Origin of the sequence: Actinomadura sp. B10D3 (genome assembly GCF_039871695.1) — a bacterium.
In the GTDB taxonomy this organism is placed as follows: domain Bacteria; phylum Actinomycetota; class Actinomycetes; order Streptosporangiales; family Streptosporangiaceae; genus Spirillospora; species Spirillospora madurae.
In genome coordinates this window covers 1-57039 of record NZ_JBDPLY010000001.1, presented here as the reverse complement: position 1 = coordinate 57039, position 57039 = coordinate 1, and the positions used below count along the sequence as shown (strand labels likewise).

The window sequence follows — 57039 nt, the reverse complement described above, 5'->3', positions numbered from 1 at the left end:
GGTCGACCGCCGTGCCCGGCCCGACCATGGCCTGGGCGAACACCGGGTCGGGGACGCCGGCGAGGCCGACGACCCGCCCGGCGACGGGTGAGAGTACTCGGGTCATTGGGGGTCCCCTCGGGGGTCAGTCGAGGATGTCCTCGATGTCGCTGGCGATGGTGTCCGCCTCCGGGCCCACGACGACCTGGACGACGGAGCCGCTGCGCATGACGCCGTGCGCGCCCGCCCTCTTCAGCGCCGCCTCGTCGACCTTGCCGGCGTCGGAGACCTCGGTGCGCAGCCGGGTCGCGCACGGCTCGATCTCGACGATGTTGCCGGCGCCGCCCAGCGCCGCGATGATGGCCTCGGCCTTGTCCATGCTGTTCTCTCTTCTCAGTCGGTCTGGGTGACCTTGTTCAGCCCGCGCGGGACGTCGGGGTCGACGCCGAGCCGGCGGGCCAGGTTCTCGACCATGATCTGGCCGGGGACGATGAGGCCCAGCGGCGCCACCCACTCGGGCAGGCCGGGGCCGGGCAGCGCGGCCGAGCACGCCCGCGCCAGCTCGGAGCCGCCGCCGACGCCGAAGGCGCGGGCACCCGCGCCCTGGACCCGCGCGGCCAGCGCCACGGTACCCGCCAGCGTCGGGCCGGAGTCCGCCGCGACCAGCAGCGCGGGGGTCTGGTCGTCCACGACGGCGATCGGGCCGTGCAGGAGGTCGGCGTACGACAGGCCCATGGCGTGCAGGTAGCACGCCTCTTTCAGCTTCAGCGCGAGCTCCAGCGCGGTGCCGAACGCGATGCCGCGCCCGGACACCACCGCGCCCGGGACCTTCGCCAGCTCCTCGACGATCTCCGGGAGGGCGTCGGACGCCTCGGTCTGCTCGATCATGCGGGCGACCTCGTCGGGGACGCGGCGCAGCTCGTCCACCGCGACGTCCGCGCCGAGACCGAGGCCGAGCACCGACAGCGCGGCGAGCTGGGTGGTGTAGGTCTTGGTGGCCGGGACGGCGATCTCCTCGCCCGCGCCGGTCACCAGCGCGACCTCGGCGGCCTCGGCGAGCGGGGACCCGGCGCCGTTGGTGACCGCGACGGCCCGCGCGCCGCAGTCCGTCGCCCAGTCGAGGGTCTCGACGATCTCCTCGGTCTTGCCGGACTGGCTGATCGCCACGGCCAGCACGCCGTCCAGGTCGAGCCGGCGCCGGTAGGTCGTCGCGATGGACGGAGCGGCGAGTGTGGCCAGCCGCCCGGCGTGCGCCTCCACGAGGTAGCGCCCGTACACCGCGGCGTTGTCGGAGGAGCCGCGCGCGATGAACAGCACCTGCCGGGTCTCCCGCGCCAGCGTCGCGATGTCGGCGGTGCGCGGGAGGAGCGCGTCGATCGTCCGGCGCAGCGCGTCCGGCTGCTCGCCGATCTCGGCGCGCATCTGACTGGTCATGATCCCCCTCCGAAGACGTTCTGCCCGTTGACCCAGGTGGTACGCGCCCGGTGGTCCGGCCCCAGCCAGACCAGGTCGGCGGCGGCGCCGGGTGCGATCCGGCCGAGGTCGGGCCGCCCGATCAGGTCGGCCGGGACCCGGGTCGCGGCGTCCACCGCGGCGGCCTCGCCGATGCCGAGGCCGATCGCGTTGCCGACCGCCTCGTCCAGCCGGAGGCCGGACCCGGCGATGGTGCCGTCGGCGCGCAGCGGCGGGCCCTCCTCGGGCATGGTGATGGGCTCGCCGCCGAGGTCGTAGGTGCCGGGCGGCATCCCGGCGGCCGAGGCGGCGTCGGTGACGAGCACGACCCGTCCCGCCGCGGCCCGGAACACCAGCTCGGCGACCGGGGCCGAGACGTGGTGCAGGTCGAGGATGAGGCCGGGGCTGAGCCGGTCGTCGACGAGCGCCTGCACGGCGACGCCCGGGTCGCGGTGGTGGACGCCGCTCTGCGCGTTGAAGATGTGGGTGACCTTGCGGGCCCCGGCCCCGGCGGCGGCGGAGACCTGCGCGGCGGTGGCGTCGCTGTGCCCGACGCTGACCAGGACGCCCGCCTCGGTCAGCGTGCGGATCGCGTCGAGCGCGCCGTCCCGCTCCGGGGCGAGCGTGACCAGCTTGACCAGGCCGGTCTCCAGCAGGGTCCTGATCGCCTCGGGCGCGGGGTCGGTCAGGTGGGCCGCGTTGTGCGCGCCCTTGCGCTTCTCCGACAGGAACGGGCCCTCCAGGTGCACGCCGAGGACGCGCGTCCCGGGCGGCAGGCCGGGCAGCAGGTCGCGGGTGCGCCGCAGGGCCTCGGCCTGCGCCGCCACGGGCGCGGTGATGAAGGTGGGGAGGAACGCGGTCACGCCCGTTTCGGGGAGGCGGGAGACGACGGTGTGCCAGCCGGACTCGTCCGCGTCGGCCATGTCGTGGCCGAAGAAGCCGTTCACCTGGAGGTCGACCAGTCCGGGCGCGAGGAGGCCGTCGGGCAGCTCGGTGTCGGGGGCGCCGGGCGGGGGCCCCTCGCCGGCCTCGGCGATGACGCCGCCCTCGACGCGCACGTATCCCGGGGAGACGACACGGGTAGGACTGCCCGCGGGGGTGATGATCATGCGATGGGCCGTGACCAGCAGTGATGTCATGGGGGCGCACTCTCCGTGACGCGGTGATCGCGGGTCGTTCCTCCGGGTTCCAACTGGTCTAGTCCGGACTAGACCAGTACCGTACGCACCATACTCCACGAATCGGATGGAGCTGAAGATGTCGGCCGAAAGTCGCCGAGGCCCTGGATCGGCGGAGCCCGGCCGGCGGCCCCCGGACCGGGCGGGAATGGGGCGGCGACCCCGCGAAACCGGACGCTCCTTCCGGAAAACCGGACTGACCTGCGCTTTTTCCGATCATGACGTCGTCCGCATGTGATCGGGTCGTTACGAATTCGTGCATTGACATGCCTTTCCCTGCTGTGGTCTAGTCCGGCCTAGACCAGTACGAATCGAATCGAAAACCGTCAAACCACCCAATCAGCCAATCGATCCACTGAACACCCGCGAACCCCATCGTTCCGGCTCCGGCCGTCGAGGACCCTCGTGACGATGATCGACCCGCACAGCCCGGTACCGAAGTACTTCCAGCTCCGTGCCATCCTGCTCGACCTCATCGAGAGCGCGGAGCTGCCGGTCGACGCCCCGATCCCCTCGGAGCGCGAGCTGTGCGGCCGCTACGGGCTGTCCCGCATGACCGTCCGGCAGGGCGTCGACCAGCTCGTCTCCGAGGGGCGGCTCTACCGCGTCCCCGGCAAGGGCACGTTCGTCGCCCGGCCCAAGATCGAGATGCCGCTGCGGCTCGTCTCCTTCACCGAGGACATGCTGGCCCGCGGGCTGCGGCCCGGCGCGATCGACCTGGACCGCCGGACGGTCCCCGCCGACGCGCGCCTCGCCCGGATCTTCGACGTCGAACCGGGCACCGCGATCCACGTCATCGAGCGCCTGCGCACCGCCGACGGGGAGCCCATGGCCCTCGAACGCGCGCACATCCTGGCCTCCCTCGCCCCCGACCTGCTCGACCGCAGGCTCGCCGACCGCTCCCTGTACGGCGTCCTCGAAGCGGTCTACGGGCTCGTCTTCGACGCGGGCGACCAGACCATCGACGCCAGCCTGGCCGACGCCGCCGACGCCAGGCACCTGCAGATCACCAAGGGCAGCGCCGTGCTGCTCCTGCAACGCCGCTCGTACACCGGAGGTGTGTGCGCCGAGCTGGGCGTGTCGACCTACAGGGCGGACCGCTACCAGATCCACACGGCCCTCGGAAACCCCCCGCCGCACTCCTAACCCCTGAGGAGGAACCTCGCGATGACTGCGACAACAGTGGACTCCGCGCCGCGCCGAGGGTCGAGCGCCCTCGCGGTGCTGCAGCGGATCGGCCGCAGCCTGATGCTGCCGATCGCCGTGCTGCCCGCCGCCGCGCTACTGCTCCGCTTCGGCCAGGCCGACATGCTGGGCGCCGACGGCCTCGGCTGGGACCGGGTCGCCGAGATCGTGGGCGAGGCCGGCAACGCGCTGTTCGCCGCCCTTCCGCTGCTCTTCGCGGTCGGCGTCGCGATCGGCTTCGCCAAGAAGTCCGACGGCTCCACCGCCCTCGCGGCCGTGGTCGGCTACCTGGTCTTCGACCGGGTCTCCAAGATCATGTTCTCGCACACCGACGAGCTGCAGGGCAACGTCCTGATCACCAAGGTCACCGACGGGGCGCAGGCGCAGGTCATCGACTGGGGCGCCAAGAACCCGACGGACGTGCTCGGCGGCATCCTGATGGGCGTCATCGCGGCGCTGCTCTACCAGCGGTACTACCGGATCAAGCTGCCGACCTGGCTGGCGTTCTTCGGCGGCCGCCGGTTCGTCCCGATCATCACCGCCGTCGCGGGCCTCGCCCTCGGCATCGTGATCGGCTTCGTCTGGCCGGTGCTCGGCAGCTGGCTCACCGACTTCGGCAACTGGCTCACCGGCGCGGGCGCGGCCGGCGCGGGCATCTACGGCGTCGTCAACCGGCTGCTGCTCCCGTTCGGCCTGCACCACATCCCGAACTCGCTCATCTGGTTCGTGTTCGGCGACTACCAAGGGCCGGACGGCGTCGTGCACGGCGAGATCAACCGCTACCTGGCCGGCGACCCCGACGCGGGCGGCTTTCTCGCCGGGTTCTTCCCGGTGCTGATGTTCGGCCTGCCCGGCGCGGCGCTCGCGATCTGGCACTCCGCGCCCAAGCACCGCCGTTCCGCGGTCGGCGGCATCATGATCTCCGCCGCGCTGACCGCGTTCATCACCGGTGTCACCGAGCCGATCGAGTTCGCGTTCATGTTCGTCGCGCCCGTCCTGTACGTGGTGCACGTCATTCTCACGGGCATCTCGATGGCCATCCTGGAGGCCGCCGGCGCCCAGCTCGGGTTCAGTTTCTCCGCCGGCCTGATCGACCTCCTGCTCAACGCCCGCAAGGACAACACCGAAGGACTGGCGCTCATCCTCGGCATGGGCGTCCTGTACTTCTTCCTCTACTACTTCATCTTCAGATTCCTGATCACGAAGTTCAACTTCGCGACGCCGGGCCGGGAACCGGAGGGCGAGGAGTCGGTGGCCGCCGACCCGGCCGCCAGCCCGGAGCTCGCGGCCAGCGACGCCGGCGGCGGGAAGATGTCGAAGAAGGGGGCCGGAGCGCAGGACGCTCCGGCCGAAGGCTGACCCTCCTCCGGGGCGCCGCGGACCCCTCCTCCCCTTCGCGGCGCCCCACCTCGGGCCGGTCGGCGCACCGGTCCGGCTCCCACGAGTCCCGGGCTTCCCCGCACCCGGCCCGGGACTCGCACCGAAGGGCGGCGGGACGCACCATCCGCGTCCCGCCGCCTTCGTGTTTTCCGGTGCCCGTGCTCTCCGGCGCTCGTGCTCTCCGGCGGTGCCGGGTCCGCGCGGACGGCCTCATGCGGCCACGACGTATTTCCAGACGATCCCAGTGCTCCTGTGGGAAACGAGATCAGGAGGCTTGCATGGGACGTCCGGTCGATCCCGCGGCGGTTCGTTTCGTCCACTACCGTCCGGCGGCGCCCGCCACGCGCGGCGCGCTGGCGCTGAGGCCCGCCCCGGACCCGGTGCGCCGGCCGGGGCTGCGGCTCGTCCGGCCCGGGGACGGGGTCGACGCGGAGGTCCGGGCCGTCGCCGACGCGGCCGTGCGGCTCATCGTGGAGGTGCTGGCGGGGACGCGTCCCGCGCACCAGCTGTCGCTCGTGGCCGTCCCCGCCGTGTGCCGGGAGATGGCCGCGCGGCGCGGGCTTCCCGGCGGGCGCGGACGGCGGATCGTCCCGCCGAAGGTGCTGTCGGCGCGGTCGCAGCGGCCGTCCCCGGGCGTGGCGGAGACGGCCGCCGTGGCCGTCGTGGCCGGGCGCGTCCACGCGCTGGCCCTGCGCCTCGAGCACACGCGCGGCCGGTGGCGCTGCACGGCGCTGGAGACGACCGCCCCCTGACATGCGAAAGCGGCCCCCCGCCGGTGCGGGGGGCCGCTCGCGTCGCCCTACTTGTTCTTGTTGCGCGGATCGCCGTGGCAGCGCTTGAACTTCTTGCCCGAGCCGCACGGGCACGGGTCGTTGCGGTTCACGCCCGCGTACTCGTCCGCGGCCTCCTCGCTGTGGTGCTCGACGCCGCCTTCACCGTCGACGGTCGGGGCCGAGTACTCCAGCTTCTTCGGACGCTTCGGCGCGTCAAGGCCCTTCGCCTTGATCGCGGGGGCGTCCTTGGGCTCCTCGGCGTCGTCCTCGGCGTCGTCCTCCTCGGCGTCCTTCTCCAGGTCGACCGCGGAGGACGACTTGGAGACCGAGACGGGCGCGGCGCCGACGGCGGGCTCCTCCGGCTGCTCGTCCACCTGAACCTCCAGGTTGAACAGGTAGCCGACCGACTCCTCCTTGATGCCGTCGAGCATCGCGTTGAACATGTCGAAGCCCTCGCGCTGGTATTCCACCAGCGGGTCGCGCTGCGCCATGGCCCGCAGGCCGATGCCCTCCTGGAGGTAGTCCATCTCGTAGAGGTGCTCGCGCCACTTGCGGTCGAGGACGTTCAGCACGACCCGGCGCTCCAGCTGGCGCATGACGTCCGAGCTGAGCTCCTCCTCGCGCTTGTCGTAGGCCGCCCGCGCGTCCTCGCGGATCCTCGCGGCGAGGGTCTCGGCGTCCAGGCCGGAGATGTCGCCGCCGACCTCCTCGACCAGCTCGTCCACCGTGACGGAGATCGGGTAGAGCTTCTCGAACGCCTGCCACAGCTTGTCGAGGTCCCAGTCCTCGGCGAAGCCCTCGGAGGTGGCGCCCGCGACATAGCCCGCGACGACCTCGTCGATCATGTTGCGGACCTGGTCGCCCAGGTCCTCGCCCTCCAGCACCTTGCGGCGTTCGGCGTAGATGACCTTGCGCTGCCGGTTCAGCACCTCGTCGTACTTCAAGACGTTCTTGCGCATCTCGAAGTTCTGCTGCTCGACCTGGCTCTGCGCCGACTTGATCGCGTTCGTGACGATCTTGGACTCGATCGGCACGTCGTCCGGGATGTTCAGCCGGGTCATGATCGCCTCGACGCGGGCCGAGTTGAACAGCCGCATCAGGTCGTCCTCCAGCGACAGGTAGAACCGGGACTCGCCCGGGTCGCCCTGCCGGCCGGACCGGCCGCGGAGCTGGTTGTCGATGCGCCGCGACTCGTGCCGCTCCGTCGCGAGGACGTACAGGCCGCCGACGTCGACGACCTCCTCGTGCTCGCCCTTCACGGCCTCCTGCGCCTTCTCCAGCGCCTCCGGCCACGCCGCCTCGTACTCGTCGGGCGTCTCCAGCGGGGACAGCCCGCGCTGGTGCAGCTCCAGGTCGGCGCGGAAGTCGGGGTTGCCGCCGAGCATGATGTCGGTGCCGCGGCCCGCCATGTTCGTCGCGACGGTCACGCCGCCCTTGCGGCCCGCCTCCGCGACGATCGCGGACTCCTGCTCGTGGTGCTTGGCGTTCAGCACCTGGTGCGGGATGCCGCGCCGCTTGAGCATCTTGCTCAGCTTCTCGGACTTCTCCACCGACGTCGTGCCGACCAGGACCGGCTGGCCCTTCTCGTGCCGCTCGGCGATGTCGTCGACGACGGCCTCGAACTTGGCCTGCTCGGTCTTGTAGACGACGTCCGCGACGTCCTCGCGGATCATCGGCTTGTTCGTCGGGATCGGCACCACGCCGATCTTGTAGGTCTTGTTGAACTCCGCCGCCTCGGTCTCGGCGGTGCCGGTCATGCCGGACAGCTTGCCGTAGAGGCGGAAGTAGTTCTGCAGGGTGATCGTGGCGAGCGTCTGGTTCTCGTCCTTGATCGCCACGCCCTCTTTGGCCTCGATGGCCTGGTGCATGCCCTCGTTGTAGCGGCGGCCGTGCAGGATGCGGCCGGTGAACTCGTCCACGATCAGGACCTCGCCGTTCATGACGACGTAGTCCTTGTCGCGCTTGTACAGCTCCTTGGCCTTCAGCGCGTTGTTGAGGAAGCTCACCAGCGGCGTGTTCACCGAGTCGTAGAGGTTGTCGATGCCGAGCCAGTCCTCGACCTTCTCCACGCCGGACTCGGTGATGCCGACCGTGCGCTTCTTCTCGTTCACCTCGTAGTCGCCGGGCCCGTACTCGTCCACCTGCCCGGCCGTGCTGATCAGCTCGGCGCGCTTCAGCCGCGGGACGATCTTGGCGAACTCCGAGTACCACTTGGAGTTCTGCTCGGCCGGACCCGAGATGATCAGCGGGGTCCGGGCCTCGTCGATGAGGATCGAGTCGACCTCGTCCACGATGGCGTAGTTGTGGCCGCGCTGGACGCACTCCTCCAGGCTCCACGCCATGTTGTCGCGCAGGTAGTCGAACCCGAACTCGTTGTTCGTGCCGTAGGTGATGTCGCAGTTGTAGGCCGCACGGCGCTCGTCCGGGGTCATCTGCGGGAGGATGACGCCGACCTCGAGGCCGAGGAACTGGTGGATACGGCCCATCCACTCGGCGTCGCGCTTGGCCAGGTAGTCGTTCACCGTGACCACGTGCACGCCGTCGCCGGACAGCGCGTTCAGGTAGGCCGGGAGCACGCAGGTCAGGGTCTTGCCCTCACCCGTCTTCATCTCGGCGATGTTGCCGAGATGCAGCGCGGCACCGCCCATCACCTGGACGTCGTAGTGCCGCTGGCCGAGGACGCGCTTGGCGGCTTCGCGGGCGGTCGCGAACGCCTCGGGCAGCAGGTCGTCCAGGGTCTCGCCGTCGGCGAGACGCTCCCGGTACTTGTCGGTCAGCTCGCGCAACTCGGCGTCGCTCATCTCGAGGAAGTCCTCCTCGATCGAGTTGACCTGATCCGCGAGCTTCTTGAGCTTGCGCAGGGTTTTTCCCTCGCCCGCACGAAGGATCTTGTCGATGACTGGCGGCACTCTCGAAGGCTCCTTGCAGATCGTGGTTCACCGCTCCAGGCGGCGCGCACACCACACGTACGATGCCCATCGTAGGCCAGACTCAGAATGGTCTAGGTCACTCCGAAGCGCAATCCACCGCGCGTTCCGTTTGACCTTCCGGGTCACGGAGAAAGATTCCTGACACCTCAGGAGGGGAGGCGCAATGTCCGAAGAGTCGCACGGATCGCACGCCGGGCGGCCGGGCTCGTGGATCGCCGTCACCGTCATCTTCGCCGGCTTCGTCATCGGCGGCGTCGCGCTCTGCCTCGGCCCGAACTGGATCCTGTTCTACGCCGGCGCGGGCGTCATCGTCATCGGCATGATCGTCAGCTGGATGGTCCACCTGTTCTCGGACGTCGTCGTGGACGCCCCCCGCGTCATCCCCGAGATCGTCGACTACTCGCTGTTCGGCTCGCGCTCGGACAAGCGGCGCGGCGGTGATGCCGGCGAGGTCATCGACACGCCCGTCGCCACCGACACCCAGCAGGCCCCCCACGGCTGACCCGCGTCAGGCGGGAGCGGCGGCCCTCAGGGCGGCGTCGACGAGGGGGGACGCCAGCTCGGTCCGCTCCACGCGCACGTCGTCGCACCCGACCCACGAGGCGGCGCGCCAGAGGGCCGTGGCCAGGGCCGCCACCGACGACTCCGCCCGCGCGGCCGTGCGCGTCGCCCACGGCTCCATGGTGACCTGGCGGGCGATGAGGGCGCGCCCCTCCCTGGCGGGGTCGACCCGTCCGATGAGGCGGCCCCCGGCGAGCAGCGGCATCGCGAAGTAGCCGTGGACGCGCTTGCCCTTCGGCACGTACGCCTCCAGACGGTGGTCGAAGCCGAACACGCGTGAAGCGCGGGCGCGGTCCCAGACCAGCGAGTCGAACGGCGACAGGAGCGTGGTGGCGTGCCTGCCCCTGGGCGGCGCGTGCAGGGCGCCGGGGTCGGCCCAGGCCCGCTGCGGCCATCCGGCGACCTCGACCGGGACGAGCCCGGTCGCCTCGATCACGGCGTCGACCTGGTCCTGCTTGATCCGGTAGTAGTCGGCCAGGTCGCCGCGGGTGGCCACCCCGAGGGCGCGCCCCGCCCGGGCGACGAGGGCGGTGAGGCAGGCGTCGTCGTCCGGCTCCCGAGCCAGCAGCTCCGGCGGGACGGCCCGCTCGGCGAGGTCGTACACCCGCCGCCACCCGGCCCGCTCCACGCACACGACCTCGCCGATGTCGAGCAGCCACTCGATGCCGATCTTGTGGTCGCTCCAGTCCCACCACTCGGCGCTCGCCTTCGCGCCGCCGAGCTCCTTGGTGGTGAGCGGCCCGTCCTCCTTGAGGCGGGTCCGGATCTGGTCGCAGACGCCCTCGGGGACCTTGTGCCAGCGCCACCCCCGCCGCACGTAGGCCCGGCGGCGGAACGCGAACAGCGGCCAGTCGGCCATCGGGATGATGGACGCCGCGTGAGCCCAGTACTCGAACGCCTCCGGACGACGCTTCTCACGACCGGCCGAACCGTTGCCCCAGTACGCGGCCTCGACCTTGTTCCGCCCCACGGGCCCGAGCCGCGCGTAGGGCACCAGCTCGTGCGACCGCGCCAGAACCGAGATCGTGTCGAGCTGAACGGCCCCGAGCCGCTCCAGAACCGCCGGCACGCCCCCCTTCGGGAACGCCCCCAGAAACCCCTGGGCCCGCAACTGGAGCCGCCGCGCCTCGTCCGCACTGAGTTCCACCACGCCCGCGATGCTACGACACAACACCGACAAACCCGCTTTACCGGTCGCCTTCCCCGGCCGACCGGCCTGGCAGCGGAGTAGATCGGTGGGCCTTGCCCGGTGGGGTCAGGTGATCTCCAGGAGCTTTTCGCGGACGGCGTAGACCACGGCCTCCATGCGGGAGTGGAGCTGGAGCTTCTCCAGGATGTTGCGGACGTGGTTCTTCACGGTGTTCTCGGAGATGAAGAGCTCGCGGGCGATCTCGCGGTTGCCGAGGCCCCGGGCGACGAGGCGCAGGACCTCCATCTCGCGTTCGGTGAGGCGGGGCGCGGGGACCTGCTGCGTGCGCTCCTCGCTGCGCTTGGCCAGCGCGGCGAACTCGGTGATGAGCTTGGACGCCATCGACGGGCTGATCAGCGACTGGCCGCCGTGCACGGCGCGGACGGCCTGCGGGACCTCGTCGATGGAGATCTCCTTGAGCAGGTAGCCGCTGGCACCGGCCTTGATCGCCTCGAAGAGGTCCTCCTCCTCGTCGCTGATGGTCAGCATGACGATCTTCGCGCTGGGCGCGGCGTCCTTGATGGCGGTGCAGGCCTCGATGCCGCTGCGGCGCGGCATGCGGATGTCCATCAGGACGACGTCGGGCAGCAGGTCGCCGGCCATCTCCACGGCCTCGTGCCCGTCGCCGCCCTCGCCGATGACCTCGATGTCGTCCTCACCCTGCAGGACCATCTCCAGGCCCCGGCGGAACAGCGCGTGGTCGTCGACGATGAGCACGCGGATGGGGTCGGCCGCCTCCCGGTCGGCGGGGGTGGCGCCGGCGCCGGACTGACGGGGTACCGCCGCGGCGTCGCGAGCCTCGGGATTCTCGCTCACCTGAGTCGCGGCGTGGAGGAGACGCCGCTTCCCCCCTTCACTATTCAGGGTGTCCCCCGGTCAACCGCCGCGCGTCCCGGGAAGTTCCCGGGACGCGCCGCGTCCGTGGATCGGCTGATGCGCCTTTTCAGATCATGGCATGGTTCGGGCGGTGACGTGTGGCGAGTGCCGCATCACTCTTCGACGAGCCTGATGACTCCGTAGTCCCAGCCTCTTCTCCTATATACGACCGAGGGGTGCCCTGTGGCCTTGTCGCGGTAGAGGAAGAAATCGTGACCGACGAGCTCCATCTCGAAGAGGGCCTGCTCGATGCCCATCGGCTCTGCCTTGTGGAACTTCTCGCGGACGACGAGGGGGCCGTCGCCGTCCATGGGGATCGGGACGAGGTTCTCGTCCTGCGAGACGGTCACGACCTCGTCCTCGACGGGACGCTCCGCAGGTTCTTCGGGGGGCGTGGGAGGGAGCGGTTCGGGGAGCGGTTCCATCGTCGCGAGCTTGGCGCGGTTCCTGCCGCCGTGGCCCTTGCGCCGCTCGGAGTCGCGGCGCAGGCGGGACTCGAGCTTGTCGAGCGCGAGGTCGAGGGCGCCGTAGCGGTCGTCGGCGGCGGCCTCGGCCCGGATCACCGGGCCGCGGGAGCGGATCGTGAGCTCGACCCTTTCGCGCTGGTCGGCCAGCCGTGGGTTGCGTTCCTCGGACACCTCCACATCAACGCTGATGACCTTCTGGTTGAGCCGCTCGATCTTGGCGAGCTTGTTGTCGACGTGCCGACGGAACCTGTCGTTGACCTCGGTGTGCCGGCCCCTCACGGTGATGTTCACGCGGGACCCCCCTTCTCCCGGTTGCGTTTTCGCCCTGCCCGGGGTCCCTGGCCGGCCCCGGACGGGCACCACAGGACGGTGGGTCGCACCCGCCCGGCCGACCTGGTCTTCGTCCCCACATCCGCCTGCTGAGGGGCTCGCGGCGCTCTCGCCACTACTGCCCTTCTCCCGGTTCGGGGGATGTCGGATCCCTCGACGGGGCAGGACTTACCTCTAAGGCGCACCGTGATCGGTCGACGAGAAGTCGCCTTACGTGGGCCGTTTCGCCTGCGCCTGGCATCGGCTAGCCGGATCGTCTGCCGTGCCCCTGACGGGCACTGCGATCCAACGCAACCACGGACCCGGGCGGGTGCCATGTCAGGAACGCTAACCCCTTACGCCACGAATGTCAGGGGGGTGGGCGGAGGAAATACTCACTGACCGTCATCGACGGCCGCCGGAGCGGGGCGTCCGGGTGCCTCGCGGACGCCCGTCACGTGCCGTGAGCCCTTGCCCGCCCGGCGCTCACGGCCCCGGCGACCAGCCAGGTCAGGGGGTCCTGTCCCGGTGGTGAGTTTGGGAAATCTCTACTCCCCGCATGACATGATGTGACGTTGATTACCTAACGTCTCACAACGAACTTGGGCGAGCCGGATATCTACTCACTACACATTGTCACTGACTGCCGTCCCCGATCGTCCGGGTGAAGAAAGTCACCGGGCTCGGTGGCGCGGGGTGGCCGCGATGGTCGCCGCTCCCGTCACGTGCGCTCCCGCCGCGCGCAGCGCCCGCGCGGCCTCGGCGAGGGACGCGCCCGTCGTGACCACGTCGTCCACCAGGACGACCGGTCGCCCGGCGAGCATGCCGCGCGCCTCGACGGCCCCGGCCAGGTTGGCGGCGCGCTGCGCCACCGAGAGCCCCACCTGGTCGGCGACCCGGCGGCGCTGCCGCAGGGCGTCCACGGCGGTCACCGGCACCCCGGTCCCGCGCAGCCGCCGGACCGCCGCCTCGACCGCCCCGCGGAGGGGATCGTGGCCGCGCCGTCGCACGGCCCGCCGGCCCGACGGAACCCAGACCACGAGCGGTGGATCGGGGCCGGGGGTCAGGGCGGCGCGGACGGCGGTCGCCAGCGCCTCCCCGAGCGGGACGGCGAGTGCCGTGCGCCCCCGCTCCTTGTAGGCGCCCAGGATCGTCCTGAGAGGGCCCTCGTAGGCCGCCACCGTCCACGGGGGCGGGAGCCCGGCAGGTGCCGTTCTCGCGGGCCGTGCGGGCCCTCGCAGCGGCTTGGCGCATCCTTCGCACAGCAGGGCCGGAACCAGCCCGCACCCGGCACAGCGTTCGGGCAGAAAGAACTCGATCAGGTCGGAGAGAACGTTCATGCCCCCGACGATGCCGCGCCGGCGTTGGCGGCGTCTCCGGCTCCCTCAACTGTGGATAACTCGCCGCCCGGCGGGATCAGCCAGGGTAGGTGGGGTCCTTGGCCGGGGTCGGGCAGATCCAGGCGCTGTAGGAGTTGCTCGGAGCGCGCTGGCGGCAGATCTGGTCCTTGCCGCCCGAGCGGGTGCCGATGAGGATCGGGGCGCCCGGGGCGGCGGCGATCGTGCGGGGCTCGCCCAGGGAGCCGACGCCGAGAGAGGTGATCGCGCTGCCGCTGATCGGCATCAGGAACGGGAGGGTCTGGGAGTCGCGCTTGGCGCGGCCGAGGACGGCGAGGGTGCCGAAGTCCCGCCACGCGAGGTCGACGGCGTCCTGGAGCTCGGAGCTCACCGGCAGGAACGAGCCCACGTCCAGGGAGCCGTCGGGGGCGTGGGCGATGCGGCCGAGCTGGACCTGAGGGCGGCCGTCCACGCGGGCGATCACCGCGGCGCGGACGCCGTCGCGGGCGACGCGGAAGGCGAGCACCTCCCGGCCGCCGAGCCCCCAGTGGGCGGCGCGGACGGGCGGCCCGCCCCGCCGGCGCACCCACAGCCACGACTCGTTCTCGCCGCTCTCCACGACCCACAGCGTGCCGTCATGGCTCCAGGACGGGGCCGTGAAGCGGGCGCCCCGGTGCGCGGTCAGCAGGACGCGGGACGTCGGCTGGCCGGTGACGGGCGCGGCGACGAGGACCTGGCCGCCGTCCGCGCTCAGCCCGGCGAACTCCTGGTGATCGGGGGCGACGGCGGGACGGGAGAGGCTGCCCGCGGGGCCGGTGACGACGGGCTGGGCGCGGTCGCCCTCCAGGGTGCCGAGGAAGCCGGACGGGCCGACGACGTAGGCGTTCTGGTGGGCGCTCTCGGGGGGCGCGCCGCCGTCGGGCGAGTTGCCCTCCCAGCCGTTCACCGGCTGGGCGGCGTCCATCCCCTCCGGCGCGACGGTCTCGCCGTCGATCTGCAGCCGCAGCGACTTGATCTCCGAGAGCTGCCGCATCGTCCAGGCGAGCTGGGCCGACATCCGGTCGATGTCGCCGCCGCGGGCCTGCTCGGTGAGGTCGACGGTCGCGACGTCCTTCTCGATCCGGACGCCGTGGCGCAGCCGCGTGCCCTCCGGGAACGCGGTCTGCACCGCCCCGGTCAGCCAGGAGGTCGGGCCGGTCAGCAGCGCCTGGGCGAGCTGCGTCGGCAGGGTCTGCCGGTTCACGACCGGCAGGAAGATGCCGTTCGGGACGAGGGTGCGCCGGTCGGGCGCGAAGAAGTACAGGTTGACGGTGCGCATGGCGCGCTCGACGTCGTCCTTGGTGAGCAGCAGGCCGGCCTTGTCGTCGCCGGGCAGGCCGGTGATGCGCCAGACGCCCTGCGGCGTCTTGGTGAGCTGGAACGTGGCGTCGAGGTTCTTGGGCGAGGCGGTGTACTGGCCGTCCGCGGTGATGGTGCCGAGCTCCTCGCCGGTGACGCGGACCGTCGCCTGCTCGCCGGACGACTTGATCACGTGCGGGTCGGTGATACGGCTCGCGAGGACGGTCACGAACGGCCGCAGGCCCGGGTTCCAGGACGTCCGGCCGCCGAGGTACATCTTGGCGACCTTGTGGCCGTCGTCGAAGCTCGCGGACGCCGCCAGGAACCCCGACACGATCTGCGCGGGCCCCCACTCGGGGCGCGGCTTCACCGGGATGAGCCGGACGTAGGGGTCGTCGACGCGCTCGGCGCGCTCGGCGGGCCGGCCGCTGACCACCTGGCCGCCGCTCGGCACGTTCGCGCAGCCCGCGCCGCCGAGGGCCAGGGCGGCGACCGCGAGGAGGCACGTGATCCGCCGGGGCGCGGTGCGCCGGTTCGCGGTGGCCGCGGTCATTCGCCGGCCTCCAGTTCCGCGAACAGCGGGCGCGCGTCCCCGGCCCCCGGCGGGACGAGCGGCAGCGGCGAGCCCCGCAGTTCGGCACCGGCCACGCGCGGCAGCGAGAGACGGAACTGGGAGCCCGCGCCGGGCTCTCCCCAGGCCTGGAGCCAGCCGCCGTGCAACTGCGCGTCCTCCCTGGAGATCGACAGGCCGAGCCCGGTGCCGCCGGTGGTGCGGGCGCGGGCGGGGTCGGCGCGCCAGAAGCGGTCGAAGACCATCTGCCCCTCCCCCGGCTTGAGCCCGACCCCGTGGTCGCGGACGGCGACGGCGACGGCGTCGCGGTCGGCGCCGACGGAGACGATGATGTCCTCGCCCTCGCCGTGCTCGACGGCGTTGACGAGGAGGTTGCGCAGGATCCGCTCGACGCGGCGGCGGTCGACCTCGGCCATGCACGGTTCGCCGGGGAGCTGCAGGACGACCTTGCTGCCCTTGCGCTCGGAGAGCCCCTGGATGTCGCCGACGACCCGCAGGACGAGGTCGCGCATGTCGAGGGACTCGGCGTCCAGGGTCGCGGCTCCGGCGTCGTGCCGGCTGATCTCCAGCAGGTCGGCCAGGAGCGACTCGAACCGTTCGAGCTGGCTCTGCAGCAGCTCCGCGGAGCGTCCGACGGCCGGGTCGTCGAAGGTGTCGCGGTTCTCGTAGAGCATGTCCGCGGCGATGCGGATGGTGGTCAGGGGCGTGCGCAGCTCGTGCGAGACGTCCGAGACGAACTGGCGCTGCACCTGGGACAGGTCCTCCAACTCGCCGATCTTCTCCTGGAGGTTCGCGGCCATGTCGTTGAAGGAGCGGGCGAGACGCGCCAGATCGTCCTCGCCGCGGACCCTCATGCGCTCTTCGAGGCGTCCGGCGGCGAGCCGCTGCGCGCCCTGGGCGGCCAGCCGCACGGGGATGACGACCTGCCGCGTGACCAGCGAGGCGATCGCGGCCAGGAGCAGCACCAGGACGATGCCCACCCCGGCCAGGGAGCGGCTGACGTTGGTCAGCGTCTGCTGTTCCTCCGTGAGGGGGAACAGGTAGTAGAGCTCGAACTGGCCGGTCTTGCCGCCGACGATGAGGCCGCGCTCGTTCGGCCTGTCTCCGACGTAGGAGAGCTTGCCGTAGGTGTAGGCGTGCGCACCCGCGGGCGCGTTCCTCAGCTCCTCACGCAGCCGGTTCGGGACGCTCTCCTCGCGCAGTTCGTTGGTGGTGTAGCCGTCGAAGTACTGCTCGGTGATGTCGCGGATGTACACCTCGTAGAGCCCGGACGGTCCGCTGCGGGCTTTCAGCCGGTCGATCGTCGAGTTCAGCCTGCTGCCGTCGCCGGGCGAGTTCCCGAGGTCGCGCTGTACCTGGGCCAGGCCGTCGTCCAGCTGGAGACGTGCCGCCTTGACCTTGCCGTCCATGAGGGCGGACGACACCTGCTGCATGAGGAACGCGCCCAGGATGGCCACCACGATCGCCGAGATGAACAGCGTGGACGTGACGACGCGTACCTGGATCGACCGGCGCCAGCGCAGGTAAGCGGCCCGCGCGGTGCCGCGCACCACGCGCCGCACCGTCCCGAGCCCACGCCGGGCGAGCCGCTTCGCCCTCCTCATGTCGGGCCTCATGCCGGTGCCGGTCAGGCGGGGCCGGCCTTGTACCCGACACCGCGGACGGTGACCACGATCTCAGGGCGTTCCGGATCCTTCTCGATCTTGGCGCGGAGCCGCTGGACGTGCACGTTCACCAGCCGGGTGTCGGCGGCGTGCCGGTAGCCCCACACCTGCTCCAGCAGCACCTCGCGGGTGAACACCTGGCGGGGCTTTCGGGCCAGGGCGACGAGCAGGTCGAACTCCAGCGGCGTCAGCGGGATGTGCCGGTCGCCGCGTTTGACCGAGTGCCCGGCGACGTCGATCGTGATGTCGCCGATCTGCAGGGTCTCGGGTGCGGGCTCGTCGGTGCGGCGCAGCCGGGCGCGCACCCGCGCGACCAGCTCCTTGGGTTTGAACGGCTTGACGATGTAGTCGTCGGCGCCGGACTCCAGGCCGAGGACGACGTCCACGGTGTCGCTCTTGGCCGTCAGCATGACGATCGGCACGCCGGACTCGGCCCGGATCTGCCGGCACACGTCGATGCCGTCGGCCCCGGGCAGCATCAGGTCGAGCAGCACGAGGTCGGGCCGGGTCTCCCGGAACGCCTCGAGCGCCTTGTCGCCGTCGTGGACGAACGAAGGCTCGAAACCCTCGCCCCTCAGCACGATGCCGAGCATCTCGGCGAGCGCGAGATCGTCGTCGACGACCAGTACACGTCCTCTCATGGCCCTCATCGTCACAAAGTCGGGGTTCGGTGGAGTGGGGCGCGAGGCTCCGGCGCCACCTCGCCAGGGAGAGATATGCCTTGGCGTGCAAGGTTACCCGCGTTTGCGTCGTACATGGCTCTCACGTAACGGGCGGGCGGCTCGGAATTGTAGAGGTGACTCCCGAAACCGGCGCAAGGTTCACAGCTCGCCCGTGACAGGATGACCTGACCGGCGGTCGTGCCGGGGCCGGAAGGGGACCCGGCCGGACGCGCCGCTGACCCGCCGTAAATCGCAGGGAGACGGGATGCCGGGAACGGGAAGCTGGGACGACGACGCCACCGATGTGGTGCGGAATGTCCCGTTCCGTCCGATGTCCCTCTCGGAGATACTCGACGGCGCGATCACCGGCATCCGGCGCCGGCCGCGCACGACGCTGGGCCTGTCGGTGGCCGCCAGCACGGCGATCCAGGTGACGAGTTCGATCGCCGCCTATTTCTTCATCGGCGACGAGGCCCGCGACGAAGTGACCCCGGACGTGTTGCTGGAGTCGATCGGCGCGCAGTCCACGCTGACGGTGCTGGGGCTGGTGCTGTCGGCGTTCGGGATCCTGCTGCTGTCGGGGCTGGTCGCACCGATCCTGGGCCGTGAGCTGGTGGGCCTGCCGGTCGCGCCGCGGCAGGCGTGGCGGGACGCGCGCCCGAGCCTCGGACGGCTGGTCGTCACCGCGGCGGCCGTCATCGGCATCTCGCTGGGGGCACTCGTCCTGCCGATCGCTCCGTTCATCCTGCTGATCGCCGCAGGGGCCCGCCCGGCCCTCGGGGTGCTCGCGGGGATATTCGGCATCCCCATCGGCCTCGGGCTGATGGTGTGGCTTTACGTCCTGTTCGTGCAGGCCGTCCCGGCGGTCGTCCTGGAACGGCAGACGGTGAGCGGTGCGCTGCGCCGGGCCGTCACGCTCTCCAAAAGACGATGGTGGCGGACGTTCGGAGCGCTCCTGCTGGCCACGCTGGTCACCGTGTTCATGGGCTTCTTCGCACTCCGGATCCCGTTCCTGTTCGTGCAGCTGGTCTTCTTCGACGACTCCTCCGGCAGCGGCTCGACGATGGGCGCGCTGGCGGTGGACACGTTCGGGCGGATCGTGAGCTGGTCGGTGGTGATCCCGTTCGACGCGGGGGTGATCGCGCTGGTCTACATGGACCGCCGGATGCGCCGCGAGGGCTTCGACCTCGACCTGCGCACCCGGGGACGTTCCGCCGCCGCCGTCGCCGCCGGCGAACGCGGTGACGGCCCCGCGGACGGCGGGGAGGACTCGGAAGGGTTCGCCGACCTGTGGCGGACCGGTCCGCTCCAGGCGCGCCCGCGGACGGGGGCCGGTTCATGATTCTCGACCCGATCGGCCGCGAGGAGGCCCGCGAGCTGGCCCGCCGCGAGCTGGAGAAGCAAGTCTACCAGCGCGACCGGCCGTCCTGGCTGGAGCGCGCCTGGGACGACTTCACCGAGTGGCTGCAGGAGCTGACCGGCCAGGCGCCGGCCCCCCAGGGGCAGGGCGACGGCGGCGGCTGGCTCTCCATCGCCATCATGATCGTGATCGGGCTCGTCGCCGTCGCGCTGGTCGTGTGGCTGATGCGGGGGCGCCGCAACCCGCGCTCCCGCAAGGACCCCCTGCTGGAGGACGAGCCGTCCCGCGCCGTCGACCACCGGGACGCGGCGGATCGGTACGCCGAGGCCGCGCAGTGGGCCGAGGCGATCCGCGAACGGCTCCGCGCGATCGCCCGCGACCTGGAGGAGCGCGCGGTCCTCGCGGCGCGTCCGGGGCGGACCGCCGACGAGCTGGCGGCCGAGGCCGGTGAGGCCGTCCCCGATCTCGCCGAGGACCTCGGCGCCGGCGTGCGGATCTTCGACGACGTCTGGTACGGCGACCGCCCGGGGACGCCGGAGGGGTACGCGCGGATGAAGGAGCTGGACGAGAGGCTGCGGGCGGCGCGGCCGAAGCCGCTGGAGGCGGACGACCTCACGCTCGCCGGGGCCGACGACGAAGGGGGGCCGCGATGGTGACGGCGTCCCCGCCGCAGAGCGGCCGCGCGGAGGGGGCCGAGCCGTCGGCCCGGCAGGTCGCCGGGCGGCGCTGGCGGTCGGCGCGCGGCGTCGTCGCGGTCGTCCTCGCGATGATCGTGGTCGCGGTGGTCCTCGCCGCGCTGCGGCCGTCGACGTCGGCGGACGCGCTCGACCCCGAGTCGCCGAAGCCGGACGGCAGCCGGGCGCTCGCGGAGATCCTCCGGCAGAACGGCACGCAGGTGACGGTGACCAGGAGCACCGACGACGCCATCGCCGCCGCCACGCCCGGCTCGACCCTGGTCGTGACCCGTTCGGAGCGGCTCACCGAGGAAGACCTCGGCCGGCTCCGGTCCGCGCCGCTCTTCATGCTCCTCGTCCGGCCGACGTCGTTCGCGCTGGACGCGCTCGCGCCCCAGGTTCGCCAGGACGGGCCGACGTACGAGGAGGCCGACGAGCCGGGCTGCACCCTGGACGCGGCGACGCTCGCGGGGAAGGCCGCCTTCCACCAGTCGGACACCTACGACGTCACGGGCTCCCGCACTTCCTGTTACCAGACGGAGTACGGCGCTTCCCGGCTCGTCCGGATCCAGAACGGCGCGAGCACGGTGACCGTCCTCGGCTCCACGGCGCCGCTGACCAACCGGCGCCTCACCGAGGAGGGCAACGCCGCGCTGGCCATGAACCTGGCCGGCGGGGGCGGCTCCCACGTGGTCTGGCTGGTGCCGGACCTGCCGGAGGAGGGCTCGGGCGCCGGGCAGCAGTCGATCGGCGACCTGCTCCCGTTCGGCGTCAAGCTGCTCATCCTCGAACTGCTCGTCGCGGTGGTGCTGGTGGCCCTGTGGCGGGCGCGCAGGCTCGGCCCGGTCGTGGCGGAGGCGCTGCCCGTCGTCGTCCGGTCCGCCGAGACCGTCGAGGGCCGCGCCCGCCTCTACCGCGCCGGGCACGCCCGCGACCGCGCGTCGGACGCGCTGCGCTCCGGGGCCCGCGAACGGCTCGTCCCCCTGCTCGGGCTCCCCCGCAGCAGCGCGCAGGACCCTTCCGCCGCACGGGAGATCGTCACGGCGGTCGCGCACCGCACGACGTACGACGAGACGTACGTCGGGGCGGCCCTGTACGGTCCTGAACCCTTGGACGACGACGGTCTGATCGCCCTCACCGACGTCCTCGACGACCTGGAAAGGCAGGTACGCCAGTCTTGAACCACCCTGTAGAGCTCGGGAAGGACGATGTGCCCGGCGGCACGGGGCCCGGCGTGCTGTCCGAGGACGCCCGGCGGCAGGCCGAAACGGCCCGCGCGGCGCTGACCGCGCTGCGCGCGGAGGTCGCCAAGACGGTCGTCGGCCAGGACTCCGTGGTGACCGGCCTGGTCATCGCGCTGCTCTGCCGCGGCCACGTGCTGCTGGAGGGCGTCCCCGGCACGGCCAAGACGCTGCTCATCAAGACGCTGTCGCGGGCGCTGGAGCTGGACTTCAAGCGGGTCCAGTTCACCCCCGACCTGATGCCGGGCGACGTGACCGGATCTCTCGTCTACGACAACCGGACCGTGGAGTTCGAGTTCCGCGAGGGCCCGGTCTTCACCAACCTCCTGCTGGCCGACGAGATCAACCGGACGCCCCCGAAGACCCAGGCGTCCCTCCTGGAGGCCATGGAGGAGCGGCAGGTCTCCGTGGAGGGCTCCGCGCGCCCCCTGCCCGACCCGTTCGTCGTCTGCGCGACCCAGAACCCGATCGAGTACGAGGGCACCTATCCCCTGCCCGAGGCGCAGCTCGACCGGTTCCTGGTCAAGCTGACCGTGCCCGTCCCCACGCGGGACGAGGAGATCTCCATGCTCCAGCGGCACGCGGCCGGGTTCGATCCGCGCGACCTGTCGGAGGTGAAGGCGGTGGCGGGCGCCGACGACCTGGCCGCCGGCCGGGCCGCGGTGCGGTCCGTGCACCTCGATCCCAAGGTCGCCGCCTACGTGGTCGACCTGTGCCGTGCGACGCGGCAGTCCCCGTCGCTCCAGCTCGGCGTGTCGCCGCGCGGCGCGACGGCGCTGCTGGCCACCTCGCGCGCCTGGGCGTGGCTGTCGGGCCGCGACTACGTCACGCCGGACGACGTGAAGGCGCTGGCCAGGCCGACGCTGCGGCACCGCGTCCAGCTGCGTCCCGAGGCGGAGCTGGAGGGCGCGACGGCCGACGGCGTGCTGGAGGGCATCCTCGCCCACGTCCCCGCCCCGCGCTGATGGCGCTGACCGGACGCCTGGGGCTGCTGGCCCTGCTCGGCGCGCTCGTCCCGCTGTTCGCGCCGAGCTGGTGGACGCTGTTCGCGGTGTGGGGCGTCCTCCTGCTCGGCGTCGTCGCCGACCTGGCCATGGCCGGGAACGTGCGGGCCCTGCGCTTCCACCGCACCGGCGACACCAACGTGCGCCTGGGCGAGACCGCCACGGTGTCGCTGATCGTGGAGAACCTCGGGCGGCGCCGCCTCAAGGCCCGCCTGCGGGACGTGTGGCCGCCCAGCGCGGGCGCCGCCCCCCGCACGGTCAAGGTGAACGTGCCCGCCGGCGAGCGGCGCCGCATCGACATGACCTTGACGCCGACCCGCCGCGGCGACCGGAAGGCGGTCACCGTCGTCGTCCGCTCCGTCGGGCCGCTCGGGCTGGCCGCCCGGCAGCTCTCCCGCAAGGCGCCCTGGACGGTCCGCGCCCTGCCCGCGTTCCCGTCCCGCCGCCACCTCCCGGCCAAGCTCGCCCGGCTGCGCGAGCTGACCGGCGCCCACGTGGCGCTGATCCGCGGCCAGGGCACCGAGTTCGACTCCCTGCGCGAGTACGTCGACGGCGACGACGTCCGCTCCATCGACTGGCGGGCCACGGCGCGCCGCCACGACGTGGTGGTCCGGACGTGGCGCCCCGAGCGCGACCGGCGGATCTACCTGGTGCTCGACACCGGCCGCACGTCCGCGGGCCGCGTCGGCGACATCCCCCGGCTCGACTGCTCGATGGACGCCGCGCTGCTGCTCGGCGCCCTCGCGTCCCGCGCCGGCGACCGCGTCGACCTGCTCGCCTACGACCGCCGCGTCCGCACCCGCGTCGAGGGCGCGTCCCGCACGGACCTGCTGCCCTCGCTGGTGCACGCCCTCGCGCCGCTGGAGCCGGAGCTCCTCGAATGCGACGCCGCCGGGATGGTGTCGACGCTGCTGGCCCGCGTCCGCCAGCGGTGCCTGGTCGTCCTGCTCACCGAGCTGAACCCGGCCGCGATCGAGGAGGGCCTGCTCCCCCTGCTCCCGCAGCTCACCGCCCGCCACCTCGTCATGATCGCCGCGGTGTCGGACCCGCGGGTCGGCGAGATGGCCGAGAGCCGCGGCGACCTCGCCGCCGTCTACGACGCGGCCGCCGCCGAGCGCGCCCGCGCCGAACGCCGCCGCCTCACCGCCGAACTGCGCGGCCACGGCGTAGAGGTGGTGGACGCCCCACCGGAAGAAATAGCCCCCGCCCTGGCAGACGCCTACCTGGCCCTAAAAGCCGCAGGCCGCCTGTAGTTTTGCTTTTTCTCCTCCTTCGGGCCTGGCGGCCCTCCATCGTCGAGAAAGCGGGCGATCGCTGGCTACACAGTAGGGGCGAGGTCGGGGCGGAGGTCGGTGTCGCCGGTTTCGCCGGCGCGGACGGCGCGGCGGCCGAGGACGATCACGTAGGTGAGGAAGGCGGCCTCGGCGACGACGCCGATGGCGATGCGCAGCCAGGTGGTGTGCACCCAGCCGGTGACGAAGCCCTCGATGAGGCCGGAGACGAGCAGGACGGCGACGAGGCCGATGGCGATGCCGACGGCGGCGCGCCCCTCCTCGGCGAGGGCCTGGCCGCGGCGCCGCGGCCCGGGGTCGATGATCGTCCAGCCGAGTTTGAGGCCGCCGGCGCAGGCGAGGTAGACGGCGGTCAGCTCCAGCAGGCCGTGCGGGAGGATCAGGCCGAAGAAGACGTCGCCCTTGCCGTAGGCGAACATCAGGCCGCCGATGAGGCCGAGGTTGATCTGGTTCGCCAGCAGGACGAACACGGTGGGGATGCCGAGCAGGATGCCGAAGATCAGCGCGGTCGCGGAGACCCAGGCGTTGTTGATCCACACCTGGAACGCGAACGACGACGCCGAGTGCTCGGTGTAGTAGTTCGCGAAGTCGTTCTCGACGAGGTCGCGGATCTCGGCGGGCGTGCCGACGGTGGCCTGCACCTCCGGGCTGTGCACGACCCAGATGGCCAGGGCCAGCGCGACCAGGTTGCCGAGGACGGCGTTGCCGAGCCACCACCAGCGCATCCGGTAGGCGGTCGCGGGGAACGACACGGTCGCGAAACGGGTGACGTCCCGCCAGAGCGGGGCCTGCGCGCCGGCCACCGCGGCCCTGCCCCGCGCCACGAGCGACGACAGGCGGCTCACCAGTTGCGGGTCGGGCGAGCTGGACCGGACGACCGACAGGTGCGTCGCCGTCCGCTGGTAGAGCTCGACCAGTTCGTCGGCTTCCGCGCCGCTCAGCCTGCGGCTGCGGTTGATGAGCCATTCCAGGCGCCGCCATTCGGCGTTGTGCGCGGCCACGTACGCGTCGACGTCCACCCGGGGAGACTAACGCCTCGGCCCGCGGAACCGGCAAAATGGGTCGTCCACCGGCATTGGAGGCACGGAACATGGCCGAACTCGTCACCGGCGAGGCCGTAGCGCTCGACCTGCGCGTCGCGCGGCTGGCCAGCCGTGGCTGCGCCATCCTGCTCGACCTGCTCCTCCAGGTGTTCCTGCTCTACATCCTCCTGTACGTCACGCTGATGACGTCGCTCGTCGCGGACGACGCGTGGACGGCCGGGCTGAGCATCCTGTGCATCGCCGCCGTCTTCGTCGGGTACCCGTGCCTGCTGGAGACGCTGACGCGGGGCCGGACGCTCGGGAAGATGGCGCTCGGCCTGCGCGTGGTCGCCGACGACGGCGGGCCGATCCGGTTCCGGCAGGCGCTGCTGCGGGCGCTGGCCGGGGTGGTCGAGTTCTGGATGTTCTACGGCTCGCCCGCGCTGATCACGTCGTTCTGCAACCGGCGCGGCAAGCGGCTCGGCGACCTGTTCGCCGGGACGATCGTCATCCAGGAGCGGGTGCCGGTGTCGATGCTGTACGGGCCGGTCGCCGTGATGCCGCCGCAGCTCGCCTGGTGGGCCCGGACGCTGGAGCTGTCGATGCTGTCGGACGAGCTCGCGATGACGGCGCGGCAGTACCTGTCGCGGTTCTGGGAGCTGCTGCCGGAGGTCCGCGACTCGCTGGGGCAGCGGATCGCGTCGCAGGTCGTCGCGGTGGTGAGCCCGCCTCCGCCGCCGGGGGTGCGGCCCGAGATCCTGCTGTCGGCCGTGCTCGCCGAGCGCCGCCACCGGGAGGAGCGGCGGCTGGCGGAGCGGTGGGCGCGGCGGATGCGCCGGTTCCAGCAGCAGGGGTGGGGGGCCGCTCCCGCGCCGGTGCCCGCGATGGCGAGCCAAATGTGGAGGGGCGACCCCCCACACCCCCCGGCTCACTACGCGATGGCGATGGCCGGGCCCGCACCCTCGGGGCCGCCGCGGCAGGGGCCGCCCGCCCCGCCGCCGTTCAGCACCCCCGGGCCGGGGCAGCCGCAGTTCCTTCCGCCGTCCGACTACAGCGCGGGGCCCTACCAGAACGTCCTGAACGTGCCTCCGCGGCCCGGCCCCTATCCGATGGGGCCGGCGGGCGGCCCGGCGCCGCAGGGGCCGTATCAGGGCTACTGAGGCGTCAGCCCGGGAGCGACCGGAGCTTCTCGGTCAGGGTGGGGCGCAGCTTCTTCATGCACAGCACCGGCTTGAAGGCGCCCTTGCTCGTCATGAAGTGGGTGGCCTCGGCCGGGCATTCGCGCTCGGACGCTACCCGTCCGACGACCTTGGCGACGGCCTGGCCGGACCCGCATTCGGCCTTGTCCAGGTCGCCGATGGTGAACGAGGGGTCCTCGATGCAGTCGCCGGGCGACAGGACGCCGCCTCCCGGGCCGAGGCACAGCACGGGCCGGGCGATGTTCCCGCCGCCGAAGGACCGCAGCTTCATGGCCTCCAGCGTCTGCGCCGGGCACGACTTCTCGCCGTCGACGCGGGCGATCACCTTGCCGTACCAGTCGTCCTCGGAGCACGGCTGCTCCTTGCCGAAGCCGATGGAGCCGCTGCTCACGCAGTCGCCGACCGACAGGAAGGCGCCGCCCGCCCCGGGGTCGCCCGGGTGGGGGCCCTTGAGGTTGCGGACGCAGGCCTCGTAGTAGCGCTTCTCGCCCTTCTTCTCGCGGACGTTCGTGACCCCGTCCGTCCCGTCCGGGCAGTCGGGCTCGTCGCGCGAGCCGTACGCGAAGCCCGATGCCTCCCCCTGGTCGGTGATCTTCACGACCTTGGCCTTCGCCCCGGCGTCGTCGCAGCTCACGCGGAGGCTCGCCGGGATGCGATTGCCGTCCTTCCCCCCGAAGCCGGTGTCGACGCACTGCCCGGCCTTCACCGGCCCGCTCGGCTCGCCGCCCATGAGCATCACGACGGCGAACCCGCCGAGCATGAGGGCGCCCGCGGCGGCCACCGCGACCCACACCAGCGGCGAGGGCCGCTTCGGAGCCGGGGCGGGCCCCGGAGGTCCGGGCGGGCCGTAGGGCCCGGCGGGCGGAGGGGCTCCGGGGCCCGGCGGGGATCCGGGGTTCCCCTGCTGGCCTTGACCGCCCGGCACCTGTCCGTACACCGTCCGCCTCCCAGAGATCACGAAGAGTGGCACGAAGATACCGCAGCCCGTCGTCGCCCCTCTCACCAGGACGGACGGCGTCAGCCGAGGAGGCTGGGAGGCGATTCCAGGCCGGTCAGCTCGATTCCCGGCGCCGCCAGGACGACGTCGCCGGCGAGGTGGACCGTCTCGACCTCGCCCGTGGACAGGTCGGTGACCTCGTACTCCGAGACCCGCAGCGGCTCGGTCTCGGTCTCGTAGGACGACGTCCCCGCGAGCCGCCAGCGCCACGTGGCGGTCAGCGCCGCCAGGGCCGTCCCGCTCAGCCGGACGAGACGGACGTCGGCCTGCTCGTGCTCGCCGAGGTCGAGGGAGCGGGCGACGGCGACGAGGAACCCGGGCGAGTCGGAGACGAACCCGGCCGCCCGCTCCCCGTGCTCGGTGCCCGTCTCCCCGGACGCCCGCACCCAGGCGAGCTCGGGTCCGGTCACGCCGCCCCGCAGCCACCATTCCGGGGTGACCAGCTCGACGCGGATCTGGCGCCAGCGCGCGTCCACGACCAGGTCCAGGCGGACGCCGTCGGACCGCGTGGAGGTGTAGCGCCACCCGCCGGGGCCGGGCGCGCACCGGAAGTGCTCTTCCAGCTCTTCGTCCAGGTGCAGGTACGTGCCGGAGGGCATCAGGATCCGAGCCGCCAGGAGTGCAGGTAGTCCTCCTGGTCCGGGGTGAGCCGGTCGATGGAGATGGACATCGAGGCCAGCTTGAGCCGCGCCACCTCCGTGTCGATCTCCTTGGGCACCTCGTGGACGGCCGGGGACAGCGTCGCGTGCGCGGTCGCGAGCCACGCGCAGGTGAGCGCCTGGTCGGCGAACGACATGTCCATCACCGCCGCCGGATGCCCCTCCGCGGCGGCCAGGTTGACCAGCCGCCCCTCGGCGAGCAGGACGAGGCGCCGGCCGTCGGCCAGGACGTACTCGTCGGCCTGCGGGCGGACGCCGCGGTGCACCTCGACGGCCATGTCGCCGAGCGCCCGCACGTCGATCTCGACGTCGAAGTGCCCGGAGTTCGCGAGGATCGCGCCGTCCTTCATCACGGCGAGGTGGTCCCGGCCCACCACGTCGCGGTTGCCGGTCACCGTGATGAACACGTCGCCCTCCGCCGCGGCCTCCGCCATCGGCTGCACGGCGAAGCCCTGCAGCGCCGCGTCCAGCGCCTTCACGGGGTCGATCTCGGTGACGACCACCCGCGCCCCCAGGCCGCGGGCCCGCTCGGCCAGGCCGCGCCCGCAGTACCCGAACCCCGCGATCACGACGGTCTTGCCCGCCAGCAGCGTGTTCGTGGCGCGGATGATGCCGTCAAGCGTCGACTGGCCGGTCCCGTACCGGTTGTCGAACATGTGCTTGGTGTCGGTGTCGTTCACCGCGACCATCGGGAACTTCAGCGCGCCCTCCAGGGCCATCTGGTGCAGCCGGATGACGCCCGTCGTCGTCTGCTCGCAGCCCGCCTTCACCGTGCCGAGCAGGTCCATCCTGTCGGTGTGCAGCGTGTTGACCAGGTCGCACCCGTCGTCCAGGACGAGGTCAGGCCCGGTCTCCAGCGCCTGGTGGATGTGCGCGTAGTACCCCTCGCGGTCGGTGCCCGCCCGCGCGAAGACCTCCGCCCCGTACTCCTGCACCAGCGCGGCGGCGGTGTCGTCCTGCGTGGACAGCGGGTTGGACGCCGCGAGCGCCACGCTCGCCCCGCCCGCCTGGAGGGTGCGGATGAGCCCGGCGGTCTCGGTCGTGATGTGCATGCACGCCGCGACCTTCAGCCCGTCCAGCGGGCGCTCGGCGGCGAACCGCTCCCGCACCTGCCGCAGCACGGGCATGCTCCGGTCGGCCCACTCGATCCGCTTGACGCCTTCATACGCCAGCGAGACGTCCGCGATATCGCTCATCACACCCCCCACAAGCGGCTGCCGGACGAGCCGAAACCCGCCCGGCAGCAGCCAAGAGACTCAGTAGCGGTAGTGGTCGGGCTTGTAGGGGCCTTCGACGTGGACGCCGATGTAGTCGGCCTGCTCCTTGGTGAGCTCGGTGAGCTTGACGCCGAGGGCGTCGAGGTGGAGGCGGGCGACCTTCTCGTCGAGGTGCTTCGGAAGCACGTACACGCCGATCGGGTACTCGTCGGTCTTGGTGAAGAGCTCGATCTGCGCGATCACCTGGTTGGTGAAGGAGTTCGACATCACGAAGGACGGGTGGCCGGTGGCGCAGCCGAGGTTCATCAGGCGGCCCTCGGCGAGGACGATGATCGAGTGGCCGTCGGGGAAGCGCCACTCGTGCACCTGCGGCTTGACCTCGATCTTCTCGATGCCCGGGATCTTCGCGAGGCCGGCCATGTCGATCTCGTTGTCGAAGTGCCCGATGTTGGACACGATCGCCTGGTGCTTCATCCGGCCCATGTGGTCGGCCGTGATGATGTCGAAGTTGCCGGTGGTCGTGACGAAGATGTCGGCCGTGTCGACGACCTCGTCCAGGGTGGTGACCTGGAAGCCGTCCATGGCGGCCTGGAGCGCGCAGATCGGGTCGATCTCGGTGACGATGACGCGGGCGCCCTGGCCGCGCAGCGCGTCGGCGCAGCCCTTGCCGACGTCGCCGTAACCGCAGACGACGGCGACCTTGCCGCCGATGAGGACGTCGGTGGCGCGGTTGAGGCCGTCGATGACGGAGTGGCGGCAGCCGTACTTGTTGTCGAACTTCGACTTGGTGACCGAGTCGTTGACGTTGATCGCCGGGAAGGCGAGCGTGCCGGCCTTGGCCATCTCGTAGAGGCGGTGGACGCCGGTGGTGGTCTCCTCGGTCACGCCCTTGATCCCGGCGGCGGTCTCGGTCCAGCGGCCGGGCTTCTCGGCGATGGTGCGGCGGAGGGTGTCGAGGATGATGCCCCACTCCTCGGGGTCGTCCTCGGTGGCCGTCGGGACGGCGCCCGCCTTCTCGTACTCGGCGCCCTTGTGGACGAGGAGGGTCGCGTCGCCGCCGTCGTCCAGGATCATGTTCGGGCCGCCGCCGTCCGGCCACTGGAGGGCCTGGTCGGTACACCACCAGTACTCTTCGAGCGTCTCGCCCTTCCAGGCGAACACCGGGACGCCCTGCGGGTTCTCCTGCGTGCCGTCCTTGCCGACGACGACCGCCGCGGCGGCGTGGTCCTGCGTGGAGAAGATGTTGCAGGACACCCAGCGGACGTCGGCGCCGAGCTCGACCAGCGTCTCGATGAGCACGGCCGTCTGGATCGTCATGTGCAGCGAGCCCATGATCCTGGCGCCGCGCAGCGGCCTGGCGGCGGAGTACTCCTCGCGCACCGCCATCAGGCCCGGCATCTCGTGCTCGGCGAGCCGGATCTCCCGGCGCCCGAAGTCGGCAAGCGACAGGTCGGCGACCTTGTAGTCCATGCTTTCGTTGCTCCCTTGGTCATGTGCGCGCTGTCGTACGCGAGGGCTTGACGCGCATGCCCTGACGTGTGTGCGAGGCGGCGTCAACGCCGCGAGTCTACGGGCGGCGGGTGCCTCGAAGCACGGTCGGAGGCGACTTTCTCACACAAATTTGTCAGAATTGCCGAATGCGCATCACGGAGGCCGCCCGGCGGCTCGGCACCTCGCCCCGCATGCTCCGCTACCGCGAGGCCCTCGGGCTGCTGCCCGCCACCCGGGACGCGTCGCTCACCAGGAGCGGAGGGGGCCACCGCCGGTTCGGGGACGCCGAACTGCGCGCCGTGGCGCTCGCCCTCGCGCTGGAGAAGCGCTACGACATCGGCCCGGCCGAGCTGGCCTTCGGGCTGCGCGTCCTGGCCGAGCCGCAGGTGCAGGCGCACGTCCGAGAACTGGGGGAACGGATCGGGCGGCTGTCCGCGCCTCCCACCCGCGCCCTCGACTTCGAGAAGGAGAAGGCGATGCGCCTTCTCCGCCGCCGGTAGCCGCTACGATCCCGGCCGCTAGCCCGCGGCGTTCTCGCCCGGGACGACCACGCCGGACTCGTACGCCAGCATCACCGCCTGCGCCCGGTCGCGCAGGCCGAGCTTGGTGAAGACGCGGGCGACGTGCGTCTTCACCGTGTGCTCGCTGACGACGAGCCGCTCCGCGATCTCCCCGTTGGACAGGCCCCCCGCGATCAGCACGAGCACCTCGGTCTCCCGCGCGGTCAGCGTGGCGAGCTCCGACGGCGCCTGCGGCCGGTTGCGCCGCTGCTTGGTGAACTCGCGGATGAGCCGCCCGGTCACCTGCGGCGCCAGCAGCGAGTCGCCGCGCGCCACCACCCGGACCGCGGACACCAGCTCGTCGGCCGTCGCGTCCTTCAGCAGGAAGCCGCTCGCCCCGACGGCGAGCGCCTCGTAGACGTACTCGTCGACGTCGAACGTCGTCAGCACCAGCACCCGGACGCCCTCCGCGCCGGGGAGCGCGAGGATGCGGCGGGTGGCCTCGATGCCGTCCATGCCGGGCATCCGGATGTCCATGACGACGACGTCGGGACGGCACCGCTCGGCGATCGCGACGGCCTCGCGCCCGTCGCCGGCCTCGCCGATGACGCTGATGTCGTCCTGCGCGTCGAGCAGGGCGGCGAACCCGGCCCGCACGATCGTCTGGTCGTCGACGATCAGTACCTTGATCACCGGGGCCGCCCCGCGGGCTCGCGGACAAGGCGTCCGCCCCGGTGGGCGGCCGGATCAGCGGCCGGGGGGCGCCTGCGAACCGTGTCCACGGATGGAATTCCCCTCCCTCGTCAGCGGAAGCTCGGCCTCCACCAGGAACCCGCCCTCGGTGGCCGGGCCGGCGGAGAACCGCCCGCCCAGCATCGTCGCACGTTCCCGCATCCCCACGAGGCCGTGTCCGCCACCGGACTCCGGCGTCTCCAGGCGGGTGCGTCCGGCGTCCACGGAGGTCGGGCCCGCGGGGTCGTCCAGTACCGCTGTACGAGAACCGGGATCCTGCCGGTTCAGGACCTGGGTGGGCGCGGACGCGCCGTCGTCCCGGACGCGGACGGCGAGCCGGTCCGGCAGGAAGGTCAGGTCGACGCGCACCCCGGCGCCGGGCGCGTGCCGCCGCGCGTTCGTCAGCGCCTCCTGCACGATCCGGTACGCCGACAGCTCGACCGTCGCGGACAAGTCGCGCGGGTCGCCGTGCACGGCGAGGTCGACGTGGCCGCCGGCGCCGCGGTGCTGCTCGATGAGGTCGGGCAGCCGGTCCAGCCGCGGCTGCGGCGAGTTGGCCGCCTCCGGTTCGGGCTTGGCGTCGGCGCGCAGCACCGACAGCAGCCGGCGCATCTCCACCAGCGCCTCCCGGGCCGTCTTGGCGATCTCGGTGTAGCCGGCGCGGGCCTCGGGCGACAGGTTCTCCATCGTGTACGGGGCGGTCTCCGCCTGCACGGCGATCATGGAGACGGAGTGCGCGACGACGTCGTGCAGCTCGCGGGCGATGCGGGCGCGCTCCCGCATCACGGCCTGCTCCCGCTGGACGGTGTTGAGCCGGGTGAGAGTCTCGTTGGTGCGTTCGGCGGCCTCCGCCTCCGTCCGCCCCGCGGTCTCGACGACGCGCCGCGCGTCCCCGAGCCCGATGGCGGCGAGGACGGCGACGATCGGCGCGGGCCACGGAACGTCGTCGAGCGTCCCGGCGGCGAGGTACACCACCGCGATGGTGGCGACGCTGCCGACCGCGAGGACGCCGGTCGACTGCCGGGGCAGCTGCCGTCCCAGCGCGTACAGCGTGTAGAGGGCGGCGAAGCCGGTGGTGACGAGGAGGATCTGCCCGGTGAGCAGGCTCGCCGCGTAGGCGCTGAGCACGACCGCCGCGACCGGCCGCAGGTTCTCCCGGCGCCAGACGAGCGGGAGCGTCGCCGCGACCGCGAACCCGCCGGCGAGGCTGAGCGGCGTGTCGACGCGCGGCGCCAGCTCCGCCAGCGCCGCGATCGTCAGGGCGAGCCCGGTCAGCGGGGCGAAGTACCAGGAGCCGGCGACCTCCCTCCAGGCGTTGAGCCACCGGGGCAGCGGCGCCGTCGCCCCCGCCGGGGCGGGCGGCGCCCCGGGCGCGCCCATGGCCGGCCGGCGTCCCGCCGAGCCGGTCAGCCGCGTGCCGAGCTTGACCACGAGCGGGCGCAGCAGGGTGCCGATGCCGGTGAGTATCCAGAGGAGAAGCTGGCCGACCCCCGCGACGATCCGGCCGGACAGCCGCCACGCGTGGTGCGCGACGGCTGGGCCGAACCCCGCGGGGTCGGGTCCGGTCCGGGCCTTGCCATCGGTGCTCACCCCTCAATACTGACCGCTGAGGCGGGCGGACACCTCACCGTGCGGATGTATGCGGCCGATCGGGATCCACCTGGAGTACCACCCGTGATCCCTCCTTGAGGGGGACGTGCCGGTAAGCACCGCGAACGTAGTGTCTTACTCGTGACCGCGACGGTGGTCGCGCCGACGTAGGGGGTTCGGCGGGGCCGCCGCGGTCACACCAGAACCGCCCGGTTTTCAGGGGTCCGGGCGGGGAGGCATGGGAAAGCGCCTCGCCGGACGGCCGCGGTGCGCCTCCTCGGAGGCACTCGCCGGTCTCGCCTGGGCTGGGGTCGGCCGGCACGTCCGCGGTCGCCCGGCGAGGGGTCCCATGCCGTTGACGGGCCCGCCGATGAGCGGGCCCGCCGGGAACCGGCCGGTCTAGGACTGGCCGGGAGCGTCCGGGGTCACGACCGCGTCCCCACCGCCCGCGTCCACGTCGGCGTCCGTGCTGGAATCGGCGTCCGCGTCCGGATCGGCGTCCGCGTCCGGGCCCCCGCCGCCGTCGGCCGCGCCCATGCGGGACGCCTCGTCGAGCGCCGGCTCCAGGTAGATGAGCTTCGCCACCGGGAACTGCTCCCGGATCTTCGCCTCCGCGGCGTCGATGCCGCGGGCCACCTCGGCCGCCGTGTCGTCGTGGTGGACGGCGATCTTCGCGGCGATGAGCAGCGCGTCCGGGCCGATGTACTCGGTCCTGATGTGAATGAGCCGGGCGACCTCCTCGACCGACTCCAGCGCGGCGACGATCCGCCGCTCGGTCTGCGGGTCGACGCCCTCGCCGATCAGCAGGCTCTTGGTCTCGATCGCCAAGATCGTCGCGATCACGCCGAGCAGCAGGCCGATCGCCACGGTGCCGACGCCGTCCCAGACGCCGTCGCCGGTGACCACGGCCGCCGTCACGCCGAAGAGGGCCAGGAAGAGGCCGACGAGGGCGGCGAGGTCCTCCAGCAGCACGACGGGGAGCTCGGGCGCCTTGGCGCGGCGGATGAACGACCACCACGACTGCTCGCCGCGGACCTCGTTCGACTCCTTGATCGCGGTGCGGAACGAGAACGTCTCCAGCAGGATCGCGACGATCAGCACGCCGAACGCCCAGGCCGGGGCCTTGACCTCCTCCGGGTGGGAGATCTTGTGGTAGCCCTCGTACAGCGAGAACGCCGCACCGACCGTGAACAGGACGACCGCCACGACGAACGCGTAAAAGTAGCGTTCTCGGCCGTAGCCGAACGGGTGCTGCGGTGTCCGGTCCCGTTCGGACCGCTTGCGGCCGAGCAGCAGCAGGCCCTGGTTCCCCGAGTCGGCGACCGAGTGGATCGACTCGGCCAGCATCGACGACGAACCCGTGAACGCGAACGCGACGGCCTTCGACACCGCGATCCCGAGGTTGGCGGCCAGTGCGGCGACGATGGCCTTCGTTCCGCCCTCAGCACTCATCTACGCAATCCTCGCTTTGAGCTCTTCCATGGCAGGCACTGGCGTAGGGTCCACGCCCAGCGCGATAGCCAAGTAAACCGTGACATAGTCGCCCAACGCGATCAGAGTCGCGATTCTCTCCAGCGGATGGGTCCCCTCGGCCCTCAGCTCGGTGACCGCGACGCCCCGGTCTCGGGCGATCATGGCGGACGCGTCGCACCGGCCGCGCACCCGCGGATGCTCGTCCACGTCCCGCAGGACGACGAGGTGCAGCCCGTGCTCAGGGTCGTCGGCACGGTCGCGGAAGAAGTCCTCCGGGTCGGAGGGGTCGGACGATGACCCGGCCCGCGTGAAGACCCCGTCGAACGCCATCAGCTGGTCGTGACCCGTCTCCGGGACCTCGCCGAGGACGGCCGGGTACTTGGCGTTCGCGTTCAGCTGGCCGCACAGCCGGGCCGCCGCGGCGCCCGCCACGGCGGACGTGCCCCACACCATCGGCACGTCGCCCGCCAGATCGAGCGCGATCCGCTTGGCCGGGTTGACGAACGGCTCGCTGGACGGCCGGCACCGGTGCGCGACGTCCTCCAGCAGCGCGGCCGTGGACTCCAGCACGGCGTCGGGGACGTCCACCAGGCGCAGCGTCCGGGCGGCGAGGACGAGCGGGACGGTCAGGCCCCACAGCGTCGAGCGGGGCTGCCCCGCGGACCGGACGGGGACGAAGACACCGCGGCTCTGGTCGGCCAGAGCGGCGAGCGGCGAGTCCGCCGTGCCGACGAACAGCAGCCGGCATCCGCGCCGGGCCGCCTCCGCGGCGACCTCCAGCGTCTCCTCCGTGCTCCCGGAGCAGGACACCGCGATGACCAGGTCGGCCGCGCCCACCCAGCCGGGCAGCCGGTACCCGCGCACGGTGAACACCGGGACGGCGCAGCCCGCGCCGCACACGGCGGCGAGCACGTCGCCCGAGACGCCCGAGGCGCCCATGCCGGCCACCACGACCGCGCGGGGCCTGCCGTCCTCGGCCAGGCCGGCGATGCCCGCCTCGGCCGCCGCCCGCTGCGCCTCCCTGACCTGCGAGGCCGACGAGGCGACCTGCCGCAGCATCCCGCCGGGGTCGGCGGCCTCGGCCGTCTCCGCGTCCTCAAGGCGCGAAGGGTCGAGGGTGTTCACGGAGCGGGGGTCCTGGCCTCGTCCACGAGGAGAACGGGGATGTCGTCCCGGACGGGGTAGGCGTAGCCGCACGAGCCGGTGCACACCAGCTCGTCGGCCCCCTCGTCGGCCCGCAGGTCACCGCCGCAGTTGGGGCAGGCGAGGATCTCTAGGAGCCAGGAGTCCAGCTTCATCGTCATGGCAGCGTCACATCTCCCTTGCAGTCGGTTCGCCCGGACCGGGTCAGTTCGCCCTGACCAGGGCCAGGACCTCGTCGCGGATCGCCGCCATCGTGCGCTCGTCGCCGGCCTCCGCGTTGAGGCGCAGCAGCGGTTCGGTGTTGGACGGCCGCAGGTTGAACCACCAGCCCGCGGCCTCGTCGCTCACGGTCAGCCCGTCCAGCTCGTCGATCGCGACGCCGGGCCGCCCGGCGAAGGCGTCGCGCACCGCCGCGGCGGCCGCGCCCTGGTCGGCGACCTCGCTGTTGATCTCGCCGGACGCGACGTAGCGGGTGTACTCGCCGAGCAGCTCCGAGAGCGGGCCGTCCTGCTCGCCGAGGGCGGCGAGTACGTGCAGGGCCGCGAGCATGCCGGAGTCGGCGAACCAGAAGTCGCGGAAGTAGAAGTGCGCGGAGTGCTCGCCGCCGAAGACCGCGCCCGTCTCCGCCATCGTCTGCTTGATGAAGGAGTGCCCGACCCGCGTCCGGACCGGGGTGCCGCCGTTCTCGGCGACGATCTCCGGGACGGCCTTGGACGTGATCAGGTTGTGCACGATCGGGGAGCCGGGGTGCTTGGCCAGCTCCCGCGTCGCGACCAGCGCGGTGATCGCGGACGGGGCGACGATCTCGCCGCGCTCGTCCACGACGAAGCAGCGGTCGGCGTCGCCGTCGAAGGCCAGGCCGATGTCGGCGCCGGTCTCGCGGACCTTGGCCTGCAGGTCGCGCAGGTTCTCCGGCTCGATCGGGTTGGCCTCGTGGTTGGGGAAGGTGCCGTCCAGCTCGAAGTAGAGCGGCACCAGGTCGATCGGCAGGCCCTCGAAGACCGACGGGACGGTGTGCCCGCCCATGCCGTTGCCCGCGTCGACGACGACCTTGAGCCGGCGGATCGACGACAGGTCGACCAGGGTCTTCAGGTGCTCGGCGTAGCCCTTCAGGACGTCCCGCCGCGACACGGTGCCGGGCTCCCCGTCGTAGGCGGGGACGCCGTTCTCGATCATCTCGCGGATCTCGGTGAGCCCGGTGTCGCGGCCGACCGGGCGGGCGCCGGACCGGCAGAGCTTGAGCCCGTTGTACCGGGCGGGGTTGTGGCTCGCGGTGAACATCGCGCCGGGCAGGTCGAGGCTGCCGCTGGCGTAGTAGAGCAGGTCGGTGGACCCGAGCCCGGCCTCGATCACGTCCGCGCCCTGGGACGTCGCGCCGCGCGCGAACGCCGCGGCCAGCGGGCCGGACGACTCGCGCATGTCATGCGCGGTGACGACCGCGTCCGCGCCGGTGACCCGGACGAACGCCGCGCCGGCCGCCTCGGCGATCGCGGGGTCGAGCTCGTCCGGCACGACGCCGCGGATGTCGTACGCCTTGAAGATCGTGGCGAGGTCGCCCACTCCTGCTCCCTGTCCGAATGACCCCAGCGGAAAACGACGGGTTCACGAGCCTACCGGGAAGGGCGGACGCCACCGGCCTCGACGCGGTGTCAGAGGTCAGGGTCAGGGGCAGGGTCAGGAGGCGCGGGGCGTCACTCCTGGCCGGGCTGGGTTCCCGCGGGTTCGGAGCGGAGCACCCGCAGGTGGCCGCGGCGGCCGACCTCGGTGCCCTGCCCGACCGGCTCCTGGCCGGAGCCCGCGGCGGGCTTGGCGGCCTCGCGGACGGCGTCGGCGAGCGCCTCCAGGTCGTCGGCGCTGGGCTCGGACTCCTCCTCGACGGGGAGCCGCACCAGTTCCCACCCCATGGGGGCGGTGAGCCGCTCGGAGTGCTCCGCGCACAGGTCGTAGCAGTGCGGCTCGGCGTACGTGGCGAGCGGCCCCAGGACCGCGGTGGAGTCGCGGTAGACGTACGTGAGCGTGAACACTGCGGGCGCCTTGCAGGCGGTGCGGGAGCAAGTGCGGACGGGGCTCACGATGGCTGACCGTACCTCCCCCCACCCGGCTCCGCCACCACCCCGGCGCACGTGTCGCCGTTACCGGTCGATTTCCGGGGTAACAACTACATTCCGTATGGTCCCGAACCCTTACCGTGCGGTGCCCAGCCAGCGCGCGATGGCCGCGCCCCGGGTGCGCACCTGGAGCTTCGCGAAGATGCGGTTGACGTGGTTCTTCACCGTGTACTCCGACACCACGAGGATCTGCGCGATCTCGCCGTTGGACCGTCCCTGGGCGATCAGGTCCATCACCTGCGCCTCGCGCGGGGACAGGCCCGGATCGTCGCGGACGGGCGGCGCGGGGGCGGGCTCGGCCCGCAGCGCCTCGACGACGGCGCGGCTCGCGGGCGGCGACAGCGGGCTGGCGCGCTCGGCCACGGTGTCGTGGACGGCGGCGACCAGCTCCTCCACGCCGAACGCCCCGTACACCAGGTAGCCGGACGCGCCGTTGCGGATGGCCCGGCCGATGACGTCCGCGTCGGTGTCGTAGGACAGCATCAGCACCTTCGCGACGGCGCTGAGCGGCCCGGCGGCGGCGATGCCGTCCACACCGGGCATCCGCACGTCCAGCAGGACGAGGTCGGGGCGCAGCAGCCTCGCCTGCTCCACGGCGTGCGCCCCGTCGACGGCCACGCCGACGACGTCCACCCCGCCGGCCTCCAGGAGGCTCACCAGGCCGGCGCGGACGACCGGGTTGTCGTCCACCACGAGGACGCGCACCCCGTCGCTCGCAGGGCCGTCCGCAGGGCCGCTCAGGAGGCCGTTCATGGGGCGTGCTCCATCGCTCCGGAGGCGTCCGCGGCGGGCCGCGACGCGTACGGGACGGTCACCGTGACGGTGGTGCCGCGTCCGGGGGCCGAGCGCAGGCACAGGCGCCCGCCGGCGCGCCTGGCGCGTTCGGCCATGCCGACGACGCCCCCGAGGAGGAGTCCCACGGCGAGGGCCATGGCCGCGGCGACGGTGACCTGGTCGCGGCTCCGGCGCGCATGCCGGAACAGGGGATTCACGGGAAACCGGCCCTTCATGCACCAGCGGCCACACGGGCCCGGGAGCCATGTCCTCGCCACTGTAACCACTCTTTTCGCGACAGAGGGACATAAATAAACCGTTGTACGAGGTATTCCGGACGAGCCCGTTGCGGGGAGCCGCCGCGCCGGCGGAGGTACTCTTGAGGCGTGCGATCCCGTGTGGCAGGCGTGCGGCGCCGCGACCGGCACGGTCGTGGCCTCCGCGGTCCTCTGACACCCCCGCAGGCGCCGGTCTCGCGGACCCGGGCGGAACGGTTCGCCGACCTCGTGGACGACGAGGTCCGGCGGCTCGGCGCGCGCTGGGGCCGGGAGCTGGCCCGCGTGGAGTTCACGGTCGAGGAGGTCCCGGCCGTCGAGCCGTGGTTCGACGGCCCCGTCCCGCTCGGCAGGACCGAGGTGCCGCCCCCGCCCGCCGGCGACCGGGCGGCGCGCATCGTCGTCTACCGGCGTCCCGTCGAGGCCCGCGCGAACGGCGAGGCCGAGCTCACCCACCTGATCCGCGACCTGCTGGTCGAGGAGGTCGCCGACCTGCTCGGCCTGTCCCCCGGGTCCGTCGACCCGAGCTACGACGGCCCGGACGACTGACCGGGGATCAGGGCGCCCTGCGAGTCCGCGGTGCCCGGCAGGCGGAGCGTCGTGGCGGCGGGCACGATCGGCAGCACCGTGAACAGGTAGCCGTCGCCCTTGCCCTTGGCGAGCGTGCGGGAGGCGTAGACGGGCCCCGATCCGGGCTGCGGTGTGATCACGGCGCCGAAGGCGGTGTCCCCGCCGGCCCCGCCGGGCGCCTCCAGCTTCGCCTCGACCGTCCGGCCGGCCGGGACCTTGACCTCCTGCGGGGCACCGCCGCCCTGCGCGTTCATCGTGGCGACCCGCACGGTCGCCGCTCCGGCCGGAGCCGTCAGGACGACGGACGCGTCGAACCGGTTGTCGGCGACGATGCCCGGCCCGGTCGAGCGCAGCGGCGGCGTGGCGGTGCCGTAGGCGATGTCGGCGCCCCGCTCCGCGGCGAAGCCCGCGAGGATCGGGCGGTCGGCGGTGAGCCGGACGCTCGCGGTCCGGCCGGACAGGGCGGCGTCGAGGGCGACCGCGGTCACGCTCCTGCCCGGCGCGTCCAGGATGTCCTGGCCCTGCGGGGCGAACGAGCCCTCCGAGGTGATCACCCGCACGGTGATCCGGGCGTCGGCCTCGCCGGGCACCGCCACCAGCAGGCGGCGCTTGCCGGAGCCCTCCGGCACGCCGGGCACCAGGAGGGACGTCGCGGGCGCGGGCGACTGCGGCACCCACTCGATGCCCTTCCCCTTGCCGGCCCGCGCGCGCAGTGACGCGGCCACCCGGCCGCTGGAGGTGCGCACGCGGAGCGCGAGGTCGGCGGCGGTCTTCACAATGTCGCCGAGCCCCTCGGCCGACTCGCCGATCCGGACGATCTTCGTGGTGTACGGCTCGACGGGGGTGCCGCGGCCCTCGGTGGTGTCGAGCGGCCCCTCGCCCGACAGGGCGCTGAGGTCGACGGACGCGGGCTGGGAGTCGACGTTGGTCAGGTACAGGTCGAGCTCGTCGGCGGAGACCGGGCCCGGGCCCATGAACCACAGGTCGGTGCCGGGGGCGGCGCAGCGGGCACCGGCGAGGCCCCGGTCCGGTCCGCCGCCCCAGTGGGTGGTCTGCTCGGCCTCCAGCCCGCCCGCGATGGCGCCGGTGGCGCGGAGCGTGAAGGAGTCCTCCCCGGACTTGGTGTCCTCGTCCCAGCCCTGGCCGGGCGAGGTCATGGACGCCAGCTCGGAGCCGCCCTTGGTCGGCGTCATGGCGACGCGGCCGCCGCGCTTCTTCTGCGGGAGGGACTGGACGGCGAGCCGCCCGCCCTCGTGCCCCGGGCAGACCACGACCGCGCTCGTGACCGGCGCCTCGCGGCCCTCCCCGGACGCCTCGCCCGGACGGGAGAAGGACGCCGCCCCGTACAGGGCGGCGACGGCGACCAGCATCAGCGCGGCCGTGGCGTAGCGCATGCCGAGGAGCCGCAGAACCTTCTCCATCAGGCCACCTCCTCGGGGCTGGGCTCCTTCTCGGGCTCCTTGGGCGGCGTCTCATGGCGAACGCGAAGACCGTGCGCCCGGCGGCGTCCCCGCCGTCCGCGGCGCCCGCGTTCCCGCTCACCGGTGAGCATCAGGGTGTCGGCCTGGGCGCCGGGCAGGGCGAGGACGGCCACGAGCAGGACGGCGACGCCCTGGACGACGACCCAGATGTGCCGCATCGTCATCGAGCGGGTCAGCTCGAACGTGCCTCCCGCGGCCGGCACCGCGTACCCCTGCGCCCAGCCGTCCACCGTCCGCGCCTTGAGTTCCTTGCCGTCCAGCGTGGCCCGCCACCCGCCGTCGGCCGGCTCGGCCAGGAGGAGGGTCCGGGCGCCCGTCCCCGCCGGGATCCGCACGCGGGCGCCGATCCGTCCGGCGGGAAGGGGCGTGACCGTCGAGCCCTGCACGAGCATCAGCCGGCCGGACGCCGCCTGGAGCCTCCAGACGGCGAACGTGCCGGTGCGGCTGAGCCGGGTCAGCTCGGGCGAGGCGTCCAGGACCTTGGTGAGCGGGTCCTTCGCGGGGTACGGCACCAGGAGGTACTGGACGCCCATCCGGCTCAGCGCCGTCCCGTCGTCGCCCTCGCGCCCGGCGGCAAGGCCTGCGACGAGGTCGTCCAGGCGGTCATGGGCCCGGCCGCCGTCGCCGACCTCCGACTCCCCCAGGCGGGGGCGCGCGTCCCGGAGGATCGTGTAGGAGATCCGGCCCGCCGGCTCCCGGTGCAGCACGAGCGTCCTCGGCCCGCCGGGCGCGTGCACGAACTGCGGGACGGTGTCGGGGTCGGTCTTCCCGAGCGGACCGCCCGCGCCGCCGATCACCCAGAGCGCGGCGCACAGCAGCGGCGCCGTCAGCGCGACCAGCATCACGGCCGCCCCGCCCGCCTTGTAGATCAGGTGGCTGCCCGCGACGGCCTCCGTGGCGCGCTGGACGGCGGCGGTCGCGGCGAGCAGCGCCCCGGCGCCCGCGAACAGCAGCGCCACCCCTGGCCACACGGGCGCCTCGTCCGCCCCCTTGGTGACGGTGGCGGCGCTGGTCAGCACGGCGACGAGCAGCCCGAAGACCACCAGCAGCCAGCCCGCCATCACCTGGCCCCGGCGGCTGCGCAGCGGCAGGGCGAGGACGGCCGCCGCGAGCAGCCCGGCGAGCGCCCACCGCGCGGGCGTGCCCGGCCCGCCCGGGTCGAGCACGAGCAGCTCGGCCGCGGTGGCGGGCTCGAACGGCCGGTGCAGGCCCGCCTCCGTCAGGAACCGGGACGGGTGCAGCAGCAGGCCGGCGGTCCACGGGAGCATCAGCAGCGGCGGGACGCCGAGCGCGACGGCGAGGTGGCGGCGCCCCTGCCGTCCCGGCCGGTCCAGCACCGCCCACACCACCCCGGCGGCCAGGGCGGCGATCAGCCAGACCAGCGGGACGAAGGACATCGCGACGGCGAGCAGCAGCGCGACCGTCCACGCGGCCCGCCCCACCCGCTTGCGGCGCGTCCGCACGTCCAGCGCCGCCGCCTCCGAGCGGGGGTAGCCGTAGACGCGGGCGGCGTGCACGGCGATCAGCGGCAGCAGGACGAGGACGACCGCGGTCCCGAGCCGGCCGGCCGCGATCGCGCCGGTCGCCGCGGGCAGCAGCGCGTACACGGCCGCGAACCAGGCCCGGACGGCCGACACCGGGATGCGGCGGCCGGCCGCGCGGGCCCGCCGTCCCGTCCGCGGCGCCTCGACCACGAGCAGCCGGGACGCGCGGTAGGCGGTGATCCCGGCGAGCGGGACGCTGCCGAGCAGCAGGACCGACACCGCGAGCCACGGCTTGCCGAACAGGACGGTGGACACCACGGCGAGGAACCCGACGTACGGAGGGCTCCCGGCGTCGCTGCCGAGCCCGACCGGATGCCAGCCGGACAGGTACTGCGCCCACAGGTCGCTCGCGCCGCCCCACGCCGGGACGAGCGCGCCGCCGCCGAGCCGTCCGGCGGCCGTGAGCAGGGAGCGCTCGGCGGCGACCGCGACGGCGGTGAGCGCGAGCACCAGCATGACGCCGGGACGGGCGAGGAACCGGCGGATCGGGCCCGGCTCGTCCGCCGTGAGGTCGTCCTCCTCCTCGCGGTCCCGCTCGTGGGTGGCGAGGTACTCCGAGAAGGCCTCGCTGATCCGGCGGAGCACCACCCAGCGCGGCTGGAACCGCCGGATGCTGCGGTGCACGCGCGTCCGGCCCTCCGCCCGCGCGGCCCGTGCCCGCCGCACGCGTCCGGGGGCGCGGAGCACGTCGGCGAGCGCACGCAGCTCCTCGCGGGCCGCGCCCGGCCGCTTCGTCATCACCAGGTACAGGGCGTGGAAGAGCGACGCCCACACGGTGCGGACGAGCGCGCGCAGCATGGCGGGCAGCGGCTGGTTGACCAGCAGCGTGTGGATCGCGTTGCGGCGGTCGCGGCGGGCGGGGTGCTCGGCGGTCATGCCGGTCTCGCGGAGCCCGCGCCGGGACGCCTCCGCGTGGTACACGACGGCGTCGGACGCCGTCACCACCCGGTACCCGGCCGCGTGGACCCGCCAGCAGAAGTCGAGGTCGTCGCGGAAGAGGCCGTACTCGACGTCGAAGCCGCCGAGCCGCTCCCACACGTCGCGGCGGACCAGCATCCCGGCGCTGCCGACCGCGAGGACGTCCCGGACGCCGTCGTGCTGGCCCTGGTCGAACTCGCCCCGGTCGATGCCGGTGTCGCGGCGTCCGGCGGCGTCCACCGAGACGCCGAGCTCGCGCAGCACGCGGCGGTCGTCCCAGTCGCGGACCTTCGGGCCGAGCACCGCCACGTTGGGGTCGGTGCCGGCGGTCCGCAGCAGCCGGTCGAGCGCGTCCCGGTCGGGCGCGCAGTCGTCGTGCAGCAGCCAGATCCACTCGGTGCGCGGGTTCCCCGGCTCGTCGTCGGGGACGGGGGCGGACGCGGCGCCCTGCCGGAGCGCCTCGGCGATGGCCTCGCCGTAGCCGGTGGTGCGGGGCAGCGTGAGGATCTCGTGGTCGCCGACGACCTCGGCGAGGACGGCGGGGCCGCGGTCGCGGCTTCCGGTGTCCACGGTCACGAGGCGCTGCACCGGACGCGACTGCGTCAGCAGCGCCTTCAGCGTCTCCGGCAGCCACCGGGCGCCGTCATGCGCGACGAGGACGGCCGTGACGACATCGCGATCGAGAGTGGGGGCCAAGGGTCGCTCGATCTGTAAGACGACGGGTTGCAGGGGGTGAGAATGACAGCGGCCGTGCCGGCCACCGAGGCCGGCACGGCTGCTTACTGTACGCGTGGCCGCGCGGGCACGCTCCGGATCCCCCAAGATCCCGGGGCGCGACCCGCCGGGTCAGACCGCCTGGCGCTTCAGCTTGCGGCGTTCCCGCTCGGAAAGCCCTCCCCAGATGCCGAACCGCTCGTCGTGCTGCAGCGCGTACTCAAGGCACTCCGTACGCACCTCGCATGCCCGGCACACCTTCTTGGCCTCGCGAGTGGAGCCGCCCTTCTCCGGAAAAAACGCCTCCGGGTCCGTCTGCGCGCACAGGGCGCGCTCCTGCCAGCCCAACTCTTCGCCGTCTGTGCCGTGCGCCAGCGGGATGACCACCTCGCTCACAGCGCACCTCCCTGCCCGTGGAACCCCCTGGTCAATGCCTTCCCTCCGGTTCCTTCCCCCGGGAAGGCATTGAAACTACACCGACGAAATTACACGCGTGTAGCGGGCGCCCCGTCAAGCCGGAAGGCATTCCCGGGCGACAAAACGGCTTATGCCGGGATGGGCGAGCTGACCTTCCGATGAAGATCAGTTAATCGGCGGGTAACGGTGCGGCGCTCACTGCGGCGGAGGGGGCCGGTTGTCCCGGTACCAGTCGCCGCCCTCCTGCTCGCCGCCCTGCGGCGGCGCGGGCTGCGTCCCCTGCGGGTCCTGCTCCTGGCCCGAGCCGCCGTAGGCACGGGTCCACTCGCCCATGTCCTCCTGCTCGGCCGGCTGCTGGCCCTCCTGCGGCTGGCCCTGCTGGCCGTACCCCGGCTGCTGGCCGTAGCCCTGCTGCTCGTACCCCGGCTGGCCCGCCTGGTAGCCGCCCTGGGCGCCGTACTGCTGCTGGTAGTCCTGCTGCTGGCCGTACCCCGGCTGCCCGTACTGCTGCTGCTCGTAGCCGGGCTGCGCGGGCTGCTGCCCTTCGGCGCCCGGCTGCTGCTGGCCGTACTGCTGGTACTGCTGGTACTGCTGCTGCCCGTACTGCTGGGGCTGCCCGTACTGCTGCCCCGGCTGGCCCGGCTGGCCCGGCTGCCCCTGCTGGTAGCCGAAGTCGGGGTAGCCCGGCTGCATCTGCGGCTGGGGACGCGGCGGCTGCAACGCCTGGAAGACGGTGAAGGCGAACCATCCCGCGATACCGACCACGGCGAGATCGGCGGCGCCGATGAGGAACGAGGTCAGCTTGGTGACCGCCCCCGCGTAGTCGGAGTCGGCGAGCATCCCGCCCAGCCACGAGATGACCCCGAACAGCGCGGTCCCCCCGAGGACGCCGAGCGCCCCCATGGTGATCGTCCGCGCCTGCGGCGTCGGGGCCGGCCCGAGCGCCGTCAGCCCGATCGCCAGCGCGACGAGGCCGACCATCCCCACCTGGAGGAACACCCCGTCGTTGGTCTGGCCGAGCGCGCGCAGGGTGAAGCTTCCCCCGCCGCCCAGGAGCGAGATGATCCCCGCGAGCAACTGCACACCCGCCGCGGCGAGCAGGACCCAGGCGGCCGGTTCGCGCAGGCGCTGGACGGCATCCTTGTTCACGGTGAAATCTCCAGACCGAGGCAATCCGATTACACGGCAAAGCTTTGCACAGTTGATCCCGGAGCGGCGACCCCCGCGCCCCGTGCGGGTCGGGCGGCCGGAGGACGTTCAACGCCCGTAACGGGGGTTCCAGGGGGGCACCCCACTGGGTAATAGGGTTCTCTATATGAAGATCGTGGTGTTGGCCGGAGGGATTGGCGGGGCTCGGTTCCTTCGGGGGTTGCGGGGGGCGGCTCCGGAGGCCGAGGTCACGGTTATCGGGAATACCGGGGACGACATCTCGCTGTTCGGGCTGAGGGTGTGCCCTGACCTCGACACCGTGATGTACACGCTCGGCGGTGGCATCAACGAGGAGCAGGGCTGGGGGCGGGCGGACGAGACGTTCACCGTCAAGGAGGAACTCGCCGCGTACGGGGTCGGGCCCGCGTGGTTCGGGCTGGGGGATCGCGACTTCGCGACGCATATCGTCCGGACGCAGATGCTGGAGGCCGGGTACCGGTTGTCGGCGGTCACCGAGGCGCTCTGCGACCGGTGGAAGCCCGGCGTGCGCCTGATCCCGATGACCGACGACCAGGTCGAGACGCATGTGGTGATCGAGGACGAGAAGGGACGGCGGGCGGTCCACTTCCAGGAGTGGTGGGTGCGGCTGCGGGCGTCCGTCCCGGCCCTGTCCATCGCGCCGGTCGGGGCGGAGGACGCCAAGCCCGCGCCGGGCGTGGTCGCGGCCGTTGAAGAGGCGGACGCGGTGCTGTTCCCGCCGTCCAACCCGGTGGTGAGCATCGGAACGATCCTGGCGGTGCCCGGCATCCGCGAGGCGGTGGCGGCGAAGACCGTGGTGGGCGTCTCCCCGATCATCGGCGGGGCGCCGGTGCGGGGGATGGCGGACGCGTGCCTGACCGCGATCGGGGTGGAGACGTCGGCGCGGGCGGTCGCCGAGCATTACGGGCTCGGGCTGCTGGACGGGTGGCTGGTCGACGAGGCCGACGCGGACGTGCGGGTCGAGGGGATCGAGGTGCGGTCCCGGCCGCTGCTGATGAGCGGGCCCGAGGAGACCGAGGCGATCGCGCGGGCGACGCTCGATCTGGCGCTGGAGCTGAAGCGGGCGGAGGACGCGCTGTGAACGTGCGGGTGTTCGGTGTGCCGGGGATGCCGGAGGTCGCGGAGGGCGACGACATCGCCGCGCTGGTGCCGGCGGGCGTGGTCGAGGACGGCGACGTGCTGGTCGTCACGTCCAAGATCGTCAGCAAGGCGGAGGGGCGGGTCCTGGTCGCCGACGACCGGGAGAAGGCCATCGAGGCCGAGACCGTGCGGGTGATCGCGCGGCGGGCGCACGCGCGCGGCGAGACCCGGATCGTGGAGACGCGGCAGGGGCTCGTCCTGGCCGCGGCGGGTGTGGACGCGTCCAACACCCGTCCCGGCACGGTGCTGCTGCTGCCGGAGGACCCGGACGCCTCCGCCCGGCGCATCCGCGCGGGCGTGCGCGAGCGGACCGGGGCCGAGGTCGCCGTGATCGTCTCCGACACGCTCGGGCGGCCGTGGCGCAACGGGCTGACGGACGCGGCGATCGGCGTCGCCGGCCTGGAGCCGCTCAGCGACCTGCGCGGGCGGGACGACGCCTACGGCAACCGGCTGGAAGCGACGATCACCGCGGTCGCCGACGAGATCGCGGCGGCCGGCGAGCTGGTGAAGGGCAAGCTCGGCGGGGTGCCGATCGCGGTGGTGCGCGGGCTGTCCGAGCTGGTCACCCGGGAGGACGGGCCGGGCGCGCGGGCGCTGGTGCGCCCGCCCGAGGAGGACATGTTCCGGTTCGGGCCCTCGGAGGTGCTGTACGCGCGGCGGACGATCCGGGAGTTCACCGCCGAGCCGGTCGATCCGGCGGCGGTGCGGCGGGCGGTGGCCGCCGCGATCAGCGCGCCGGCGCCGCACCACACGACGCCGTGGCGGTTCGTGCTGCTGGAGTCGGCGGAGTCGCGGACGCGGCTGCTGGACGCGATGCGCGACGCCTGGGAGGCCGACCTGCGCCGGGACGGCTTCTCCGAGGAGTCGATCACCAAGCGGCTGCGGCGCGGCGAGGTGCTGCGCCGGGCGCCGTACCTGGTCGTCCCGTGCCTGGTCATGGACGGGTCGCACGACTATCCGGACGAGCGGCGGTCGCGCGCCGAGCGGGAGATGTTCGTGGTCGCGGCGGGCGCGGGCGTGGAGAACCTGCTGGTGCAGCTGGCGGTGGAGGGGCTCGGCTCGTGCTGGGTGTCGAGCACGATGTTCTGCCGCGACGTGGTGCGCGACGTGCTCGACCTGCCCGACGAGTGGGACCCGATGGGCGCGGTGGGGGTCGGCCGCGCGGCCGCGCCGCCGCGCGAGCGCCCGCCCCGGAGCCCGGACACGTTCATCGAGGTCCGCTGACGGGGAATAGTTCCTGAAGATCCGCGGCTGTCCTTTTTGGTGGGCCCCGGCGGGGCACAAATTATGACGATTGGCATAGAGTGCCCGCATGGACGCCACGAGCTCCGCTCTTCGCCGGGCCCTGGCCCGCGCGCGTGACGGCAAGACACTGGACCGATCCGAGGCCACCACACTGCTGCAGGCGCGCGGGGTGCAGCTCGACGAGCTGCTCGCCTACGCCGCCCGCACCCGGGACGCCGGCCTGGACGCCGCGGGCCGCCCCGGCGTCATCACCTACAGCCGCAAGGTGTTCATCCCGCTGACCCGGCTGTGCCGGGACCGCTGCGGGTACTGCACGTTCGCGACCGTCCCCCACAAGCTGGACTCGCCCTACCTCAGCCCGGACGAGGTGCTGGAGATCGCGCGGCGGGGCGCGGAGATGGGCTGCAAGGAGGCGCTCTTCACGCTCGGGGACCGGCCCGAGGACCGGTGGAAGCAGGCCCGCGAATGGCTGGACGCGCACGGCTACGACGACACGCTCTCGTACGTGCGCGCCATGGCGATCCGCGTGCTGGAGGAGACCGGGCTGCTCCCCCACCTGAACCCGGGCGTGCTGACCTGGCGCGACTTCCAGCGGCTCAAGCCGGTCGCGCCGTCCATGGGCATGATGCTGGAGACGACGGCGACGCGCCTGTTCAGCGAGCGCGGCGGCCCGCACTTCGGGTCGCCGGACAAGGACCCGGCCGTCCGGCTGCGGGTGCTGGAGGACGCCGGGCGCACCAACGTGCCGTTCACGACCGGCATCCTCATCGGCATCGGCGAGACGGTCGAGGAGCGCGCGGACGCGATCTTCGAGATCCGCCGGACGATGCGGGAGTACGGCGCGATCCAGGAGGTGATCGTGCAGAACTTCCGCGCGAAGCCGGACACCAAGATGCGCGGAATGCCGGACACCGAGCTGGACGAGCTGGCCGCCACGATCGCGGTGACGCGGCTCGTCCTCGGCCCGAAGGCGCGCGTGCAGGCGCCGCCGAACCTGGTCGCCGACCAGTACGCGCTGATGCTGCGGGCGGGGATCGACGACTGGGGCGGGGTGTCGCCGCTGACCCCGGACCACGTGAACCCGGAGCGGCCGTGGCCGCAGATCGACGAGCTGGCGGAGCGGACGGCCGGGGCGGGGTTCGCGCTGCGCGAGCGGCTGACGATCTATCCCGAGTACGTGCGGCGCGGTGAGCCGTGGCTGGACCCGCGGCTGACCGGGCACGTCGCGGCCCTGGCGGATCCCGCGACCGGGCTGGCGCGGGAGGACGCCGTCCTGGAGGGCCGTCCCTGGCAGGAGCCGGACGGCGGCTTCGAGGCGTCCGGGCGGACCGACCTGCACACCGAGATCGACACGACCGGGCGGACGAGCGACCGCCGGGACGACTTCGACGAGGTCTACGGCGACTGGGACGCGCTGCGCGAGCGCATGGCCGCCCCGCGGCGCTTCGACGCCGACGTCAAGGCCGCTCTCGCGCGCGCCGAGCAGGACCCGGGCGGGCTGTCGGACGACGAGGCGCTGGCCCTGCTGCACGCCGACGGCCCCGAGCTGGACGCGCTCGCCTCGCTGGCCGATGACCTGCGCCGGGACGCGGTCGGCGACGACGTCACCTACGTCGTCACGCGGAACATCAATTTCACGAACGTCTGCTACACCGGCTGCCGGTTCTGCGCGTTCGCGCAGCGCCGCACGGACGCCGACGCCTACACGCTGTCCCTGGAGCAGGTCGGGGACCGGGTGGACGAGGCGTGGGAGGCGGGCGCCACCGAGATCTGCATGCAGGGCGGCATCCACCCCGATCTGCCCGGAACGGCCTACTTCGATCTGGCCCGCGAGGTGAAGAAGCGGGCTCCCGACATCCACCTGCACTCCTACAGCCCGATGGAGGTCGTGAACGGCGCGTCCCGGACGGACCTGTCGATCCGGGAGTGGCTGGTGGCGGCGAAGGAGGCCGGCGTCGACTCGCTGCCCGGGACGGCCGCCGAGATCCTGGACGACGACGTCCGGTGGGTGCTGACCAAGGGCAAGCTGCCCGCCGACCAGTGGGTGGAGGTCGTCACCACCGCGCACGAGCTCGGGATCCCGACGACGTCCACGATGATGTACGGGCATGTGGACACGCCCGCGCACTGGGTCGCGCACATCAAGCTGCTGCGGTCCATCCAGGAGCGGACGGGCGGGTTCAGCGAGTTCGTGCTGCTGCCGTTCGTCCACCACAACTCGCCCATCTACCTCGCCGGGCTGGCACGCCCCGGGCCCACCGTGCGGGAGAACATCGCGGTCCATGCCCTGGCGCGCATCCTGCTGCACGGCGCGATCTCCAACATCCAGACGTCCTGGGTGAAGCTGGGGGACGAGCTGTGTACGCGCGTCCTGCAAGGAGGCGTGAACGACCTGGGCGGGACGCTGATGGAGGAGACCATCAGCCGCATGGCCGGGTCGGAGAACGGTTCCTTCAAGCCCATCAGCGACCTGGAGGCCATCGCGGCGCGTGCGGGGCGGCCGGCCAGGCAGCGCACGACGCTCTACGGCGAGGTGCCCGCGGAACGTCTGGAGGCCGCTCGCCGCACGGACGGCATCGGCCACTTCGGGAGGCTGTCTCTGACGCCGGTGTCCCGTCCTGTATGACTGATGCGTGGACGAAGAGGCGCGCCCGCTCCTGCGGCGTCAGGCCGTCTGGGCGACCGCGGCGCTGGTGCTGTCGGGCGCCGCGGGCGGGGCCTGGGCGTCCGGGCTGATCCCGGGACCGGCGTCCTGTTCCGGGCAGGTGCGGATCACGGTCGCCGCGCAGCCGGAGATCGCGCCCGCGCTGAGCGACGTGGCGTCCCGCTTCAACGTGGAGAAGCACCGCGTGGGCGGGCGCTGCGCCCACGCGCGCGTCACCGCGACCCCGCCCACCGCCTACCGGGGCGACGCGAGCAGGACGGACGCGTGGGTGCCGGAGTCCTCGCTGTGGCTGGGCGTGGTCCGGGAGGCCGGCGACGCGTCCGTCCCGGTCGCCGGGACGCCGGTCGCCTCCACTCCGGTGGTGCTCGCGACGACCCGCCCGGTGGCCCGCGAGTTCGGGGACGCCGGGGTCGATATCGGCTGGACGCTGCTGCTCAAGGGCAAGGCCGGCGGTCTCGGCCTGGCCCGGACCGCCCCCGACCCGGGCGTCGGCATGAGCGGCGCCATCGCGATGATCGCGGTGGGGCAGGTCGCCGAGGGCAAGGCCGATGACGTGGCCGAGGCGCTCCGCAAGCGCGCCCCGAGCCGTATGGACGCCGCGGCCGGCGGGTCGGCGGCGGTGCTCGCCGGGCTGACCGGCGCGGAACGGTTCGACCGCCCGGTGATCGTCACCACCGAGCAGGCCGTCATCGCCTACAACGGGACGCACCGGCCGAACCCCGCCGTCGGCCTCGTCCCGGAAGAGGGCACGCTGATGCTCGACCACCCCTACGTCGTGACGGCGAAGGACCAGCGGCGGCGGGACGCCGCGGGGGGCGTTCCAGGCGGCCCTGGGGACGCGCTCGGCCCGCGACGCCCTCCAGGAAGCGGGGTTCCGTGCACCCGACGGCACGCTGGCCGCCGCCTACGCCCGCGGGCACGGCCTGCCGGAGGCGGCCCCGCGCCCGCTCCGCATCCCCACCCGCCGGGAGATCGACGCGGCCCTCTCGTCCTGGACGACCTGATCAGGGAGCGCCGCGGACGCAGCTGGGCCGCCGCTCGACCAGCAGGTCCGCGGAGTGGCGCAGCTCCCGCAGGACGGCCTCGACCGACGGCCGCACCTCCGCGCCCGCGCACCTGGCCACCCACCCCCACCCGTGGGCACCGGAGACGTCTTCGTCGTCGAGACGCCGGGCGGCGGTGGCTACGGCGCGGACTGAGCCACACGGCCGCCCGGTCGCGGCGGCTCTGTCCGGAGGAAGGCTCGAATCCCAAGTTGGCGTCAATGGCCATCCCCGGACTCTTCAACTCTGGTGTCTTCGTGGCCGTCCGGGTAACGACTGTGACTGACAGGGGTCGGCCCGGGTGATGCGCGCGAGGGTGCCGTGGCCGGTGGTAGCGGCGGCGGTACGGAAAGGTGATCCGAATTCCGGAGCAGGTTGTGACGGCGGGTCGCCCGACGACGCGGCGGTTGTGATGGCGGCGGCGGTCTACTCGTTCAGGGTGTACATCGCGGGGCGGACGCCACGGTCGCTCACCGCGCTGGCCAATCTGCGGTTGCTGTGCGAGACCTACCTGCCCGACCGCCACGAGATCGACCTCGTCGACGTGTCAGACCGGCCGGAGCTGGCAGAGCGGGACGGTGTCCTGGCCACACCGATGGCGGTAAGGATCATGCCGCTTCCGGAGGTCCGGGTCATCGGGGACCTGGCCGACCACCGGAAGGCCGCCGGCTTCCTCGGGCTGGTCGAGGCCGGCAGGTCGTCTCCGGAGGAGAGGAGGCGGTGATGGCCGCCGGGGTTCAGCGCACTCCGACCGGGATCAGCGGCTTTGACGAGGTCGCCATGGGCGGGCTCCCGGCCAGTCGTTCCACGCTGGTCACCGGTACGACAGGCAGCGGGAAGACCCTGTTCGCTCTGGAGTTCCTCGCCCGGGGGATCATGAAGTTCGGAGACCGGGGAGTATTCGTCACATTCGATGAGGCGCCCGAGGACCTCCGGACGAACGCCGTCTCCCTCGGCTTCGACATCGCGGAGTGGGAGCGCGACGGCAAGTGGGCCTTCGTCGATGTCTCGGTCCGTGAGGAGGAGACCCTCACGGTCGGCGACTACGACCTGGGGGGTCTGATGTCGCGTGTCGAGCACGCTGTGGGCCAGGTGGGGGCCAAGCGGGTCTCGGTCGACTCGCTGGCGACACTGCTCATGCGTTTCCAGGACCGGGAGATGGTGCGGCGCGAGCTGTCCCGGCTCACCCGGATGCTGGAGTCGCTCGGGGTCACCTCGGTGCTGACCACCGAACGCGACCACGAATACGACCACCTCACCCGGCACGGTGTCGAGGAGTTCGTCCTGGACAACGTCCTGATCATTCGCAACGTCCTGCAGAACGAGAGGCGCCGCCGGACACTTGAGGTCGTCAAGTTCCGCGGTACCACGCACCGCACCGGGGAGTGGTTGTTCACCATCGACCCGGCGGAGGGCCTGGTCATCATTCCCCTGGCGTTCCTGACCCCGCGCGAGCGGGCGTCGCAGGAACGGGTGTCCACCGGGGTTCCAGACCTGGACGAGATGGTCGACGGCGGGGTCTATCGTGACGCTCTGGTCCTGGTGACCGGGCCATCGGGCTCCGGCAAGACGCTCATGGCCCTGAAATTCGCCGACGCGGCGTTCCAGGCGGGCGAGCGCAGCCTGTTCTATGCCTTCGACGAGACCCGTGACCAGCTCCACCGCAACGCCGCCGGCTGGGGCATGGACCTGGAGGCCATGGAATCCTCCGGGCTGCTGCGGATCACGACCGCCTACCCGGAGGAGGCGTCGGTGGAGGACCACTTCCTGAGCATCAGAAAGAACATCGCCGACTTCGCACCGACCCGGCTGATCATCGACAGCCTGTCCGCTCTGGAGCGCAGAGGCGCGACCAGGACGCTGCTGGACTTCGTGATCGCGCTGGGCGCCCTCGCGCGCAAGCACGAGATCACGACCCTGTTCACGGCATCCCCGTCCGACGCGCGAATACTGGACTCCAGGGCTCCGGCCGTCGAGATCGCCAGCGTCACCGACGTGATGGTCCTGCTGCGTTACGCCGAGTACGCCGGGACGGTCCAGCGTGTCATCGCCGTGCTGCACAGCCGCGGATCGGCCCACGATCCCACCGTGCGCCGTGTCGACATCGATCAGACCGGCATGCGTGTGGGAGACCGCTACACCGCCGGGTTCCGCCCGTTCCCGGACATGGCCGTCACGCCGCCCGAACAGCGGCCGCACCGGCCGGGAGACTGAACCGATGAGCTCAGGTGCGTGAGCCCGACGGGCCGCCGGGCGCGCCGGACACCGGACCGTCGCGGCCGACCGACTTCGCGGCCGAGGCGGGATACGCCCTGGTGTCGGCGCTGGCGGAGGGGCTCGTCGCGGTCGACGACCAGGGGGTCATCCGCGTCTGCAACCCGGCGGCCCAGGAACTGCTCGGCCGCCCGGCGAGCGAACTGATCGGCAGCCCGTTCGGCCACCCGCTCGTCGGCGGCCGCTCCACCGAGATAGATCTTGTGCAGCCGGGCGGAGGCACCCGGGTGGTCGAGATGCGCGCCAGCACCACGACGGTGTCGGGACAGCGCCTGCACCTGGCCGTGCTCCGCGACATCACCCTGCAGCGACGCACATGGGAACAACTCGAAGCCGAACTGGACGTCCAGGGAACGCTGATCGCCGTCATGGCCCACGAGATCCGGAACCCCCTGGCCGGGATCGGCCTTCTGATCGACATGCTCCGCGACCCGTCCGAAGACCTCACCGCGGACGAGCGGAAGGAGACCCTCGACCGGGTCGCCGATCGCGTCGCCCGCCTGCAGTCACTCGCGGACAGGCTTCTGACCGCGGCCAGGACCGGCGGGAGACTCCCGCACCCACCCCGCGAGGCGGTGCCGGTGCTGGAAGTGGCCCTGCAATGCCTGGCCGACTTGGGTGAGCGGTCGCGCGAGGCGCACGTCTACTGCGACGCCGGGGTCCAGGTGCTGGCCGATCGCGGCGAGCTGGCGGAGATGCTGGTCAACTACCTGCAGAACGCCTTCCGTTACGGAGCCCCGCCGATCGAGATCCGGACGACCGACGCGGACGGTGTCGTGGAGATCCAGGTGTGCGACGGCGGGCCGGGCATACCCGAGGAATTCGTGCCCGAGCTGTTCGAACGCTTCACCCGCGCGAAAGGAATTCAGCGCCACACCGACGGATCAGGGCTGGGCCTATGGATCGTCCGGCGGCTGGCCCAGGCCAATGACGGGGAAGCCTACTACCGGCCGGGCAAGCCCCGGGGCTCCTGCTTCTGCCTTCGCCTGCCGCAGGCACCGAAATGAAGAACGCAGGAACGCCGGCGGTGCCACCCCGCGGGGCCGCGCTCCAGCGACGGTGCTCGTGCCGCCGGCCCTGCCGTGGGGATCCGGCAGGTGGCGTTCTGGAATCCGGGTGGCGGCGGGCGACTCGGCCGCCGGTGCTCCTACAAGAGGCGACCGGTCGCCCACCGCCGGGCTCGGAGGCTGCTGCACAGGCCGGTCAGCGGGCGCAGATGGCTTCGACGAAGTGTCCGATGGCGTCTTCGGGCAGGTTGCGGACCAGGCCGCGCCCCGGCCGGATCGGGTTGGCCGACGTCCCAGCGAATCCGCGCCACCACCGACGCGTTTCGGACCTGGGACAACGAGCACGGCAGCGGCCTGTCCCGAACCGCCGTCGTCGTCCAGCTCAAGTCGAGCACCGACCTGATGCTCCACGGCCGCGCCAGCGACGCCGTCGGCCGTGAACTGCTTTCTGCCATCGGTGACCTCGCCAGCGTCGCCAGCTGGATGACCCACGACGCCGGCCGCTCCGCCGAAGGCCAGCGCTACCTACTACTCGGCTTACGCGCCGCCTCCGAGGCCAGCGACCTCGCGCTAGCCGCCCACCTGCTGAACTGCCTGTCCCGCGTCGCCAACCACCTCGGCCACGTCGACGACGCGCTGGAGATGGTGCAACTCGCCCAGTACGGCACCCGCCAACTCCCCAACGGCCGGTTCAAGGCGGTCCTAGCCTCCCTCGAAGCCCGGGCACTCGCGATCAAAGGCGACCTGGCCGGATTCACCCGCGCAACCGCAGCCGCCGCAGACGGTCTAGCCGCCACCGACGACACCGACCCCGAATGGGTCCGCTGGTTCGACACCGCCGAATTCCGCGCCACCCTCGGCATCGCCAGCATGCTCGCCGCCGAGCATGACCCGACCCTCGCCCGCCAAGCCATAACCATGATCGAGCACGGCATCCGGCTATGCAGGACGCGTCCGCTCCCAGGCGTTCGACCACAGCGGCCTCGCCCGCGCCTACACCGTCGCAGGCGACCTCGACGCTGCTGACCACGCGACCGCCACCGCCATCACCTTGGCAGGACGCGTCGCCTCCACCCGGGTCACTGACCGGATGACCGAACTCGACACAACGCTCGCGTGCTACGACCCCGCCGCTGAGCGCATCCGCGACCGCATCTGTGCCGCATGACGACACGCTCCAGCGCAAAGCAGGCTGAGGCCAACGCTGCTACCTGGCTGTCGTAGCCGCCTCGGGGAAGCGATATGGCAGATCAGCTGCGGTCAGTGACGTGCCGCGGTGGGGAGGCCGCGAGGTTCTCCTGCGCTTGGAACAGCGCCCGGACGTTGACCTTGCCGAATCCAGCTCATGGCAAAGGCCATGGAAGCGGTGAGGGTTGCGGGGCGCGGCCGCGAGCGTATTCGTCGCTACAGGCGGCGTGCCGAATTGTGTTGGAGTGATCGCTGTTGGTAGCCAGGAAGGATGGTGAATGATCAACCTCCCTCGTCGAATCAGCGCGGTCCGCTTGGTCTTGATGAACCGTGGCGCATCAAGCCGCGTGTCAGCCACCGTCGGCAACGTGATCGCCGCTGGGCGGCTCCTGAAATCATCGGTTCGGTCGCCGTTGCGGGGTTGACGGCCATGTTTCAGCTCGGTCCATGGTCGGACGTTCGAGCTTCGTCGAGTTCAACGCAGCCGGTGAGCGCGGGGACCCGGGTGGCTGCTCCGCCTACGCCGGATGTCGGGGCACGGCGTCCTGTGACCACGCCCTCAGCTTCCCCGCACCCCCAGCGTCCCTCCCGGCACGACGGTGGGCATCGCCCTGGACGGACGGATGCTGCTCCCCCGACGCCGGACCATTCTCGCAGCGGGCCGCGGAAGCCGCGGTTCCGCGCGCCGCAGCAGAAGCCGCGGGAGCAGACCGATCGTCTCCGCCCACACCCCCGGCAGCATGCCCATAAGCCGCCTCGAGGGCGGCGGGCATCGGCCTGGGCGGGTAGGGAGTGCCGTCGCCTGTATCCGAAGGATCGTACCCGTCGGGCCGCCTGCGTATCGGTTCTGCGCGGGTATTTCGGCTGATCGGCATCAGCCGAAATACCCGCGCAGCTGCGATCGAGCGCTGGCTACTGAGGTTTTCTCTGCAAGATCGATTAGGACAGCAGGGACTTCTGGGGCATGAACGGGCACGGGCAGGCAGGCGCGCGGACAGATCGGAACACCCCGAAATGGGCGTGGAGCCCTCGGTAGAGAGGTC

50 protein-coding genes (1 of these 50 only partly in view) are annotated in these 57039 nt (G+C 72.5%); 20 read left to right on the top strand and 30 right to left on the bottom strand.

Annotated elements, in window-relative coordinates:
- The 4 genes in view from ABGB11_RS00250 to nagA are tightly spaced (at most 18 nt apart) and all read right to left on the bottom strand, a layout consistent with a single transcriptional unit that may run on beyond the window.
- On the bottom strand, nucleotides 1-106 hold the start of the coding sequence (locus ABGB11_RS00250) for a PTS glucose transporter subunit IIA (protein ID WP_347627469.1). The gene continues 344 nt to the left of window position 1, outside the view; only the first 106 of its 450 coding nucleotides appear in the window; the start codon lies at nucleotides 104-106; the stop codon falls past the left edge of the window.
- 18 nt (nucleotides 107-124) lie between these two features.
- The gene (locus ABGB11_RS00245; protein WP_347627467.1) at nucleotides 125-358 is read right to left on the bottom strand and encodes a glucose PTS transporter subunit EIIB; all 234 of its coding nucleotides are present in this window, start codon (nucleotides 356-358) and stop codon (nucleotides 125-127) included.
- A 14-nt stretch (nucleotides 359-372) separates the two neighbouring features.
- Nucleotides 373-1413: an SIS domain-containing protein gene (locus tag ABGB11_RS00240; RefSeq protein WP_347627465.1), complete on the bottom strand. Its 1041-nt coding sequence runs from the start codon at nucleotides 1411-1413 to the stop codon at nucleotides 373-375.
- Nucleotides 1410-2570 (bottom strand): N-acetylglucosamine-6-phosphate deacetylase, encoded by a 1161-nt coding sequence (gene nagA, locus ABGB11_RS00235; RefSeq protein WP_347627463.1) that lies wholly within the window; start codon nucleotides 2568-2570, stop codon nucleotides 1410-1412. Before nagA ends, ABGB11_RS00240 begins: the two co-directional genes overlap by 4 nt.
- 450 nt (nucleotides 2571-3020) lie before the next feature.
- Between nagA and ABGB11_RS00230 the strand changes: the two genes are divergently transcribed.
- The 3 genes from ABGB11_RS00230 (at nucleotide 3021) to ABGB11_RS00220 (ending at nucleotide 5926) form a co-directional block, all read left to right on the top strand.
- The gene (locus tag ABGB11_RS00230) at nucleotides 3021-3755 is read left to right on the top strand and encodes a GntR family transcriptional regulator (RefSeq protein ID WP_347628529.1); all 735 of its coding nucleotides are present in this window, start codon (nucleotides 3021-3023) and stop codon (nucleotides 3753-3755) included.
- 21 nt (nucleotides 3756-3776) lie between these two features.
- Nucleotides 3777-5153 carry a PTS transporter subunit EIIC gene (locus tag ABGB11_RS00225; RefSeq protein WP_347627461.1) on the top strand — a complete coding sequence of 459 codons (1377 nt, stop codon included), beginning with the start codon at nucleotides 3777-3779 and terminating at the stop codon, nucleotides 5151-5153.
- A 299-nt stretch (nucleotides 5154-5452) separates the two neighbouring features.
- Nucleotides 5453-5926 carry an Rv3235 family protein gene (locus ABGB11_RS00220; protein ID WP_347627459.1) on the top strand — a complete coding sequence of 158 codons (474 nt, stop codon included), beginning with the start codon at nucleotides 5453-5455 and terminating at the stop codon, nucleotides 5924-5926.
- Between the two features lie 47 nt (nucleotides 5927-5973).
- Here the strand turns inward: ABGB11_RS00220 and secA are convergent, their stop codons facing one another.
- On the bottom strand, nucleotides 5974-8856 hold the full coding sequence (secA, locus tag ABGB11_RS00215; RefSeq protein ID WP_347627457.1) for a preprotein translocase subunit SecA: 2883 nt from the start codon (nucleotides 8854-8856) through the stop codon (nucleotides 5974-5976).
- A gap of 184 nt (nucleotides 8857-9040) precedes the next feature.
- Here secA and ABGB11_RS00210 point away from each other — a divergent pair, with 184 nt between their 5' ends.
- The gene (locus tag ABGB11_RS00210) at nucleotides 9041-9379 is read left to right on the top strand and encodes an HGxxPAAW family protein (protein ID WP_347627455.1); all 339 of its coding nucleotides are present in this window, start codon (nucleotides 9041-9043) and stop codon (nucleotides 9377-9379) included.
- A 6-nt stretch (nucleotides 9380-9385) separates the two neighbouring features.
- Here the strand turns inward: ABGB11_RS00210 and ABGB11_RS00205 are convergent, their stop codons facing one another.
- The 7 genes from ABGB11_RS00205 to mtrA all read right to left on the bottom strand — a co-directional run bounded on the left by ABGB11_RS00205 (nucleotide 9386) and on the right by mtrA (nucleotide 17830).
- On the bottom strand, nucleotides 9386-10588 hold the full coding sequence (locus ABGB11_RS00205; protein ID WP_347627453.1) for a crosslink repair DNA glycosylase YcaQ family protein: 1203 nt from the start codon (nucleotides 10586-10588) through the stop codon (nucleotides 9386-9388).
- A 105-nt stretch (nucleotides 10589-10693) separates the two neighbouring features.
- A complete protein-coding gene (locus tag ABGB11_RS00200; protein WP_207933348.1) occupies nucleotides 10694-11350 on the bottom strand; it encodes a response regulator transcription factor in 657 nt (218 codons plus the stop codon).
- A 266-nt stretch (nucleotides 11351-11616) separates the two neighbouring features.
- Entirely contained in the window at nucleotides 11617-12261 is a 645-nt protein-coding gene (gene raiA, locus ABGB11_RS00195) for a ribosome-associated translation inhibitor RaiA (RefSeq protein WP_347627451.1), read from the bottom strand.
- 692 nt (nucleotides 12262-12953) lie between these two features.
- Nucleotides 12954-13619, bottom strand: coding sequence for a phosphoribosyltransferase family protein (locus tag ABGB11_RS00190; RefSeq protein WP_347627449.1), 666 nt, complete (start codon nucleotides 13617-13619; stop codon nucleotides 12954-12956).
- A gap of 76 nt (nucleotides 13620-13695) precedes the next feature.
- Nucleotides 13696-15507, bottom strand: a complete 1812-nt coding sequence (locus ABGB11_RS00185; protein ID WP_347627447.1) for an LpqB family beta-propeller domain-containing protein — start codon at nucleotides 15505-15507, stop codon at nucleotides 13696-13698.
- Nucleotides 15504-17129: an MtrAB system histidine kinase MtrB gene (mtrB, locus tag ABGB11_RS00180; RefSeq protein ID WP_347627445.1), complete on the bottom strand. Its 1626-nt coding sequence runs from the start codon at nucleotides 17127-17129 to the stop codon at nucleotides 15504-15506. The genes ABGB11_RS00185 and mtrB overlap by 4 nt, the downstream gene beginning before the upstream one ends.
- Before the next feature lie 23 nt (nucleotides 17130-17152).
- On the bottom strand, nucleotides 17153-17830 hold the full coding sequence (gene mtrA, locus ABGB11_RS00175) for an MtrAB system response regulator MtrA (RefSeq protein ID WP_021598338.1): 678 nt from the start codon (nucleotides 17828-17830) through the stop codon (nucleotides 17153-17155).
- Between the two features lie 286 nt (nucleotides 17831-18116).
- Between mtrA and ABGB11_RS00170 the strand changes: the two genes are divergently transcribed.
- Genes ABGB11_RS00170 through ABGB11_RS00150 form a run of 5 tightly spaced genes read left to right on the top strand, consistent with a single transcriptional unit; the run spans nucleotide 18117 to nucleotide 23383 of the window.
- Nucleotides 18117-19193, top strand: coding sequence for a hypothetical protein (locus tag ABGB11_RS00170; RefSeq protein ID WP_347627442.1), 1077 nt, complete (start codon nucleotides 18117-18119; stop codon nucleotides 19191-19193).
- Nucleotides 19190-19867: a DUF4129 domain-containing protein gene (locus ABGB11_RS00165; protein ID WP_347627440.1), complete on the top strand. Its 678-nt coding sequence runs from the start codon at nucleotides 19190-19192 to the stop codon at nucleotides 19865-19867. Before ABGB11_RS00170 ends, ABGB11_RS00165 begins: the two co-directional genes overlap by 4 nt.
- Nucleotides 19861-21066 (top strand): DUF4350 domain-containing protein, encoded by a 1206-nt coding sequence (locus ABGB11_RS00160; protein WP_347627438.1) that lies wholly within the window; start codon nucleotides 19861-19863, stop codon nucleotides 21064-21066. The genes ABGB11_RS00165 and ABGB11_RS00160 overlap by 7 nt, the downstream gene beginning before the upstream one ends.
- 53 nt (nucleotides 21067-21119) lie before the next feature.
- Entirely contained in the window at nucleotides 21120-22091 is a 972-nt protein-coding gene (locus ABGB11_RS00155; RefSeq protein WP_347628526.1) for a MoxR family ATPase, read from the top strand.
- Nucleotides 22091-23383 carry a DUF58 domain-containing protein gene (locus ABGB11_RS00150; protein ID WP_347627436.1) on the top strand — a complete coding sequence of 431 codons (1293 nt, stop codon included), beginning with the start codon at nucleotides 22091-22093 and terminating at the stop codon, nucleotides 23381-23383. The genes ABGB11_RS00155 and ABGB11_RS00150 overlap by 1 nt, the downstream gene beginning before the upstream one ends.
- A 65-nt stretch (nucleotides 23384-23448) precedes the next feature.
- On the opposite strand, the gene ABGB11_RS00145 is transcribed toward ABGB11_RS00150, so the two are convergent.
- Nucleotides 23449-24441 carry a stage II sporulation protein M gene (locus tag ABGB11_RS00145; RefSeq protein ID WP_347627434.1) on the bottom strand — a complete coding sequence of 331 codons (993 nt, stop codon included), beginning with the start codon at nucleotides 24439-24441 and terminating at the stop codon, nucleotides 23449-23451.
- A gap of 71 nt (nucleotides 24442-24512) precedes the next feature.
- On the opposite strand from ABGB11_RS00145, the gene ABGB11_RS00140 reads away from it, so the two are divergent.
- Complete coding sequence (locus ABGB11_RS00140; RefSeq protein ID WP_347627432.1) at nucleotides 24513-25604, top strand: RDD family protein; 1092 nt, start codon at nucleotides 24513-24515, stop codon at nucleotides 25602-25604.
- A gap of 4 nt (nucleotides 25605-25608) precedes the next feature.
- Here ABGB11_RS00140 and ABGB11_RS00135 read toward each other — a convergent pair whose 3' ends face one another.
- The 4 genes from ABGB11_RS00135 to ahcY (ABGB11_RS00120) all read right to left on the bottom strand — a co-directional run bounded on the left by ABGB11_RS00135 (nucleotide 25609) and on the right by ahcY (ABGB11_RS00120) (nucleotide 29986).
- Entirely contained in the window at nucleotides 25609-26580 is a 972-nt protein-coding gene (locus ABGB11_RS00135; RefSeq protein WP_347627430.1) for a hypothetical protein, read from the bottom strand.
- A gap of 80 nt (nucleotides 26581-26660) precedes the next feature.
- Nucleotides 26661-27239, bottom strand: coding sequence for a hypothetical protein (locus ABGB11_RS00130; RefSeq protein WP_347627428.1), 579 nt, complete (start codon nucleotides 27237-27239; stop codon nucleotides 26661-26663).
- Nucleotides 27239-28495, bottom strand: coding sequence for an adenosylhomocysteinase (ahcY, locus tag ABGB11_RS00125; RefSeq protein WP_347627426.1), 1257 nt, complete (start codon nucleotides 28493-28495; stop codon nucleotides 27239-27241). The genes ABGB11_RS00130 and ahcY (ABGB11_RS00125) overlap by 1 nt, the downstream gene beginning before the upstream one ends.
- Before the next feature lie 60 nt (nucleotides 28496-28555).
- Nucleotides 28556-29986, bottom strand: coding sequence for an adenosylhomocysteinase (gene ahcY, locus ABGB11_RS00120; RefSeq protein ID WP_347627424.1), 1431 nt, complete (start codon nucleotides 29984-29986; stop codon nucleotides 28556-28558).
- A 167-nt stretch (nucleotides 29987-30153) separates the two neighbouring features.
- On the opposite strand from ahcY (ABGB11_RS00120), the gene ABGB11_RS00115 reads away from it, so the two are divergent.
- Entirely contained in the window at nucleotides 30154-30507 is a 354-nt protein-coding gene (locus ABGB11_RS00115) for a MerR family DNA-binding transcriptional regulator (RefSeq protein ID WP_347627422.1), read from the top strand.
- 18 nt (nucleotides 30508-30525) lie between these two features.
- Here the strand turns inward: ABGB11_RS00115 and ABGB11_RS00110 are convergent, their stop codons facing one another.
- From ABGB11_RS00110 to ABGB11_RS00070, 9 genes are all read right to left on the bottom strand, one after another.
- Nucleotides 30526-31200 carry a response regulator transcription factor gene (locus tag ABGB11_RS00110; RefSeq protein ID WP_347627420.1) on the bottom strand — a complete coding sequence of 225 codons (675 nt, stop codon included), beginning with the start codon at nucleotides 31198-31200 and terminating at the stop codon, nucleotides 30526-30528.
- 54 nt (nucleotides 31201-31254) lie between these two features.
- Complete coding sequence (locus tag ABGB11_RS00105; RefSeq protein WP_347627418.1) at nucleotides 31255-32829, bottom strand: sensor histidine kinase; 1575 nt, start codon at nucleotides 32827-32829, stop codon at nucleotides 31255-31257.
- Nucleotides 32830-33228: 399 nt separating this feature from the next.
- Nucleotides 33229-34281 carry a cation diffusion facilitator family transporter gene (locus tag ABGB11_RS00100; RefSeq protein ID WP_347627416.1) on the bottom strand — a complete coding sequence of 351 codons (1053 nt, stop codon included), beginning with the start codon at nucleotides 34279-34281 and terminating at the stop codon, nucleotides 33229-33231.
- Nucleotides 34282-35427 (bottom strand): SIS domain-containing protein, encoded by a 1146-nt coding sequence (locus ABGB11_RS00095; protein WP_347627415.1) that lies wholly within the window; start codon nucleotides 35425-35427, stop codon nucleotides 34282-34284.
- Nucleotides 35424-35606: a Trm112 family protein gene (locus ABGB11_RS00090; RefSeq protein ID WP_138636623.1), complete on the bottom strand. Its 183-nt coding sequence runs from the start codon at nucleotides 35604-35606 to the stop codon at nucleotides 35424-35426. Before ABGB11_RS00090 ends, ABGB11_RS00095 begins: the two co-directional genes overlap by 4 nt.
- Nucleotides 35607-35649: 43 nt before the next feature.
- The gene (locus tag ABGB11_RS00085; RefSeq protein WP_347627414.1) at nucleotides 35650-37005 is read right to left on the bottom strand and encodes a phosphomannomutase/phosphoglucomutase; all 1356 of its coding nucleotides are present in this window, start codon (nucleotides 37003-37005) and stop codon (nucleotides 35650-35652) included.
- Between the two features lie 131 nt (nucleotides 37006-37136).
- Complete coding sequence (locus tag ABGB11_RS00080; protein ID WP_347627413.1) at nucleotides 37137-37517, bottom strand: DUF3499 domain-containing protein; 381 nt, start codon at nucleotides 37515-37517, stop codon at nucleotides 37137-37139.
- A 111-nt stretch (nucleotides 37518-37628) separates the two neighbouring features.
- Nucleotides 37629-38306: a response regulator transcription factor gene (locus ABGB11_RS00075; RefSeq protein ID WP_347627411.1), complete on the bottom strand. Its 678-nt coding sequence runs from the start codon at nucleotides 38304-38306 to the stop codon at nucleotides 37629-37631.
- Nucleotides 38303-38545 (bottom strand): hypothetical protein, encoded by a 243-nt coding sequence (locus ABGB11_RS00070; protein ID WP_347627409.1) that lies wholly within the window; start codon nucleotides 38543-38545, stop codon nucleotides 38303-38305. Before ABGB11_RS00070 ends, ABGB11_RS00075 begins: the two co-directional genes overlap by 4 nt.
- A 168-nt stretch (nucleotides 38546-38713) precedes the next feature.
- Here ABGB11_RS00070 and ABGB11_RS00065 point away from each other — a divergent pair, with 168 nt between their 5' ends.
- Nucleotides 38714-39151 carry a metallopeptidase family protein gene (locus ABGB11_RS00065; protein ID WP_347627407.1) on the top strand — a complete coding sequence of 146 codons (438 nt, stop codon included), beginning with the start codon at nucleotides 38714-38716 and terminating at the stop codon, nucleotides 39149-39151.
- Here ABGB11_RS00065 and ABGB11_RS00060 read toward each other — a convergent pair.
- From ABGB11_RS00060 to ABGB11_RS00045, 4 genes are all read right to left on the bottom strand, one after another.
- Nucleotides 39130-40593, bottom strand: a complete 1464-nt coding sequence (locus ABGB11_RS00060) for a DUF5719 family protein (protein WP_347627405.1) — start codon at nucleotides 40591-40593, stop codon at nucleotides 39130-39132. The two genes, ABGB11_RS00065 and ABGB11_RS00060, sit on opposite strands and share 22 nt — an antisense overlap.
- Nucleotides 40593-43811 (bottom strand): glycosyltransferase family 2 protein, encoded by a 3219-nt coding sequence (locus ABGB11_RS00055; RefSeq protein ID WP_347627403.1) that lies wholly within the window; start codon nucleotides 43809-43811, stop codon nucleotides 40593-40595. The genes ABGB11_RS00060 and ABGB11_RS00055 overlap by 1 nt, the downstream gene beginning before the upstream one ends.
- A gap of 150 nt (nucleotides 43812-43961) precedes the next feature.
- The gene (locus ABGB11_RS00050; RefSeq protein WP_021594342.1) at nucleotides 43962-44225 is read right to left on the bottom strand and encodes a WhiB family transcriptional regulator; all 264 of its coding nucleotides are present in this window, start codon (nucleotides 44223-44225) and stop codon (nucleotides 43962-43964) included.
- Between the two features lie 216 nt (nucleotides 44226-44441).
- Complete coding sequence (locus tag ABGB11_RS00045; RefSeq protein WP_347627400.1) at nucleotides 44442-45395, bottom strand: hypothetical protein; 954 nt, start codon at nucleotides 45393-45395, stop codon at nucleotides 44442-44444.
- A gap of 166 nt (nucleotides 45396-45561) precedes the next feature.
- On the opposite strand from ABGB11_RS00045, the gene cofD reads away from it, so the two are divergent.
- The 8 genes from cofD to ABGB11_RS00005 all read left to right on the top strand — a co-directional run bounded on the left by cofD (nucleotide 45562) and on the right by ABGB11_RS00005 (nucleotide 55834).
- Entirely contained in the window at nucleotides 45562-46515 is a 954-nt protein-coding gene (cofD, locus tag ABGB11_RS00040) for a 2-phospho-L-lactate transferase (RefSeq protein WP_347627399.1), read from the top strand.
- Complete coding sequence (locus tag ABGB11_RS00035) at nucleotides 46512-47798, top strand: coenzyme F420-0:L-glutamate ligase (RefSeq protein ID WP_347627397.1); 1287 nt, start codon at nucleotides 46512-46514, stop codon at nucleotides 47796-47798. The genes cofD and ABGB11_RS00035 overlap by 4 nt, the downstream gene beginning before the upstream one ends.
- 88 nt (nucleotides 47799-47886) lie before the next feature.
- The gene (locus ABGB11_RS00030; RefSeq protein ID WP_347627395.1) at nucleotides 47887-50445 is read left to right on the top strand and encodes a bifunctional FO biosynthesis protein CofGH; all 2559 of its coding nucleotides are present in this window, start codon (nucleotides 47887-47889) and stop codon (nucleotides 50443-50445) included.
- Nucleotides 50446-50452: 7 nt separating this feature from the next.
- Entirely contained in the window at nucleotides 50453-51832 is a 1380-nt protein-coding gene (locus ABGB11_RS00025; RefSeq protein ID WP_347627393.1) for a substrate-binding domain-containing protein, read from the top strand.
- Nucleotides 51833-51939: 107 nt separating this feature from the next.
- Nucleotides 51940-52251, top strand: coding sequence for a circadian clock KaiB family protein (locus tag ABGB11_RS00020; protein WP_347627391.1), 312 nt, complete (start codon nucleotides 51940-51942; stop codon nucleotides 52249-52251).
- Nucleotides 52251-53741, top strand: coding sequence for a circadian clock protein KaiC (gene kaiC / locus ABGB11_RS00015; protein ID WP_347627389.1), 1491 nt, complete (start codon nucleotides 52251-52253; stop codon nucleotides 53739-53741). Before ABGB11_RS00020 ends, kaiC begins: the two co-directional genes overlap by 1 nt.
- Nucleotides 53742-53755: 14 nt before the next feature.
- The gene (locus ABGB11_RS00010; RefSeq protein WP_347627387.1) at nucleotides 53756-54808 is read left to right on the top strand and encodes an ATP-binding protein; all 1053 of its coding nucleotides are present in this window, start codon (nucleotides 53756-53758) and stop codon (nucleotides 54806-54808) included.
- A 402-nt stretch (nucleotides 54809-55210) separates the two neighbouring features.
- Nucleotides 55211-55834, top strand: coding sequence for a hypothetical protein (locus ABGB11_RS00005; RefSeq protein ID WP_347627385.1), 624 nt, complete (start codon nucleotides 55211-55213; stop codon nucleotides 55832-55834).
- Nucleotides 55835-57039: the final 1205 nt, after the last annotated feature.

Bases quoted from the DNA above. Each gene is read 5' to 3' on its own strand.
- ABGB11_RS00245 (WP_347627467.1), bottom strand. From the start codon at position 358: ATGGACAAGGCCGAGGCCATCATCGCGGCGCTGGGCGGCGCCGGCAAC.
- ABGB11_RS00240 (WP_347627465.1), bottom strand. From the start codon at position 1,413: ATGACCAGTCAGATGCGCGCCGAGATCGGCGAGCAGCCGGACGCGCTG.
- nagA (WP_347627463.1), bottom strand. From the start codon at position 2,570: ATGACATCACTGCTGGTCACGGCCCATCGCATGATCATCACCCCCGCG.
- ABGB11_RS00230 (WP_347628529.1), top strand. From the start codon at position 3,021: ATGATCGACCCGCACAGCCCGGTACCGAAGTACTTCCAGCTCCGTGCC.
- ABGB11_RS00225 (WP_347627461.1), top strand. From the start codon at position 3,777: ATGACTGCGACAACAGTGGACTCCGCGCCGCGCCGAGGGTCGAGCGCC.
- ABGB11_RS00220 (WP_347627459.1), top strand. From the start codon at position 5,453: ATGGGACGTCCGGTCGATCCCGCGGCGGTTCGTTTCGTCCACTACCGT.
- ABGB11_RS00210 (WP_347627455.1), top strand. From the start codon at position 9,041: ATGTCCGAAGAGTCGCACGGATCGCACGCCGGGCGGCCGGGCTCGTGG.
- ABGB11_RS00190 (WP_347627449.1), bottom strand. From the start codon at position 13,619: ATGAACGTTCTCTCCGACCTGATCGAGTTCTTTCTGCCCGAACGCTGT.
- ABGB11_RS00185 (WP_347627447.1), bottom strand. From the start codon at position 15,507: ATGACCGCGGCCACCGCGAACCGGCGCACCGCGCCCCGGCGGATCACG.
- mtrB (WP_347627445.1), bottom strand. From the start codon at position 17,129: ATGAGGAGGGCGAAGCGGCTCGCCCGGCGTGGGCTCGGGACGGTGCGG.
- mtrA (WP_021598338.1), bottom strand. From the start codon at position 17,830: ATGAGAGGACGTGTACTGGTCGTCGACGACGATCTCGCGCTCGCCGAG.
- ABGB11_RS00170 (WP_347627442.1), top strand. From the start codon at position 18,117: ATGCCGGGAACGGGAAGCTGGGACGACGACGCCACCGATGTGGTGCGG.
- ABGB11_RS00165 (WP_347627440.1), top strand. From the start codon at position 19,190: ATGATTCTCGACCCGATCGGCCGCGAGGAGGCCCGCGAGCTGGCCCGC.
- ABGB11_RS00160 (WP_347627438.1), top strand. From the start codon at position 19,861: ATGGTGACGGCGTCCCCGCCGCAGAGCGGCCGCGCGGAGGGGGCCGAG.
- ABGB11_RS00150 (WP_347627436.1), top strand. From the start codon at position 22,091: ATGGCGCTGACCGGACGCCTGGGGCTGCTGGCCCTGCTCGGCGCGCTC.
- ABGB11_RS00140 (WP_347627432.1), top strand. From the start codon at position 24,513: ATGGCCGAACTCGTCACCGGCGAGGCCGTAGCGCTCGACCTGCGCGTC.
- ABGB11_RS00130 (WP_347627428.1), bottom strand. From the start codon at position 27,239: ATGCCCTCCGGCACGTACCTGCACCTGGACGAAGAGCTGGAAGAGCAC.
- ahcY (WP_347627426.1), bottom strand. From the start codon at position 28,495: ATGAGCGATATCGCGGACGTCTCGCTGGCGTATGAAGGCGTCAAGCGG.
- ahcY (WP_347627424.1), bottom strand. From the start codon at position 29,986: ATGGACTACAAGGTCGCCGACCTGTCGCTTGCCGACTTCGGGCGCCGG.
- ABGB11_RS00115 (WP_347627422.1), top strand. From the start codon at position 30,154: ATGCGCATCACGGAGGCCGCCCGGCGGCTCGGCACCTCGCCCCGCATG.
- ABGB11_RS00100 (WP_347627416.1), bottom strand. From the start codon at position 34,281: ATGAGTGCTGAGGGCGGAACGAAGGCCATCGTCGCCGCACTGGCCGCC.
- ABGB11_RS00090 (WP_138636623.1), bottom strand. From the start codon at position 35,606: ATGACGATGAAGCTGGACTCCTGGCTCCTAGAGATCCTCGCCTGCCCC.
- ABGB11_RS00075 (WP_347627411.1), bottom strand. From the start codon at position 38,306: ATGAACGGCCTCCTGAGCGGCCCTGCGGACGGCCCTGCGAGCGACGGG.
- ABGB11_RS00060 (WP_347627405.1), bottom strand. From the start codon at position 40,593: ATGGAGAAGGTTCTGCGGCTCCTCGGCATGCGCTACGCCACGGCCGCG.
- cofD (WP_347627399.1), top strand. From the start codon at position 45,562: ATGAAGATCGTGGTGTTGGCCGGAGGGATTGGCGGGGCTCGGTTCCTT.
- ABGB11_RS00030 (WP_347627395.1), top strand. From the start codon at position 47,887: ATGGACGCCACGAGCTCCGCTCTTCGCCGGGCCCTGGCCCGCGCGCGT.
- ABGB11_RS00020 (WP_347627391.1), top strand. From the start codon at position 51,940: ATGGCGGCGGCGGTCTACTCGTTCAGGGTGTACATCGCGGGGCGGACG.
- kaiC (WP_347627389.1), top strand. From the start codon at position 52,251: ATGGCCGCCGGGGTTCAGCGCACTCCGACCGGGATCAGCGGCTTTGAC.
- ABGB11_RS00005 (WP_347627385.1), top strand. From the start codon at position 55,211: ATGCTCCACGGCCGCGCCAGCGACGCCGTCGGCCGTGAACTGCTTTCT.